The 57,671-nt window shown below is 38.1% G+C and carries 36 protein-coding genes, 2 tRNA genes, 3 rRNA genes and 2 pseudogenes; 20 read left to right on the top strand and 23 right to left on the bottom strand.

The window, feature by feature from the left end; genetic code table 11:
• Positions 1-45 precede the first annotated feature (45 nt).
• The 7 genes and pseudogenes from IW16_RS26340 to IW16_RS15995 all read right to left on the bottom strand — a co-directional run.
• Positions 46-380: pseudogene (locus tag IW16_RS26340) on the bottom strand (RHS repeat-associated core domain-containing protein); the annotation flags it as partial.
• 160 nt (positions 381-540) lie between these two features.
• Positions 541-1,227 carry a hypothetical protein gene (locus IW16_RS16020; protein WP_034746480.1) on the bottom strand — a complete coding sequence of 229 codons (687 nt, stop codon included), beginning with the start codon at positions 1,225-1,227 and terminating at the stop codon, positions 541-543.
• 672 nt (positions 1,228-1,899) lie between these two features.
• Positions 1,900-2,169: pseudogene (locus IW16_RS27230) on the bottom strand (RHS repeat-associated core domain-containing protein); the annotation flags it as partial.
• Positions 2,170-2,528: 359 nt separating this feature from the next.
• Positions 2,529-3,020 (bottom strand): hypothetical protein, encoded by a 492-nt coding sequence (locus IW16_RS16010; protein WP_034746474.1) that lies wholly within the window; start codon positions 3,018-3,020, stop codon positions 2,529-2,531.
• Between the two features lie 2 nt (positions 3,021-3,022).
• Complete coding sequence (locus IW16_RS16005; RefSeq protein ID WP_051890349.1) at positions 3,023-6,523, bottom strand: DUF6443 domain-containing protein; 3,501 nt, start codon at positions 6,521-6,523, stop codon at positions 3,023-3,025.
• Between the two features lie 2 nt (positions 6,524-6,525).
• Complete coding sequence (locus tag IW16_RS16000) at positions 6,526-9,588, bottom strand: RHS repeat domain-containing protein (protein ID WP_131327919.1); 3,063 nt, start codon at positions 9,586-9,588, stop codon at positions 6,526-6,528.
• 9 nt (positions 9,589-9,597) lie between these two features.
• Entirely contained in the window at positions 9,598-11,157 is a 1,560-nt protein-coding gene (locus IW16_RS15995) for a T9SS type A sorting domain-containing protein (RefSeq protein ID WP_034746468.1), read from the bottom strand.
• Between the two features lie 341 nt (positions 11,158-11,498).
• Between IW16_RS15995 and IW16_RS15990 the strand changes: the two genes are divergently transcribed.
• From IW16_RS15990 to IW16_RS15970, 5 genes are all read left to right on the top strand, one after another.
• Complete coding sequence (locus IW16_RS15990; RefSeq protein ID WP_034746464.1) at positions 11,499-12,569, top strand: DUF4407 domain-containing protein; 1,071 nt, start codon at positions 11,499-11,501, stop codon at positions 12,567-12,569.
• Positions 12,570-12,583: 14 nt separating this feature from the next.
• Positions 12,584-14,446 (top strand): AAA family ATPase, encoded by a 1,863-nt coding sequence (locus IW16_RS15985; protein ID WP_034746461.1) that lies wholly within the window; start codon positions 12,584-12,586, stop codon positions 14,444-14,446.
• Between the two features lie 133 nt (positions 14,447-14,579).
• Positions 14,580-15,170 (top strand): phage tail protein, encoded by a 591-nt coding sequence (locus IW16_RS15980; protein ID WP_034746458.1) that lies wholly within the window; start codon positions 14,580-14,582, stop codon positions 15,168-15,170.
• Between the two features lie 6 nt (positions 15,171-15,176).
• Positions 15,177-15,860 carry a T9SS type A sorting domain-containing protein gene (locus IW16_RS15975; protein WP_034746454.1) on the top strand — a complete coding sequence of 228 codons (684 nt, stop codon included), beginning with the start codon at positions 15,177-15,179 and terminating at the stop codon, positions 15,858-15,860.
• A gap of 98 nt (positions 15,861-15,958) precedes the next feature.
• A complete protein-coding gene (locus IW16_RS15970) occupies positions 15,959-16,156 on the top strand; it encodes a KTSC domain-containing protein (RefSeq protein ID WP_034746451.1) in 198 nt (65 codons plus the stop codon).
• A gap of 63 nt (positions 16,157-16,219) precedes the next feature.
• Here IW16_RS15970 and IW16_RS15965 read toward each other — a convergent pair whose 3' ends face one another.
• The 8 genes from IW16_RS15965 to IW16_RS15930 all read right to left on the bottom strand — a co-directional run bounded on the left by IW16_RS15965 (position 16,220) and on the right by IW16_RS15930 (position 25,161).
• Positions 16,220-18,085, bottom strand: a complete 1,866-nt coding sequence (locus IW16_RS15965) for a GEVED domain-containing protein (protein WP_034746448.1) — start codon at positions 18,083-18,085, stop codon at positions 16,220-16,222.
• 353 nt (positions 18,086-18,438) lie between these two features.
• Entirely contained in the window at positions 18,439-19,899 is a 1,461-nt protein-coding gene (guaB, locus tag IW16_RS15960; protein ID WP_034746445.1) for an IMP dehydrogenase, read from the bottom strand.
• A gap of 198 nt (positions 19,900-20,097) precedes the next feature.
• Positions 20,098-20,598 (bottom strand): DUF4252 domain-containing protein, encoded by a 501-nt coding sequence (locus IW16_RS15955; RefSeq protein WP_034746442.1) that lies wholly within the window; start codon positions 20,596-20,598, stop codon positions 20,098-20,100.
• A gap of 12 nt (positions 20,599-20,610) precedes the next feature.
• Positions 20,611-21,897, bottom strand: coding sequence for a DUF4252 domain-containing protein (locus tag IW16_RS15950; protein ID WP_034746439.1), 1,287 nt, complete (start codon positions 21,895-21,897; stop codon positions 20,611-20,613).
• Positions 21,898-21,965: 68 nt separating this feature from the next.
• Entirely contained in the window at positions 21,966-22,637 is a 672-nt protein-coding gene (locus tag IW16_RS15945) for a hypothetical protein (protein WP_051890346.1), read from the bottom strand.
• Positions 22,612-23,121 carry an RNA polymerase sigma factor gene (locus tag IW16_RS15940; RefSeq protein WP_034746436.1) on the bottom strand — a complete coding sequence of 170 codons (510 nt, stop codon included), beginning with the start codon at positions 23,119-23,121 and terminating at the stop codon, positions 22,612-22,614. The genes IW16_RS15945 and IW16_RS15940 overlap by 26 nt, the downstream gene beginning before the upstream one ends.
• Positions 23,122-23,451: 330 nt before the next feature.
• The gene (locus IW16_RS15935; protein ID WP_034746433.1) at positions 23,452-24,612 is read right to left on the bottom strand and encodes a putative sugar nucleotidyl transferase; all 1,161 of its coding nucleotides are present in this window, start codon (positions 24,610-24,612) and stop codon (positions 23,452-23,454) included.
• A gap of 297 nt (positions 24,613-24,909) precedes the next feature.
• Entirely contained in the window at positions 24,910-25,161 is a 252-nt protein-coding gene (locus IW16_RS15930; protein ID WP_034746430.1) for a type B 50S ribosomal protein L31, read from the bottom strand.
• Positions 25,162-25,342: 181 nt separating this feature from the next.
• Here IW16_RS15930 and IW16_RS15925 point away from each other — a divergent pair, with 181 nt between their 5' ends.
• The 5 genes from IW16_RS15925 to IW16_RS15905 all read left to right on the top strand — a co-directional run bounded on the left by IW16_RS15925 (position 25,343) and on the right by IW16_RS15905 (position 29,584).
• Entirely contained in the window at positions 25,343-26,752 is a 1,410-nt protein-coding gene (locus IW16_RS15925) for a hypothetical protein (RefSeq protein ID WP_034746427.1), read from the top strand.
• Complete coding sequence (locus tag IW16_RS15920) at positions 26,752-27,078, top strand: nucleotide pyrophosphohydrolase (protein WP_034746424.1); 327 nt, start codon at positions 26,752-26,754, stop codon at positions 27,076-27,078. Before IW16_RS15925 ends, IW16_RS15920 begins: the two co-directional genes overlap by 1 nt.
• 87 nt (positions 27,079-27,165) lie before the next feature.
• Complete coding sequence (locus IW16_RS15915; RefSeq protein ID WP_034746420.1) at positions 27,166-28,389, top strand: 3-phosphoshikimate 1-carboxyvinyltransferase; 1,224 nt, start codon at positions 27,166-27,168, stop codon at positions 28,387-28,389.
• 19 nt (positions 28,390-28,408) lie between these two features.
• The gene (locus IW16_RS15910; RefSeq protein WP_034746417.1) at positions 28,409-28,894 is read left to right on the top strand and encodes a hypothetical protein; all 486 of its coding nucleotides are present in this window, start codon (positions 28,409-28,411) and stop codon (positions 28,892-28,894) included.
• Between the two features lie 15 nt (positions 28,895-28,909).
• On the top strand, positions 28,910-29,584 hold the full coding sequence (locus IW16_RS15905) for a hypothetical protein (RefSeq protein ID WP_034746414.1): 675 nt from the start codon (positions 28,910-28,912) through the stop codon (positions 29,582-29,584).
• Between the two features lie 101 nt (positions 29,585-29,685).
• On the opposite strand, the gene IW16_RS15900 is transcribed toward IW16_RS15905, so the two are convergent.
• From IW16_RS15900 to IW16_RS15890, 3 genes are all read right to left on the bottom strand, one after another.
• The gene (locus IW16_RS15900) at positions 29,686-31,515 is read right to left on the bottom strand and encodes an alkaline phosphatase (RefSeq protein WP_034746411.1); all 1,830 of its coding nucleotides are present in this window, start codon (positions 31,513-31,515) and stop codon (positions 29,686-29,688) included.
• Between the two features lie 70 nt (positions 31,516-31,585).
• Positions 31,586-33,094: a RagB/SusD family nutrient uptake outer membrane protein gene (locus IW16_RS15895; protein ID WP_034746408.1), complete on the bottom strand. Its 1,509-nt coding sequence runs from the start codon at positions 33,092-33,094 to the stop codon at positions 31,586-31,588.
• A gap of 24 nt (positions 33,095-33,118) precedes the next feature.
• Positions 33,119-36,007, bottom strand: coding sequence for a SusC/RagA family TonB-linked outer membrane protein (locus IW16_RS15890; RefSeq protein WP_034746405.1), 2,889 nt, complete (start codon positions 36,005-36,007; stop codon positions 33,119-33,121).
• 377 nt (positions 36,008-36,384) lie between these two features.
• Between IW16_RS15890 and IW16_RS15885 the strand changes: the two genes are divergently transcribed.
• The 10 genes from IW16_RS15885 to IW16_RS15840 all read left to right on the top strand — a co-directional run bounded on the left by IW16_RS15885 (position 36,385) and on the right by IW16_RS15840 (position 51,873).
• Positions 36,385-37,173 (top strand): SDR family oxidoreductase, encoded by a 789-nt coding sequence (locus IW16_RS15885; RefSeq protein ID WP_034746403.1) that lies wholly within the window; start codon positions 36,385-36,387, stop codon positions 37,171-37,173.
• A gap of 149 nt (positions 37,174-37,322) precedes the next feature.
• On the top strand, positions 37,323-38,927 hold the full coding sequence (locus IW16_RS15880) for a BamA/TamA family outer membrane protein (RefSeq protein WP_117590655.1): 1,605 nt from the start codon (positions 37,323-37,325) through the stop codon (positions 38,925-38,927).
• Between the two features lie 265 nt (positions 38,928-39,192).
• A complete protein-coding gene (locus IW16_RS15875) occupies positions 39,193-42,348 on the top strand; it encodes a SusC/RagA family TonB-linked outer membrane protein (protein ID WP_034746397.1) in 3,156 nt (1,051 codons plus the stop codon).
• Positions 42,349-42,366: 18 nt separating this feature from the next.
• Complete coding sequence (locus IW16_RS15870) at positions 42,367-43,902, top strand: SusD/RagB family nutrient-binding outer membrane lipoprotein (protein WP_117590654.1); 1,536 nt, start codon at positions 42,367-42,369, stop codon at positions 43,900-43,902.
• A gap of 80 nt (positions 43,903-43,982) precedes the next feature.
• Positions 43,983-46,325 carry a phosphocholine-specific phospholipase C gene (locus tag IW16_RS15865; protein ID WP_034746394.1) on the top strand — a complete coding sequence of 781 codons (2,343 nt, stop codon included), beginning with the start codon at positions 43,983-43,985 and terminating at the stop codon, positions 46,323-46,325.
• A gap of 220 nt (positions 46,326-46,545) precedes the next feature.
• Positions 46,546-47,124, top strand: coding sequence for a hypothetical protein (locus IW16_RS15860; RefSeq protein ID WP_034746391.1), 579 nt, complete (start codon positions 46,546-46,548; stop codon positions 47,122-47,124).
• Between the two features lie 105 nt (positions 47,125-47,229).
• Positions 47,230-48,024, top strand: a complete 795-nt coding sequence (locus IW16_RS15855) for a WxL protein host-binding domain-containing protein (RefSeq protein ID WP_228376950.1) — start codon at positions 47,230-47,232, stop codon at positions 48,022-48,024.
• Complete coding sequence (locus IW16_RS15850; protein ID WP_034746388.1) at positions 48,017-50,773, top strand: COG1470 family protein; 2,757 nt, start codon at positions 48,017-48,019, stop codon at positions 50,771-50,773. The genes IW16_RS15855 and IW16_RS15850 overlap by 8 nt, the downstream gene beginning before the upstream one ends.
• Positions 50,770-51,294 (top strand): hypothetical protein, encoded by a 525-nt coding sequence (locus IW16_RS15845; protein ID WP_034746385.1) that lies wholly within the window; start codon positions 50,770-50,772, stop codon positions 51,292-51,294. The genes IW16_RS15850 and IW16_RS15845 overlap by 4 nt, the downstream gene beginning before the upstream one ends.
• Positions 51,295-51,303: 9 nt before the next feature.
• Positions 51,304-51,873, top strand: coding sequence for a hypothetical protein (locus IW16_RS15840; RefSeq protein ID WP_034746382.1), 570 nt, complete (start codon positions 51,304-51,306; stop codon positions 51,871-51,873).
• A gap of 195 nt (positions 51,874-52,068) precedes the next feature.
• Here IW16_RS15840 and rrf read toward each other — a convergent pair.
• The 5 genes from rrf to IW16_RS15815 all read right to left on the bottom strand — a co-directional run bounded on the left by rrf (position 52,069) and on the right by IW16_RS15815 (position 57,195).
• A 5S ribosomal RNA gene (rrf, locus tag IW16_RS15835) occupies positions 52,069-52,176 on the bottom strand.
• A gap of 133 nt (positions 52,177-52,309) precedes the next feature.
• Positions 52,310-55,067 (bottom strand): 23S ribosomal RNA (locus tag IW16_RS15830).
• 158 nt (positions 55,068-55,225) lie between these two features.
• Positions 55,226-55,299: transfer RNA gene (locus IW16_RS15825), tRNA-Ala, on the bottom strand.
• Positions 55,300-55,386: 87 nt separating this feature from the next.
• Positions 55,387-55,460 (bottom strand) — tRNA-Ile (locus tag IW16_RS15820).
• 218 nt (positions 55,461-55,678) lie between these two features.
• Positions 55,679-57,195, bottom strand: a 16S ribosomal RNA gene (locus tag IW16_RS15815).
• The 16S, 23S and 5S rRNA genes sit together here with 2 tRNA genes alongside, the layout of an rRNA operon.
• Positions 57,196-57,671: the final 476 nt, after the last annotated feature.

The following is a 57,671-nucleotide window of genomic DNA, read 5'->3' as shown; positions in this document are numbered from 1 at the left end:
ATGGCCTACTACGGGGACAGCTTTGGAAGCTGCAAGAAATATTACATCTTTTCCATCAGGGTCAATACCATTAATTGGGTCATTTACAACATAATTATAAGGACTATGACGACTAAATTTTTCTGCAAGTTCATCAACAACACCCCAACGTCCTAATCCGGCATATACATCCTTGCTCCATAATCATACATGCCAGTCTCTTGACGTTCTTTACCATTGTACTTATACTGGTACAAATTATTCCCTCCAACAGCATTATATCCATCATGTGCCAGTCCGAACGGGTAATAATTGGTCTCTTCAATAATTTCCAATCCTGCACTGCCCTGCATATAGCTTAGTCTTATATTTCCTAAATGATCACTATAATTGTAAATATACTATTGTTTTCAAAATAATATATAACTGTAATATAGTTCTGTTTTCACATACAAAACAGAAAAATTTTTACAACACAAAACCCACCGCAAAACGGTGGGTTATTTATTATTCCTCTCGGATTACAAATCCGCAAAATCAGGATTAGTGAGAGCGGTACTGTTATTTTAATGTATCTACTATATACATGTCATTAACTCCCATCTCTCCACTATCATATTCGTAGCCTTCTTCAAACAAACTTTTGACTATAATAGTTCCTTGTGTAGGAAAATTTATATCCACATAATAATAATTATTCTTTTTAAAACATTTTAAATCTTCTGTTTTTAGTTTCTTATTATTTGAAAAGTATGATATAAAAAATTTTCCTGACATATTTATCTTATTTTTTTTATTAGGTGTATAAAATTTATATCTTAAAGTATTCGGCTTTCTTAACTTTTTTCTCAAATAAAACAAGCTGTTTATTGTGTCATTTCCATCTTTTAAATTATAAGAAATATATTGATTGACGAATTCTTTTTTATCGATAATTCTATATTCTATTCTGGCATTATCTGCTTGGTCATTCTTTCTATTCACAATATTCCACCAACCTATTTTTTGACTATTTTTATCAATATATCCTTCAATTATATAATCTTCAAACTCTCCACTAACTTTTTTCAAAGAGTCATTTATAACAATTTCTGCATACTTTTTCCAATTTTTAATATTAGTTGGAAAAGAAAAGTATTCGGTGGGATTATAATTTTCTTTTTTGATCTTTGGCTCTGTTTTATGATTTTCTTTTTTACAAGAATAGATCGTAAATACTGTTAGAATGATTACATATAATTTCCTCATTTTTTACTGTCCTAAATTTTTAATCTTTAACTTTCTTTGCTCATCTACAGAGTTCATAAATCTCATAAATCCTGTAGAATCATTATTCTTTATATACTTTGCTGTATCTAAAGTTTTAAAAGATCCATTTTTATCCAAAGTCCAAGTATTGTAAACACTCAATGCACTATCGTTTTTACTATCTCCACCAGATAATGTACTTTTCAAATCTGCAATTCGGTCTAAAACCCAAGTTCCAGCATAAACTCTTCCTGCCCATGTTGGTCCTCCTTTAGAACCGTCGGCTGGAAAAGTACTTGGAACAACGGAGCTACCCCAATCTAAAGTAAAGGTTTTATCATTACCAAACTTTTTATCATGTGTACTTGCGTCAAAATCTGTTCTCGTCATCTGATTGCCCGAATTTGTAATTTGTGGAAACTCTTCCGCTGACCAAGTTGTGAACGAAAGCATATTTGGTATTGAAGTAATATTAACTTCATCCGAACTAAGCTTTGTAATTGAGCCTCCTTCATTTAGTTGTGCATAAGCAGATTCGGTTCCCCCATCTACACTTACATTTGAGAATATTGTACCATTTTTAGCAAAACCATCTACACCAGATATTTTTTGGGCTTGTTCAGCAGTTGTTACATATTTGTCATATTCCCAGACTCCATTTTTTCTAATCCAATCTGTAGTTTCTCTACCGTCCGGATCAATAAATCTGATTGGATTATTATAAGCATAGTTATAAGTAGACCATCTACGAGAAGTCTCCGCCAACGGATCTACTACACCCCATCTTCCCAAATCCGGCATATAAAATCTTGCTCCGTAATCATACATTCCCGTCTCCTGCAACTCCTTTCCGTTGTACTTATGCTGATAAGCATTCTGTGTAGTAGCCGTATAGTTATGCAGTAATCCAAAAGGGTAATAATTATTGACTTCTACAATTTCTCCGGGTCTCCACCCATCAAGACAGTTAGGTAAATCCCATGGACTTTGTGGAGTTTCACACTCCTGCCAGAAGTATTGTCTCAGCTGAATAAACCCATCTTTATTACTATCTGAATAACTCAATCTGATATTTCCCAGATGATCTGTGAAATTGTAAATATACTTATTGTTTTAAAATACATATCTAGATGTACTGTAGTCTATTTTCATGTATAAACAGAAAAATTTTATAACACAAAACCACTGCTAATAGAAGTGGTTTTGTGTTATTATTACTTTACCATATGAAAGGATTCGTGCAGCAGCGGGAGTTTTTTTTATTATTTGCTAATGGATTACAAATCCGCAGGACCAGGTTATTATTTATTTTGGCTGTCATTATAAATCTTCTCGCTCATTTTTATTGAAGAATCACCAACTATTTTATAATGTGTTTCTCTAGCTAATTTACCGTTAGGTTCATAAACTACTTCTTTCCCATATAATAAAGAACTAGCCAAAATACTATCTATATCTTTACTTTTTTTAAATCTTAATAATGAAATTTTTGCACTTTTTCCTGTCGAATATTCAGATATATAAGTTCCATAAAAGAAATTTTTATATGAACTATCAATCTTTACAAAATAATTGTCCTCTTGTCCATATACGAAAACTGTATCAACTAATTGATTATCCCTATAATTACCTACAAATAATAAATCTCCATTCTCATCATATCTATTTACCTTAAGAATATTTCCATCCCATACATTTATATATTTAGGTTTGCCATTAGAATAATATATTTTTTCTTCTTTTTTACATGAAAAAAGACAGAAAAAGGCAAAAATTAACAAATAATATCTCATAACTATTTCCTTAGCATTGTTTTTAATAATGAATCTGATTTTTGATTCATTTGTCGAAGAAATCTAGCACTATCTGAGGAGTTTTTACTTCTTAAAGAATCATATTGAAAATTATTTAAATTATGAATATATCGGGTGTCACCAGTTACTTTAAATCCGTTTACCCTATCTCCTATTTTGTTTGCTTCAACTCCTGTGAAAATAGTTCCATAGAAAGTCTTTTTTTCAGCTACTAAAAACGATTTATTCATATCTACAAGTGACATTCCATCTACCATAAAGTTAAGCAAACTTGGTACTCCTTTATCTCCTCTGCTCAAACCATTGTGTATGCCTCCAAAGTAACCTTCTACATCAACTACTTTGTCTATATCTGGTCTAAAGAATGGATTTGTGCCACCGCCTACACCCAAACCTCCTGGATTTGAATAAAAATCTCCACCTTCATTTCCTAAATGGGAAAGAGATTTTTCCCATTGTAGACCTCCAGAAACCATTGTGCCAAGAGTTTCGTGCGAAAAATTCGCCATTGCTGTTGACAGATTATCCGGCATATATGCTGCTGTTCCCCCTGCATTAAGCCTTACATAACCAGCTTCTCCGTCAGCTCCAATCTTAGCATCTGAAACTACCGAACCATTTTTCGCAAATGCATCTGCTCCGGCAGCTTTTGCCTGAGCCGCTGTTGTAATATATGGATCATATGTCCATTGATTATCTTTTTTAATCCAGTCAGTCCCTTCTCTTCCATCCGGATCTATGAAACTAATTGGGTTGTTATAGGCATAATTATATGGATTCCATCTTCTAGATATTTCCGCAAGTGGATCTACGACTCCCCATCTTCCCAAATCTGCCATATACATCCTCGCACCATAATCATACATACCCGTTTCCTGCAGTTCCTTCCCATTGTACTTGTAGGTATATGGAACTCCCCCCATAACTGTTCTAGAAGATCCCACCTGATGCTTAAGGCCAAAAGGGTAATAATTATTTACATCTATAATCTCTACCCCCATTATTCCTAAATTATAAGCGTAGCTTACTCTTACATTTCCCAAGTGATCTACATAATTGTAAATATACTTATTATCTGTAAAATCATAATAACCTTCCGAAGTTGGCACAAATTTTAAGGCAGGAATTGTATATAAAGATGCTGACGTATCATAATTGTGTCTATTATCATACTGGAAACCATCAAGATAATTAACTTCTACAACTCCACCATCGTCAAATTTTTTAGATACTTTTGTACCATCTGCTCTATAAGTATAGCGGGTAGTAGACTTTTCCAATATTTTCCCGCCAATCAATACGTCAGTAGGAAGATTAAGAAAATTATAATTTATCTTCATTTTTTTATCAGGATGACTGGTCATATTTCCGTTAAGGTCATATTCGAAAGTTCCTTGTAACGCATTATATCCCGATATATTATTTGTTACACCAGCAGGTAGAGTCACTACATCCAGCTTATTACTAAAATTAATATTTTGATAGTTGTAAATTAAATCATCAATTTTCTCAGCTGTAGTTCCCCCACTAGGTTTTGAAAATCTCTTTAGCGTTTTAATATTCCCATTTATATCATATGTAATTTCTTCGTTAAAATAATCATTTTGGGTGATCGAGGAATTGGGCTCAGAATAACTCCCTTTTAATAGTCGGTTTAATGAGTCATACTGATAATTATATCTTTTTAGAATTCCATTATTAGCAACATTCCAATCAACCTCTGTAATATTTCCATTAAACTTTCCTGAAGTATTATTAGTATATACAGGATTAGTATACTTCATCTCATATCCAAACAACTTTCCTGCGAGGTTAGTAGGGTCATTAATCTGCGTCATCCAACCCCTGATATTATATTTATAATCTATACTTTGAAGTGGTGACCCAAGAGATACTCCTCCTACCTTCTTGTTTTCAAGCTGAGAAAGTTCATTATATATGTTCTGAGCAAGAATTTCTTCTGGATGATTATCTACCTGATGCTTATGAACCAGCAGCCTGTTCTGATGGTCGTAGGTAAAGTTTTCGGTAATCACTCTTTCTGTATCAGACATTAGCCTTTTATGTCTTGTGATAACCGTCTGTGGAACGCCTGCAAAATCCAGTTTGGACTCTGTTTGGGTATATCCTCCCAAATGGTTAATGGAATAAGATCCTACTACACGACCTCTCATATCATAATAGGTGTAATTCCTGGTCCAGTTATCATCTTCGATATTCTTTACAAAGCTCATCACAGGAAGTCCTTTGGTACTTCGACCGTCAGAGGAAGATGTTTCTGTTAAAATGGGCTCTCCCTGAATAGTAGATGGGAAAGGAGGATTGAACCCATATCCCTGAGGATAGGTATCGTAATAGTTAACAGATAAAAGAGTATCTACACTGAAATACACATTGGTATAATATAGGGTTATTCCATTCCTAAAGATTCCGGACGGATGTCGGGCGTCATAGATCACCAAATCAGCAATCTGATTCTGCAGATTACTCCTGCTGCTGTTATCTTTTAGTGTTCCTGTATAAGCCACTCTTCCAAACTGGTCATATTTTGTCATATACCAGTTACCTAAATTCCTCATATTGGCATCCTGAGTAAGAATTAGCCTATCCGCTTTATCATACACCATATATTCCCAGCCTTTACCCGGAAGTTTCTTTTCTACCAGGCGGTTTCTGCCGTCGTATCGATACTGGTAGCATAATTCATTCAGCAGATCATCACTGATTGGTTTGTGGATGGATTTGGGAGAAAGTACAAACACCAGTTGATTGTATTCATTATATACGTAATATGTATCAACGTGAACCGTGGAACTCATGATCTTTCTTACCAATAAGACCTGTCCTCTTCCATTTTTAAATTCTACCGTTTCATTTCCGTCTTCATCTTTTACCGTATTTTTATATAGCTGGCCTGCAGGATAGGTTTCGGTCGGTGACAGACTCAAACCACTTTTAGTGGCTCCGTTTTCCCATGAGGTGGAAGTGTTGTATTTATACACCTCATTAGTCTTATTGGTATCATATTCGAAGGTTACGGGTTTGTTACTCCAAGCATTTCCCACGTGCTTTTGTGCAAGGATTCTATTCAAAGGAGAGTTTTCAAATTCTTTCTCTGAAAAAATCTTTTCTGAACCATAAATCTCGGGTTGAGTAGCATTGGCTAATGAAGAAGGGACAATCCCTCCGTTGAGCGTTCCAGACTGAGGAACGGGAAGAAAATCTAAAACCTGTCTTCCAAATCCATCATATTCGATATGGGTAACCACATCCTTTCCAAGAGGGGAGGCTTTCACATTAACGATTTGTTTAGGTCTTCCTAAACCATCAAAATACTGAACTGTTTCAGCCACTTTTGTAGGCTGGTTACCGTGGTAATCAAGATAGGTTTTGGATTGGATATAGTTTTCTCCCTGGGTAAGCTGGGCATGCACTGAATGACTTATAAGCAGCGCACTTATTGGAATAATTATCTTTTTCATGTTTAGTTTTTAATATTGTATTTCAATTCTTTCAGCACCTTTCCATTTACATCAATCACCTTTTCGAGCCTGTTTGCTGAATCATACTGATAGATTTCTCTGATTCCTGAAGGTGGAGTGATACTGGTTACACCGATCAAAGGATTGTGGGTATATGTAGTAATAGACACCGATATATTAAACTGTCTCTTCTGAAAGGCATCTAATTTTAACCTGAATTGGTCCTCTGTGGCAGGGTTCACATCACTATTGGATGCATTACTCAGAACAGAAATATCTGTATCAAACATGCCCATAAATAAAGCAGCATCCTTACCTTCTATGGTAGCAATGGGCAGGCTTTTATTATATCCCCAGATAACTCCAACTGTAGAACCGCCTTTTTTAGTATACTGAACCAGATTGCCTTTAGTATCATATCTGTCGTAAGTAATTTCTTTAGCACTTATATTAAGTAAGTCCGTAGATTTCACTTCGTATGGCAGCACTAAACCGGCAGTCTTGGTATCCGCTTCTGACTGGGAAACGGGATAAACAGTTTCTGATTTTGAAAGTACCTTACCTGCATCCTGCTCATCTTTTTTCTTCACTAAGGCAGTTTCTAATGGTATTCCAACCATGTTTTTACCGATCATCAGCTGATTCCCTTTTTCCTGAGCGTAGCTGTAAGAGGTTTCCAATATCCCGCCATCTGAATCTTTACTTTTTACTTTAGAGATATTATTAGAATAAGACGGGTAGGTGAAATTTGTTTGTGATATGATTTCACCACCAGCGGTATGATCGGTTACAATAGTTTCATACTTTTCTATTCGTCCTCCTGTAAAGTTGAAGGGTTTAAAGTACCAGTAATATCCAAAACTGGCATTGGCAAATATCAAATAAGGAGAGCTCAATTGTGGTTGAACGAAATCAGGCATCCGATTATCTATATAAATTTTAGCCAATGGCATTTTATATAAATAGTTGGTTTTTTCATAATTAAATATTGGAGGAGACGCAAAAGCAAAACCAGGCAATGGACCTACCAGACCTGTTATATTATCATGATCATATCCTCCGATTTTATAATTATTTTTTATTTCTTTTTGGAGCACATATCCATTATTCTTTTTTTCATAATATTTCTGCTCAAGAAGAAGGCCTCTCGTCCAGCTATTATCACTTGCCAAATGAAATGGATATTCTGCAAAATTCCAGGTATCAGGATGATTTGTAAAAATGTAATCTATTTTTCCTTTGTTGGTAGATTGATCTCCGAAATATTCTTTAACGTAAGAATACCCAAAATTACGGGACTCCAAAGCTGAATTAACATTTCCGGCAAGTACACCGTCCGGATCAATAACAGGTATGGGGGTAGCCCCCTGCATAAAGCTTTTATACCCTAATATAGCCATGTATTCCCGCATCCCAAATAATCTCCCACTGTTATTTCCCGCATCATCGGTATATTCATACGACTTTTTCATTTTCACTTCCCCCCCATCACGGTATTCTATAGCTTGGATTCTCAGGCCCGGCCCATACTTATTACCGAAATCATCTGTCAATGAGTATCCAATTATTTGGTTAAAATTAAAATAGGGAGAACGTAAAACATTATTTTCGTATGTGAATATTCTTTTTTCTCCTGTAGGCAGATCGATTGACGTAAGAACACCTGCTTTTGAGGCTACTTCATCGGTATTTCTGTTTGTAATAATACCCTGATAATCATAGAAATGATCAAATGTTCCATTACTTTTATTATTATAATATCCCCAGAGATCCTTAGCCGTGGAAAAGCGGTCCGGCAGTCGCTCAGGATTATAATTATACTTTGTCTTTGCAACCAATACTGCAGCATTATTTTCTACTGTTTCTTTTTTGATCTCTTTCAAAAACATTCTTTTTTTTGAATTTGGATCCAGTTGGGTTAACATAACATTGGTTCTTGCATTATTTGTTAAAGCATCAACATAATCATAGGTCAACTGATGTGATTCAATGATCTTATTCTGTTTATCATAGATTATTATTTTTTCCAATGCATTTCCCTGTAGTACATCCTGTCTGTCGGCAGTACTTAATACAAACTGTAATTTACCTTCTGGAAATTCGATAGACTCCAAAGCAAATTTACTCTCATCAACTAAAGAAAAATAGGTGTAAATTTTCCCTGCATCAGGAGGGTTATCGCATGGATGGAGGCATGGAGAAATCCGCTGATCATATTTCTTTTTATAATATTGTGTAGTATGAGGAACATAATTATATTTAATAACTTCATTGGAAGATGTTACTATTTTTTGCAAATACCAGGTATCCGGATTTAAGTTTGTGTCTTGATCCAGTTCTGCATAGGCGGAAGCAGGATGTATTTGTCTAAAATTCCTTCCCAAAACATAGCTTACATAGTCATTATTCGTTTCTTTATTTCTTCCGTAATAATACTTGTTCCCTTTTGTATCCGTTATGACCCATGAATGGAGTACAGGGCCCCCGGTCCAGTCCGGTTCTATTTTTATATCTGTAAAAGTTTGTTGAAGCGCTTTTTTATCATGCCAGTCTAAAATAAATTTTCCAGAATAATCAGCTAACGAAAAATAGAATTGATCAGGTATAAAGTCAACACTATTTTCAGTTCCTGCTATAGAACTCATTGTCCCAAGTACTGAATTTCTTTTAACATTACTTGAAAAAAAATTATCATATATATTATTATATAAGTAGCTGTAGTTCCCCAACTCGTCTGCTCCTTCCCTTATCTCACGGCTAACCATTCCTCCATAATTCAGGCTCCACCCTAAACCTACGGAAGAAGCAATATCTTCTACTCTCACACCTCTTGAAAAGTAGCTTAATGTAATAGGAATGGTTAATCCATTGGTCTTAATTTCATAGACAGGATAACTTACATCGACCAATCCTGTATTAAGAGAAACTGGACTTTCCGTAAAATTGAACACTGAAATAGCATCTGTATTGGGTGCTTTTACTCTAGTTTGTGGCGGTATAATTTGTGTTTGTGCACTAAAGTGTAAGCCCATCAGGCTTATAATGCACATATATATCTTTTTCATTATTTAATGTTATTTTTTGATTAGTTTAGCATTCGCTGTTTTATTCGCATCCGTTTTTATCGTAACCAGATACGCTCCCTGAATTAAATTCTGAGTATTAATCTTAGTTACTTTATTCTTGGTTTTCAGACTCTGAAGCTGTCTTCCGCCCATATCATAAACTATAATATCAGCCTCTTTGAAATCATAGCCTATTTCTACATAAGCGTAATCTGATACCGGATTCGGATAAATCTTAATGTCTTGCTTTACCATTAACTGATCAATTTGTTGATCACCTAATTTTATGATTTTCCAGTTCTCTTTTCCCAGTTCATCGGCGCTGGTTCCTGCCAGAATAATGGAGCCGTCTCTATTGAGCTTAATGTCTGAAAGTCTTTCTTCCCGTTTTTTAGATTCTCCTTTCACGTGCTTTCTCCACTGCTCTTTTCCTTCCTGATCCAGATACAGCATCCAAAAACTTTCATCATTGGCTTCAATTCTTCCTTCTGCCTGAGTGTAGCCACCGAGTAAAATTCCTTTGGTGAAGTCTTGGTTCCTGGTTCCTGAATCTTGACTCTGATTAATGGTACTCATGCCCATCAGGATATCTCTGTTCCCGAAATTGTAGGATTTCTGCCAGATTTCTTCGCCTCTTTCATTTAAAGAAATCACCCATAAATCGGTTCCCTCTTCAATGCCAACAGATTTATTTCCTGATCTTTCGGATCTGGATTCTCCGCCTATCAAAAATCCGGATGATGTTAAAACCAGCGCTCTGATGTGATCATCGCCTTTTCCTCCGTAGTTTTTTTCCCATTCTACCTTGCCTTCGTTCGAAAGTTTTATAATCCAATAATCTCCTTCTCCAAAGTTTTCGATCTTCTTTGAGCCTCCGATATTGCTTCTGGAATAGATCCCTAACAACGCTCCTCCGTCTCGGGTAGGAATCATTTTTTCTACCTCATCAAGTCCTTTTCCACCAAAAATTATTTCAGAAAGGACTTTCCCGTCTTTATCAAGTTTCGCCACCAAAACATCCTTTGAACCAAAGCCTTTAGCTGAATTCTGTACATTTCCTGCCACGAAAAACCCAAGATCTGTCGTCTGAATAACCGCTCTTGCTTCCTCATCTGCTGAAGTTCCCAGTGTTTTCTGCCAAAGCTCATCACCAAATTCATTGATCCTGATCAGCCAGATATCGGATCCGCCTTTGGAATCGTCTTTTTTATCCAGACCTTTCGATGAGTAGGAAGTTCCTGCTATAAGCGCTCCTCCCTCTTGAGTAGTTATCGAAGCGGACAAATAATCATGGTTATTTCCTGAGAAGTATTTTTCCCAGACCTCTTCGCCCTGTTGATTGAGTTTGACTAAATGGAAATCGTAGCCGTTATTCTGCTTACTTCCCGTCTGAAGCTTATCGCTTTGAATGCTGCTTCCGGAAATAAGATATTGCTGATCGATGGTAGTGGTCACCTGACTCAGAAAATCCTGAGTAGAGGATTTGATGTCTTTTTGCCACAATATTTCCTGGGCTGACAAGCCAAGAATAGTGCATAAAGAAAATACACCAGAATAGAATCTCTTCATCTATTTGAGTTTTTAAGTTAATATTAGTTTTAGATATACATTTCGACAAATTTAACATTTTTTAACACCCTTTCAAATCTCATTACAGAGATTTAATATGAAATTTATCACATTCCCGTGTATTTTAAACAATGTTAAGTAGTACTGTTGCAAAGGTATAGAGACAAAGCGACAGAACATGACGTATTATATTTGAACATCATAACGTACCCTATCATAATTAAAATAATATCAATGTAAATCAAACCATTCAATTGAAAAAATAAATTACTTGGCAAAACATAATACTATCTTTTACATTGGTATGATTTTTAGTAGTACATTTGTATAAATTTTCAATAATGAAAACAAACCAACAAACTATAAATCAAGCGAATCATAAAATAAACTGGTTCCAGAAGTTTCTCATGGTATGCTCCGGAGGAAACATTCATATTTTAAGAAAGACCCCCAGTGAATGGAATAAATTTTCCGGAATTGGTGGGATTGTACTGTTTACCGCTGTATTTGCAACCCTTTCCGCAGGCTATGCCATGTACACTGTATTTGATAATATATGGACCTCCACAGGATTTGGAATTCTTTGGGGTTTAATGATCTTCAACCTGGACCGCTATATTGTTTCTTCAATCAAAAAAACAGGAACATGGTGGAATCAGATCCTGATGGCCGTTCCCCGTTTGATTTTAGCGACATTTCTGGGAATTATTATTTCAAAACCGTTGGAGCTTAAAATTTTTGAAAAAGAGGTGAACAAACAGCTGAATACAATTATCCAGCGAAATAAAAAACAGCTTCAGGGTGAAATGAGTGGCAGAATTTTGCAGCAGAGCGGACCTTTTGAAACAGAAAAAAAACAGATCGCTGAAAAGACCATACAGTATCAAAAAGCATATGACTCGGCAGCGGTAGAACTTGAAAAAGAAATTCTTGGAAAACAATCGGGCCTTACCAGCGGAAAAGAAGGGTATGGTCCCAATGCAAAACGTAAGCAGGAACTGAAGGAACAGCGCCGTTTGGATCTGGAAAATTTCCAAAAACAAAATGCACCTCGGGTAGAATATTTAGATAAAGAAATTTCCAAAGTCTACACCAACCTGGAAACAGAACGAAAATCTTCGGAAACCTTTGAGGATAAATTCAACGGATTTGCAGCAAGACTTCAGGCTCTGGATGAGCTGGGGAAAAATTCAGCGATCATCGGACTGGCTGCTGCTTTCATCATGGGGCTTTTTATATGTCTTGAAATTTCTCCGGTTTTAGTCAAATTAATTTCCTACGTGGGACCCTATGATCACCTTCTGGAAAAAACAGAAAATGATTTCAGGCTTTATTCTAAGGAAAAAATTGAAAAAGGGAATGCTCTGACTGATTTCAGAATTGATGATTTTAAGGATAATTTAAAAAAATAGCGTATTTTTCACGCATGATTATTGATAAAGAAGAGATCCAGAAGAAAAAGAAAAAGCTGGACGACTGCAAAGCATTTCTGAAAAAAGAATTCATCGGAATTGATAAAATTATTGATGATTTAATGGAATACATTCAGATCTGGTACCTGATGCCCGAAATTCTGACGCGCCCCGTAGTGATCAATCTGTGGGGAATGACAGGCGTTGGAAAGACCGATCTGGTAAGAAAAACTGTCCGTTTTCTGGAATTTCAAAATCGTTTTGTAGAGATAGAACTGAGTAACAGCGATGAAACTTCATGGAGTAAAAGTGTCTCCGACATTTTCCAAAGCAACCGCCTCAATGACGAAAAACCGAGCATTGTCCTCTTCGATGAAATTCAGCGTTTCAATACCCTTGATCCTGATGGTACACCCGTACCACAGACAAAGTTCACTGATTTCTGGGAACTTTTGAGTGATGGCAGATTAAGCAGAAGAGAACGTGATGATCTTGAGCATTATCTTTTCTCCTATCTTTTACGCAAAAAGGAAAATGACCGACGCAAAGTAAACGGCGAAGCAGAAATGGATGAGAATCCTTATCTGAACCTTTGGGATGCTAAAGAACTGAAGAAATACCTCAGCATGGAAGATGATGTCATGAGCATCATTGATATGAAAGAGGAAGACATGATCAAACTTATCCTGAAAAAACAAAAGGAAAAGAAAATATATGAGCCGGTAGATTACAGCAAAATGCTGATCATCATCAGTGGAAATCTTGATGAAGCTTTTCAGATGTCCCGTGAAACCAGCGAGGCAGACATTGATGCCAATATCTATCATGCTTTTACCAAGAAAATCACTGTTGTTGATATTAAAAATGCTCTGTCCAGAAAATTCCGTCCGGAGCAGGTCGCAAGATTCGGAAATATCCATCTGATCTATTTTTCATTAAAGACAGAAGATTTTCAACAACTGGTACAAAGAGAAATAAACAATCTCAAGACGAAAACGAAGTCAAAATTTGGGATCAGCTTAAAAATCAGTAAAAATATCAATGAGCTGATTTATAGAAACGGTGTCTTTCCGGTTCAGGGTGTACGCCCTGTCTTCAGCAGTGTCGTGGATATTTTAGATACCAACCTCAGCAAATTTCTTTTTGAAGCGATTATCCATGATGACAAAACCATAGAAATTGATTATCTGGTCAAGCAGAAGACGATTACAGGAAAAGTAGGAGCCCGTACCATAGATATTCCATACACCGGAAGAATAGACAGCATACGCCAGTCCAGCCAACAGGACGCAGTGGCCAATATTAGCGTTCATGAATGCGGACATGCTATTTCATACATGCTTTACACCGGTTTTGCACCTCTGCAGCTGAAGAGTAAAGTTGCCAGCAGCTATGCAGCAGGATTTACATTTCCCCATCAGATCCATGATACAAAGGAAAGTCTTTTGGACAGAATCAAAATTTATCTTGCCGGAGGTATTGCTGAAGAAATTGTTTTTGGTGAAAATAATGCGAGCATAGGAAGAAGTCATGACAGGGAACAGGCTACCGCTTTAGCTGCTGATTATATAAGAAAATATGGATTTGATGAAGAGTATCAGGCCGCATACAGTCTGGAAGATTATCCACACCGGATGCAGCATGATATTACGGATAAAAAGATTGAAAAGTTAATGCAGGATCTGGCAAAAAAAACGAGAGAAGATCTTATTATCCATCTTAATCTTCTGAAAGACATGAGTATTGAACTCAGTAAAAAAGGAAGTATGCTGCCTAAAGAAATCTATGAAACCGCAAGAAAACACCAGCTTGACGTGAGTATTAAAGAAGAAGGATATCTTCATATTGCCGGGTACCACAAAATGCTGGAACAGTAGAGAAAAAATCCATAACAATACAGATAAACATTAATAAAATCTTACCTTTCAGTTAATTCTGAAAGGTTTTTTTGTTTCTATAATTAGTTTATGCAAAATATTTTATAATTTTACCTCACTTAAACTAATCATCATGAAAAACTTAATTTTAGCCTTCACACTGCTTGTAAGCTGTGCCTTCACACCTACTTTAAAAGCACAAATGGATCCTTATCTGGGACAGATCATTTTTGTTCCTTATAACAGAACTCCCAATGGATGGGCAGACTGCAATGGCCAGCTTTTGCCTATCGCACAGAACCAAGCTCTTTTTTCGTTACTGGGAACAACATTCGGAGGAAACGGAACTACTAATTTTGCCCTACCCGATATGAGAGGAAGAGTTCCTATTTCTTATGGAATGGGCCCGGGAAGCAGCAATAATTATGTTGTGGGTGAGACAGGAGGAAGCGAATCGGTTACGTTAACCCAGCAGCAAATGCCTATGCACAGTCATACCGTGAATGCTGTAACCGCTGAAGGAAATCAGAATACACCAACAGGAAATCTGCCTGCAGACACCAAACTCCTGGATAAGGAATATTCTGACGCGAATGCCAACACAACCATGAAAGCTACTATGGTCAACCCGACGGGAGGAAACCAACCCCATGAAAACAGATCTCCTTTTCTTACCTTAAGATGCATCATTGCAACACAGGGGGTTTATCCATCTTTTAATTAATAAGGTATGAAAACTCTATACTTATTAGCCATAGCAATTGGAAGTTCAATGGCCGCACAGACCATCACTTTCAATGGGTGTCATAATCTGTTTGACAACCAGAACTTCGTTTTCACGAAAACTACAGTGGATGCCTACAACAAAAATATCTACATAACAACACCCATTGACGGGCAGCCTTGCGGTGGATTAGGAACCTGCGAGTTTAAAATCCAGTGGAACAACGCCTTAACAAGATGGGAGTTTCTAGCTGATGAAGGAAACGGAACTTTCACTACTCCTTCTTTGATATATTATAATTCAACAGGAAATAACGGCAGCTCAAGACCACCAAGCAATACATTTGGAACCTGGGTAGAAAACACAGTTAAGACCGGTGGACAATGCGGAGGCAACCTGTCGACTACCAATTCTACCCTGACAGGGGATCTACATAGTTCTCCACTTGGAACGTCGGAAGTCAGTAAATCTAAAATCCAGATTTTCCCTAATCCTGTTTCGGATGTCATCCGTATTTCAGGAATTGATAACGGACATACGATACAAATCTTTAATGTAGACGGAAGATTGATCAGAACGGATGCATTTGATCAGAAAATTGATGTTTCCAATCTATCTGCGGGAGTTTATGTTTTAAAAATTACCACTAAAAGTTTCGAATCTCATGAATTTAAATTCGTGAAAAAATAGAAATATAATGTCTTTATAGCATTAATTGATTATTGATATAGCCTTCGGAGTTTCCGGAGGTTATTTTTTTAGGAAATATTTTTTGCTCACTGCCTAATATGCCATCAAGTGTTGTCCACAGTTATATCTATTTTCCGGAGACTGAAGTACTGAGAATCATCTATCAGTCAGGATCTGTATATGACTATCTGAAGGTACCATTTTCTATTTATGAAAAATTCAGAGGGGCGAGGTCAAAAGGAAGTTTTTTGAATTCCGTGATCAAGCGGAAATTCAAATACATTAAGGTCAGCTGACAGACAGCTCATAAAAATGCCCCCATTTCTGGAGGCATTCATAGTTTTATATCATCTAAAATATTATTTAATGATCAGCTTAGATGTTTTACTTTCTTTTCCATTAGAAACCTGAATCATATATACTCCTTTTTCAAGTTCCTGATTTATTTTGTAAATTCCGTTTCGTTCTTCTTTTACAGAAGGGCTTGCCACGAATCTTCCTGACATATCAGAAATAGAAACTTTTAAATTCTTGCCGTTCTTAGCTTTGATAAACACATTGTCACCTGTCGCAACCGGGTTAGGGTAGATCACAAGATCGTTATTATCAGCCTTTACTTCACTGGTTCCTAAAACAGTAACAAATTTAACGGTATAATCCTCGGCCTGCCCGTATTGTAATTGCCCACAAGCTGTCATATTTGAATTCTCATCATCTACCATTACTCTCATTCTTAATGGAGTATTAAGCACTGTAGAAGCCGGAGCCGTAAAAGTTGCATTAAAAATACCGATTAAAGTACTAGGATCCGCTGCAACATTATCTCCTGATGCTACCAATTCCCCTGCTTCAAAAGTTCCGTTGTTGTTAAAATCAATCCAAGCTCTTACTTCATTATCACTACCAGAAACATTAACCTGAAGGTTGTGTGGCTGGCTTACCAAAAGTTGTGTAGAAGTTGCTCTCAAACAGCTTGCGCCTGTATAATCCACATAGTAACTAGGTGCATTTTGCCAAACTCCTGTACTGGCATTATTAATACTTCCTAATTTAACCAAAGTAGGTCCAACAAAATAATTATCCAGTGTAGTCAACCCTGTTGGAGCACATGCTGCAACAGGAGTTCCAATATTTGACGCAGGTGCAGGTGCTGTTGCTCCAAGTGAAGCGCTTAAAGAACCTCTAAGTAAAAAGAAAGAAGTAGCTGCTTTGTCATGCTGCCCATTTGTAAATTTGAAGGCATTTGGATTTGTATAGTTCATCATATTATACTGAACTCCCTGATAATTCACCCCTGTACAAAGATTTATACTGTTATTGGTTGGAGCCGGATCATTAAGTAAGCTTCTTGATCTTTCTGTATCACAAACCTGATCATCATCTTTAGTACAGTCATTATCAGTCTGCGCAGGACAAAAAGCTACATCATTGGTACCCTGAGGGGCATCAGCATTTGCATTACCGAAAGTATGAAGTAGTCCCATACTATGTCCAAATTCATGCGCTAAAGTAATATCATCCTGTAACGTAACTACAAAAGATTTCATAAAAGATTCATATGAAGAATCAGGATTTTGAGGCAATCCTGCCCATCCCATAATTCCATACTGGCCGCCACCATCTACTTTATTCATAATATAGATATTAAAGTAAGAAGCTTCGGGCCAATGAGGAGCAATTGTCTTTACCTGGGCAGTACTAACTCCATTTGTTTCATTACGTTTTATCCCATAGGTATCATATCCTGCAAGCGCCCCTCCATTGTATCTAACAATACCTGTGGTCGCATTACAATTAGGGTCTCTTTTAGCCAAAACTAATTTAATGGGCATTGTAGCAGCCACTCCAAAATCAGCAGGAACTCCCTGAGCCCACTGGTAAGTACCAGCATACATTGCATTACAGCGATCCAGCCATGCCTGGATCTGCTCGTCACTCTTGTTATAAGCGGATCCGATAGCAGCTCCCGTAGGTGCAATTACGTGTACCACTACAGGGATTTCATAAACTCCATTCACTGTTTTAAAAGCACCTCCATTTTTAGCTGTTCTATTTTGATTGGAGTTAACAATACGATTACGGATATTGCGAATCATTTCATCAATTTCCTTGTTATCTTTTTGATGCCCTCGCTGTTCAATATCAAAGTCACACCAATCTTTTTTTTGTTGTGCTGATAATGAAACGGAAAGCAACATGGCCCCATAAAGGAAAATTTTCTTCATTCTTAAAATATTTTAATTATAAATTTTATTAGTCTTATTTATTAGTATCAATAATTAAACTACAGATACATCCCACATTAGTAGTAAAAATCTAATTTTGTTACAAATATTTAAGTATTCCATTCACACAATTTATAAAAAGAAATAATGTTTTAAACTAAAATTCGCAATATTGCAATGAAAATATGAATCAAAACAAATAATAGACGGTGTAAAATTCAACAATTATGTAAAAACATAGAATTAATTTAAATTTTAAAAAACACACTTTTCATATTGATCTCCAAACAAACCGTGAAATAAAAAATGCCACACAGATTTTGTGCAGCATTTTTTTATAGTTTAAATATATTCTAGAAAGAATAATTCGGTGCTTCCTGTGTGATGATTACATCATGCGGGTGAGATTCTTTCAATCCACTTCCGGTGATCATAACCATTTTGGTGTCTTTCTGTAAAGCTTCAATATCTTTGGCTCCACAATATCCCATACCGGCTCTCAGACCTCCGGTAAGCTGGAAGATCACATCTTCTAACTTTCCTTTATGTGGAACTCTACCTTCAATTCCTTCCGGCACGAATTTTTTAGCTTCACTCTGGAAGTATCTTTCTTTACCACCTCTTTTCATTGCAGAAAGACTTCCCATTCCCTGATAGGATTTGAATTTTCTTCCCTGGAAAATAATCTCTTCTCCCGGAGCTTCATCAGTTCCAGCTAAAAGAGAACCCAGCATCACTGCTCCTGCTCCACTTGCAATTGCTTTTACGATATCTCCCGAAAGTTTGATTCCTCCGTCAGCGATAACCGTTACGTTTTGAGCTGCAGCATACTCGTATACATTATAGATAGCAGACAACTGAGGTACTCCTACTCCTGCCACTACTCTGGTTGTACAGATAGAACCTGGTCCCACCCCTACCTTAAGAACATTTGCTCCTGCATCGATAAGAGCTTTCGCTGCTTCAGCCGTTACAATGTTTCCACCAACGATATCTAAATCCGGGTATGCTTTTCTTATTTCTGAAATTTTATCCAAAACTCCTTTTGAATGCCCGTGTGCAGAATCAATGGCAACGATATCAACACCAGCGTTTACCAATGCTTCAATTCTGGCCATTGTATCTTCTCCAACACCAACTCCGGCACCTACAATAAGACGGCCTTTTTGATCTTTATTCGAATTCGGGTATTCCAATTGATTGTCAATATCCTTGATCGTAATCAATCCTACAAGCTTATTGTCTTTATCTACAATCGGAAGCTTTTCAACTCTGCTTTTAAGAAGAATTTCTTTGGCTTTCTCAAGGTTGGTATTTTTATCAGAAGTGATCAGATTTTCTTTGGTCATGATCTCTTCAACCTTCATATCAAGATTTTCCTGATACTTTACATCTCTGTTGGTAATGATTCCAATCAGTACATTATCTGCATCTACCACAGGAAGGCCGGAAATTTTATATTTCGCCATTGTTTCCTTAGCTTCCGCCAAAGTATGATCTTTTGAAAGGGTAACAGGATCGGAGATCATTCCGTTTTCTGAACGCTTTACACGGTTTACCTGTGCAGCCTGCTCAGCAATCGTCATGTTTTTGTGAATGAAACCTAAACCACCCACTCTCGCCAGAGCAATAGCCAGATCTCCTTCAGTAACTGTGTCCATCGCAGCAGAAACTATCGGAACATTCAGTGTTATTTTGTCGGTAAGTCTTGATTTTAATGATACCTGATTAGGTAAAACTTCTGAATAAGAAGGGACTAGAAGAACGTCATCGAAAGTGATGGCTGTCTCTACAATTTTGTTATGAATAGACATCTTTACTTTCTTTGCAAAATTAGGTTATTTAAACGAGATATGAAAATCCTTTTCAATAGTTTAAATAAAAATTAATAATCAATAACTTAAATCGAAAAACCGCTCTTATGAAGAACGGTCTTTCTGTACAAAATAATTAGTGTAGTATGAAACTACTTGTTATATCTTTTTATGCAACTTTCACTAAGGGGTAATAAATTACTTATCTGTAGCTGCATTAATCACTTTTGAAATATCTTCAGCTGTAAAACTCCCTCTCACATCAACGAAAACCAATTCTTTATCTGAGTTGACGGTGATCATCATATTTTTTATGGTTTCTCCATTCTGTTTTACTCTCACGTTGACATTTTCCCCATCGTGTTTAATGGTTGCCCAATCTTCAAAATTATTATCATTTAAATATTTTGAATAATCATTCAGCATTGCTTTGCTCCCATTATTTACGGTCATGACTTTAATTTTTGAAACTTTTTTAATCAGAGCAATAACTTCTTCACTTTCACCATCTTCCCTTAACGCCTTCTTGATAAAAGGTTTTGCCAGAAATACAGGCACATTAAAACTTCCAAATGTTGCTCCTTTATAATTAGACCTTGACTGCTTAAAGAAATCTATATTGGGTCTTCCTGAAACAATGCATGACTGAAGTATAAGTACTGTAAAGATTCCTAAAAAAATATTAATTAAAGTTTTCATGGTTGTCAATTTTTAATCCATAGGTCTTAAATTCCCTCCAGATGTTTTGCTGATATTGGATTCTATTTCAGGTCTTCCTTTATATCTTACCAGTCCTCCTGATGAAGCTCTTACTTTCAGTCTCGTGGAAACATTTACAGAAAGATTTCCTCCGGATGTCGCTTCTGCTTCAAGATTATCGAGTTTCAATCCGTCTGCTTTACAAAGAGCACCGCTGCTTATATCTATAACTCCTGAATCTGCTTTACCTTCAATGGCTATATTGGATCCGCTGGAAGCTTTTACCATAATAGTTCCTGCTGTAATTCCCGCTCTGACATTTGAACCTGAAGAAGTGTCAATATCAACTGCATTGGAGATCTTAAAGTCTCCTGTCACATTAGCTCCTGATGAAACATCAATACTCAGGCTGTTTTCTTTTATAGAATTCACTACGTTGAAGTTAGATCCTGAAGATGCTTTGATATTGTCCATTCTTGGAGAAGAAATGTTAACACTTAAGTTTTTGAATCTTAAATTTTTTGTTCCTTTATTATCAATATACACTTTCAAAATTCCATTTTCCACTTTTGTGATCACATACTGAAGTTTATCCGCATCAGCAATTACCTTCACACTGGTCGTGTTTTCCTGTTTGAAAACCACATTGACACCTGTACTTACCTGAATTCCTGAAAATGCACCTACATTTCTCGCCTCTCCATTTAGGTAAGAGGAATTATTCTCAGAGGTCAGGCTGGTTCTTGTTCTGGTTGTAGTTACAGAACTTGTTTTGGTTTCGCTGGAATTAATGATCTTATTCACATCATCCATAGACAGTTTCCCGTCCAGCATCACCAGTATATTTTCTCCTTTGCCCCCATCAATGCTCAACAACAGATCATCGAGTATTCCGTCTTTTGCTTCTGCTGAAAGAAATTTAATCTTAGCTCCTGAATTATTGACCGACATGATCTCACTGTAATTCAGAGTTTTCAGATAGGAGGCTACATCCTTACTTAGCTGGGAAAGATGGGTCTGCACCTGAATTCCTTCTTTGGTATTAGCTTTCTCCGGATTTTCTGTGATCAGAATTTTTAATCCGTTAATTTTAGACAGCAGCGGTTTGATCTGTTCCAGTTGTGAATCATCTATATTAAGACTGCTTAACATCCCAAACATGGGCTTAGCAATTTTAATGGATGTTACCCCTTCCACTTCCTGATATTTCTCAAAAAGCCTGTCAAACTTATCTTCCTGTCCATATACCGTAAGGAAATTGGCAAAGGCAAGTGCGAATATTATGAATATTTTTTTCATGAGTCAATTTTTATTTCTTAAAGCTGATTATTTTTGCCTGATCAGGTACATAATCTATATTGTAATGGTTAATAATCGTCGTCTACAACTGTAGGCTGTACTAACTTTTCACTAACGTTATTTGCAAATATCTGGAATGAATATTTCGTCACATTGATCGCCTCTTCTACATTATCGATTCTTTTGCCGTTTACAATGACATAAGAGTTTTTATAGCCTGTAGAATCTTTTAATGCTTTATTTTGAAAAGAAGAATTATTCACAAATCTAGGTTTCGCTTCTTTTTTCAGTCTTCCTCTTTTCGGCAGGATTTCGTCCAATACATCTTTTTCTGCTACTGTATTTTCCTGAAATATAGAATCTTTTTTTGCTCCGGCAATTGAATCGGTGTGATTCACAGCTACCTGCTCCTTGTGATCATTATTCTCTTCTATAAATTTTGATTTCTGTTTTAAAACCTCTTCTTTTACAAATTGCTCCTTTTCACTTACACCATTACCGTAATCGTTAATGAAAAAGCCAACACTGAAGAGAAGGACTAAGCCTGCTGCCATCCAAAACCATTTCGGAAAAGAAGGTTTATTCTTCTGGAGTGGGATAATAGGAGCGTCATCCTTTTCAGAATCGGGAACTCCACCTTCAGCTTTGGCAAGAAAATCGTCAAAGCTCCAGTCCATTTTTTCTTCCTTCATATCCTGGAAGATCTCGTCGTATTTATTCTGAAATTGATCTTTGTTCATAACTCATCAGTTGTGTTATTTGTTCTTTTACTTTTTGTCTCGCCCGCATCAGATTTACTCTTACTGCGTTTTCTTCCATTTCCAGCATTTCAGAAATCTCGGAGACTTCATATTCTTCTACATCTTTCATATGGATCACCATTCTCTGCTTTTCCGGGAGCTGGTTGATAAACCCTATAATATACTCCTTCAGATTATTGATATCCATGCTGTACAATTCTGAGCGGTGAAGTTGCAAATCTGCAAATCCCAACTTCACATCGTGGTGCTTCAGGCGGTTCAGGCATTCGTTCCGGACAGATTTCAAAGCATAAGATTTTAAATTCCCAAACTTTTCCAGTTCCTCCTTCTTCTGCCAGAACTTTATCATCAGGTCCTGCACCACATCCTCTGCTTCATCACTGCTCATGACAAATCTTTTCGCAAAACGATACATCTCGTCTTTGAGAATAAACACCGTATTCTTGAAAGTTTCTTGGGTCATGAGTTTTGTTTCTATTAGTAAGACAATTAAAATCTTAATTCTATTACACTACAATATAAAATAATTGATATTTCTTTCATTTTATTTTCTCAATAAGTTCATAAAAGCTGTATACAAAGGCATTTTAATGAATTTTATAAAAATACTTATTTTTTCTATTTTTGAAAGAAAATTTTGAAATATTAATCTTTATACATTTTTTATCTACATCAATTATACTCTGCAGACTGACAAATCAATTATCTGCAGTTCTCTACAATAAGATGAAAAACAGATTCTGCTTACAAGCAGCAATAACATAAAAAGCCTCCCAAATGGAGGCTTTACATATTAATAGGTATTAAAAATATATTTTAAAATTGCTTTATCATCATCTGTTAAAGGTACTTTTCTTCTGGCCATTGCTCTTTCTGCCACTTCATAAGCTTTGTCCAGTTTAAATCTTTCATCATCTTTACATCCTCCCCATGAAAAGTTCTCCACAAGATTAGGAGGAAAACCTGGTTTAAATATATTGGAAGCCACGCCTATTACAGTTCCTGTATTCAATTGGGTGTTGATTGCTGTTTTCGAGTGATCTCCCATGATAAGTCCTGCAAACTGAAGTCCTGTATCTTCAAACGCTTTTGTTCTGTAGTTCCAAAGTTTGACCGGGCTGTAATTATTTTTAAGGTTAGAAGAATTGGTATCTGCTCCGAAATTACACCATTCACCAATCACCGAATTCCCAACAAATCCTTCATGTCCCTTACTTGAGTAGCCAAATATGATAATATTATTCACTTCGCCTCCTACTTTACAATGAGGGCCTACCGTAGTCGCTCCGTAAATTTTTGATCCTAAATTAAATTTAGAATCCTCTCCCAATGATATCGGTCCACGAAGATTACAACCTTCCATCACCTCAGCATTTTTTCCGATATAAATCCTTCCGGTCTTTGTATTGATAGTAGAAAATTCTATCTGTGCCCCTTCTTCAATGAAAAGATCTTTTTTGTCACCCAAAAAACCGTTGGTAGCAGAAAGTTCCTGTGACACTCTCCCCTCCGTAAGCAATTCGAAATCAAAATTGATTGCAAGATGATTGTAGGTAAATAAATCTGTCGGTTTTTTAAAAAAGGTTAATTCCTCTTTTATATCCGTCATCTTTTCAATCTGATTCAGAGAAAAATCTTTCATATTAATTCTTGCCGCGATCAGTTCATCTTCGTAAACGAGAGCTTCACCCTGTTTAAGGTCCTTAATCTGCTGAATCACGGTTTCAGTAGGCAAAAAATTCGTAACCAAAAAGAGACTTTCTTTTTCTTCCGGATTTTTAAATTTATCCTGAAGATAGTTTTCGGTAAAATAAGAGACTTCGGTATTCTGCAATATTTTTTGCCATCGTTCAGAAAAAGTCAGGATTCCGCATCGCATTGCGGCAACAGGACGGGTAAAGGTAAGTGGAAGAAAATCTTCCCAATACTGGGCATCGGAAAATACTAGTTGCATTGTAATATAGAAGTTTGAGATTAGAAGTAAGAATTTGGATACTGGAAGTCTTGTACTTTACAATATACTTACAGAACCTAATTTCTACTCAGAACAAAAATACAAAAATAGCTTGAAATAGAAATTAGATGTTAGAAGCTAGACATTAGTTAATGAAAGCCTCAGTAATAATATTTGTTTTTTTTTGTATGAAAGAATACAATTCCTATTTATAGAGATCATGCACAAATTAACTTCTATAACAAAAAAAAGTCTCCCAATAAATTGGAAGACTTCAGTATGTTGGGTAACAAAAAATTACTTAGCGAATTTTTTGTATTTGTTCATAAACTTATCAACTCTACCTGCAGTGTCAACTAACTTCACTTTACCTGTGTAGAAAGGGTGAGAAGTTGAAGAGATTTCCATTTTGATCAATGGGTACTCTTGTCCTTCGAATTCGATAGTATCTTTTGTTTCTGCAGTAGACTTACAAAGAAACACGTCGTCGTTACTCATATCTTTGAAAACAACAAGTCTATAATTTTCTGGGTGGATTCCTTTTTTCATAATACAATTTTTAAAAAATTAAAGTTTGCTTTCGAAATAGTAATGGTATTTCTCTGCTAATTTTAGGGTGCAAAAATACAATATTTTTTTAAATATCCAAATACTCTATCCAATTTTTTTTATTGATAAGAAATTCAAAGTATTTTCGTTAAATTTGAAATCTATTTAAACTATAATTTCGATGAAATTCAAACTATTACTGGCTTTTTCTTTCTGGATGCTTCTTGTAGCGGTATCATGTAATAAAGACGATATTACTTTTGATGCACCCTCACAGCAGTTACGTTTTTCAAAGGACACGGTATTTTGTGATACTGTTTATCATCAGGTACGTTCTGAAACTTATTTAGTAAAAGTATATAATAATGAAGACAAGGATGTTCTCATCCCAAGAATTAATCTGGAAAAAGGAAGTGCATCATTATATAGGATCAATGTAGACGGGAAACCTGGCTATGATTTTAAAGATGTACCTTTAAGAAAGAAAGACAGTATGTATATTTTCGTTGAAATTGCTCCTCAGGCAACAGGTCCTGAAGCGATTGCCGAAGATAAAATTCTATTCAACAGTGGTGCAGGACAGCAGCATGTTACTTTATTCTCAGTCGTTCAGGATGCAGAATTTTTTATCGAAACTCCTACCAATCCCAATGTTATCTCTAATCACACAGTTTGGGATAAAACGAAAGCTAAGATCATTTATGGTAACCTTACCATCAATCCTAATATTACACTGGACATCCAACCAGGAACCAAAGTTTATTTCCATACAAACAGCGGGATGAAAGTTTCCACCGGAGCCACTTTAAATATCAACGGAGCTCTGAATGACGAAGTAATCCTTCGAGGAGACAGAAATGATCTCGCTCATGATACACTCCCTAAAAACTGGAATTCTATCAGAATGGACGCTAATTCTAATCTTAATATGAATTTTGCCCGCCTTTTCGGAGGAACCAGAGGACTGGATATGAAACAGAATACTGCGAATATCAGCAATTCATTTATTCATAACTTCTTCGAATATGGTATTTATGCTGTAGGTTCAACAGTTACTGCAAAAAATTTGGTAATGAATAACTGCGGTGAATCATGCATCGGAATCTTCAGAGGAGGAAACCACAGCTACACCCATTCTACCATTGCGAATTATTCTAAAACAATGGGATCATTTAACAGGAACGGAATTACGGCAGCCAATGAATGGAAAAATGCAGCAGGAACTACAGAACAGGGAGCTCTTCAGCGTCTTGATATAAAAAACAGTATTGTTTACTCAGACAGAGATAACTCTGTTAATCTTGAACAGACACCCGGACAGCAGTTTGAGTTTCTAATCCAGAACTCGCTGATTAAATATTCAGGGATACCGGAAGCCGGATTTAATTTCGACACCAGCGCGAATGTCGTACAAAGTATCAAAAATGTGGATCCTCAGTTCCTTAATTATTTTGCAGCTAAGATGAATTTAAGGGTAAAACCAGCTTCTCCGGCAAGAGGAAAAGGAAATCTAACGGTAGCTGGAACTGTACCTCTTGATATTGTGAATGCATCGAGAACAACTAACCCCACACTTGGAGCTTATCAATAATGGAAATTGCACAACTGCAACAGCAGGTAGACGAATGGATCAAAACCATTGGCGTTCGATATTTTAATGAACTGACCAATATGGCTATGCTCACCGAAGAGGTAGGCGAAGTAGCCCGCATTATTGCCAGAAGATATGGCGAACAGAGCGAAAAAGAAAGCGATAAAAGCAAAGACCTTGGGGAAGAGCTGGCAGATGTATTGTTTGTAACCTTATGTTTAGCCAACCAGACGGGCGTTAATCTGCAGGAAGCTTTCGACAAAAAAATGAAGGTTAAAACTGACCGTGATAAAGAGCGGCATCAGAATAATGAAAAATTAAAATAAGATACAAGGCAACAGATTTCAGATAACAGAACAATAAGAGTTTGATATCTGAAATCTGTTGTCTGATGTCTTTAATTTGAAGAAACAATGAAGTTAGAAAAATCAAAATTATCAGGAGATAAAACAGTTCAGATCAGCGGTTCGAAAAGCATTTCGAATCGTTTGTTGATTTTGGAAAGTTTGTTTAAAAACATACAGATTGGGAATTTATCTAATTCCCAGGACACACAGCTTCTAAAAAAAGCACTGTCTGAAAATACAGAAACAGTAGATATTCACCATGCAGGAACCGCCATGCGTTTTCTTGCGTCTTATTATTCGATATCCGAAGGAAAAACCACTGTTCTTACCGGATCCAAAAGGATGAAAGAAAGACCGATCAAAAATCTGGTAAGCGCTTTGAGAGACTTAGGTGCAGACATCGAGTATTTAGAAAATGAAGGTTTCCCACCTTTAAAAATTATAGGAAAGAAAATTACCCAAAAGCAGGTGAACGTTCCTGCTAATATATCCAGCCAGTTCATCACCTCCCTCCTTCTGATTGCCGGAAAACTGGAAAACGGACTGGAAATAAATCTGGTAGGTGAAGTAACCTCCAGATCCTATATTGAAATGACACTGGATATTCTGACCCGATTCGGAATAAGAAACAGTTTTGAAGGAAATACTATTAAAGTGGAGCCTTTTACTACAAATGATCAATTGGCTGCCACCAATTATGAAGTGGAAAGCGACTGGAGTTCCGCTTCTTATTTTTACTCGATCTGCGCGTTGGGACGCGAAACCATCCATCTGAAAAGTTTTTACAAAAAATCTACCCAGGGAGATTCAGCCATCGCTAAGATTTATGAAGACTTTTTCGGCATTAAAACCATCTTTACGGAAGATGAACATAAGATCACTCTTCAACCCGAAGACAATTTTTCTTTCCCGGAAAAAATCATCCTGGATATGAACAACTGTCCTGATATTGCACAAACACTTTGTGTAACGGCAGCAGCATTAAAAATTCCGTTCGAAATTTCCGGACTGGGAACTTTACGGGTGAAAGAAACCGACAGACTTCAGGCTTTGTATAATGAACTTAAAAAACTGGGAACCGATACAGAGATCACCGACCTTACCATTCAGTCGGTTGGTTTTGGAGAACCGGAAGAACATATTTCTATAAAAACTTATCAGGATCACCGGATGGCCATGAGCTTTGCTCCGTTCTGCCTGATTAAAGAACTCCATATTGAGGAGGAAGATGTGGTGGAAAAATCTTATCCGATGTTCTGGAAAGATTTAAATGATGTAATGATCAATTAATTTGAAAATAACCACCATAATGAGAAAGCATTTCGTGTTTTTTTTGATGATGTTTCCCATGCTTTTTTGGGCACAGTATCTGTTGCCTAATGAAGAAACAATTTTTTCATTTCAAACCAAAAGCGGAAAGACGATGTCTTTGGTTAAAGATAAAAAGAATGAATACATTCAATACAGATTTGGAAGTAAAGATCGGGTAGAAATGGAATTTCCGGCCACAAGAACTAAAGAAAGCTGGAAGCAGTTTACCTACAGTTCTTACCATAGAGGCGGCGGAAAACAAAATGCAGGCATGGACCTCAACTATCTTACTTTTATTAAAAACAATTACAAATATCAACTGTTCAGAACGTATTCTGCAGAAGACGAATCGTTTTCTACAGGTGTTACTGTGACTGACAGCAAAGGAAAAGAAACTGACATTACAGGGGTTTACAAAACCATCAAAGGATGCATGTGTAATCTGGAAGACACAGATGTAAAGAAAGAAGATTTTGGCTCATAGCTTAATCCTGTTACAATGAAACAACTTTTCTCCCTCGCCACTTCTCTGCTATTGGTTGTACTTCATGCCCAGAGCCTGAAAGATTTTAAAGTTCCGAAAGGCTATCAAAAAATTTCGCAAGCTAAGGGAGATCTGGACAAAGACGGAAAGGATGAAACGGTGATCATTTTCAATACGGATAAAATGGTCAAAAAAAATGACCGTGAGGATTTTCCGCGAACATTGTACATCTTAAAGACTATAGACGGAACACTGAAAATATGGAAGGAAAACAACACGCTTCTTTTTTCCAGTGGAATGGGTTTTTATCCGGAAGACAATGCGCCGCCAGAAATATCTATTAAAAATAACAGCCTTTCTATTACTCAAATATTCAATACAAATTCGAGACACACCCAAACTTATAAACATACCTTCAGATTTCAGAACGGTGATTTTTACCTCATCGGATCCTATGACAGGTTTGAAGACACGTGCGACTTCGATTATCTGAACGAGATCAATTTCTCAACGGGAAAAGTAATTGTTGATGAAGAACACGCATCCTGTGATGAGGATGAAAGAGTGATCCCAGAAGATATTCACAAAGAATTTACCCATCCATTTAAGGCATTGATCAAAATGAACAATTTCAGGATTGGGGAAAACAAATTTAAAATACCCGGCTTAAAAAAAGATATTTTTTACTGATAATCAACAATATAAATGAGCAGAAGTCGTATTCTGCTCATTTCTTCTTTTTGTTGTCCACATACTTATCCACAGAGTTATCCACAATTTATGAATAACTTTTACTTTCGGATTCCGTAAGCTTCCAGTATCTTATTAAAGACCTCAGTATTTTCAAACAGTCCGGTGAATTCCTGAGAATTGGGTCCGTAAGCAAATACACTTGACGGAATTGAAGTATGATCGTTAGTACTGAAATTACCAAAAACCCAACCGTCTTTAAGACTTCCGTCTAACAAGGTTAAACCTCCGGTTTCATGATCTCCAACAACGATGACCAGCGTTTCTTTATTTTCATCGGCAAACTTCATGGCTTTTCCTACTACATGATCAAAATCGAGTAATTCGGTAACCAGCTGCTCAAGATTATTGCTGTGGCCTCCTCCATCTGTCTGTGAAGCTTCTACCATCATAAAGAAACCTTTTTTATTTTCTTTTAAATTATTTAAAGTAAGATCGAAAGCATCAGCCAGCCAGTTTCCTCTTCCGCTGCTTACTCTCTGTGAAGCCAAGGGATCAATTACCAAGGTACGGTTGTTTGTTTTACCTACTGATTTCAGATCCCGGTAAAAATCAATCTTCGCCTCTCTGATCTTTTGTATATTTTCCTGACTCAAACCAGCTGTAGGTCCTCCGATTAATATTTTAGTTTTAGAACTTACAAAATCTCTCAGAATAGGTTCAGAGCTGTTTCTGTTGTCTGAATGGGCATAGAAATCTGCCGGTGTTGCATCGGTAATATCTCCTGTCGAAATTAATCCGGAAACCATTCCTTTATCCGCTATAATATCCGGAATCTGAGCCAGAGCTTTTCCATTATCATCAACGCCTACAAATGTATTTTTGGTTTTTACTCCGGTTGCAAATGCTGTGGATCCCGGTGCAGAATCCGTGATGTAAGCATTGGAAGAATTGGTCTTGGAAAGTCCGGTTGATTTCATATTAAAAACATTCAGTTTTCCTTTATTGGCAGTAAAAGCAGCATAATACTGCGGCAGAGATGTGCCGTCCGGAATCAGCAAAATAATGTTTTTAACTTTCCTGCTGATCCCATCTGTTTTATAGGTGGGTTTGTAAATCTCATACTCCTTTGTATTCTTATAAAAATTTTTAGGAATGGTATTCATGAACTTTTTGAGATCAGGGATGTGGTCGGTATTGATATAATCTACATCAAGATCCATCAGATTTATCCAGGCATTTGTAAAATCGGGTGCTCCATAGAATCGAACAGGTTTTTGCAGAGTATGCGCCTTTTCTACCGATTTTCTTATTTTTTCTGTTTCCTCATCTCTTGGAATACCTTTTCCGTTCCATTTAACCAACTCCTGAAAGTCAGCACTGAACATTCCGATTCTTTTCAGCTGATCAGGGGTATAATTTGTATCAAGATCTCCGTCAAAAAAGATATAATTTGGATAACTTTGAAAATCCCCAGGCTGAGGTCTTCCGCCTGTGATTACAATTTTAATTCCGGGACAGCTGGTTATTTCAGGATATTTTTTCAAAGTAGCTGTCAGGGCGCTGAGAGATGTTTTATAATCCTGTTTAATGTCGATCAGCAGTTGTAGCTTTTTACTGACATCGGGATAAATATTTCCATTATTCAGCTTGATATGTTTCGATATTGGATCAAGGTATAGTTTTTCCAGTGTTCGGTCTGGTAACAATTCTTTTTCTGTGTGGGCTACCCACAATTTTCCTTTTACCAGAAAAACATCTGCTTCAATGGAACCAAAATGAGCGTAATACGCTTCCCAAAAAGGTATCTCCTGCTGATAATCATTGTGTGAATGGGCATTGCCCACATTATATTTCAGAAAATTCTGTGCCTGGTTTTGAGCAAATACACCAAAAGCCAGTACGGCTGCTATTTTTTTTGATAATTTCATAATACGATTAAAAAAAACCGTATCACTGCAGAACCTCCACAATGATACGGTATATATCTATGTTAAAATGTTACCACCCTTCATTTTGTTTAATGACGCCATGGCTGTTGACGATTTCAACCTGCGGAACTGCCCATACGCTATGTACTGCCGGGTTGAAGGTTCTTGGAGCCCATACTTCATTGCCATTAATACCATGAAGTGCTTTGGCGTAGGTACTTTTGGCATCTCCCCAGCGAACAAGATCTCTGTGTCTGTCTGCCCATTCGCCTGCCAGTTCACAACGTCTTTCATGTTTCAGATCAGCCATTGTGCATCCTGTTTTTGGAAGAAGACCAGCGCGCAGTCTTATCATATTAATTTCCTGATCAGCGTTCTGCCCCTGCTTCAACAAAGCTTCTGCTTTTATCAGAATCACTTCCGAATAACGCATGATCGGAACGGCAAGATCCGTACATGGATAATCTCCATTTGCGCTTACGTGACTGCTGTTCAGTGTATATTTGAAAGCGTCCATATATTTATTGAACTGATAACCTGTCAGGGAATTCGTAGATGCATATGTTCTTGTTTTTCCATTAAAAGTAAACTGATCGCCCAATTTCAGAATGGTCGCACTTCTTCTTGCATCTCCTGCTTCGTACTCATCATACAATTCTTTCGTCGGCTGAAAATATCCCCAGCCATTATACTCTCCCCAGCCTTTATTTTCGAGCATGACACCCGGAAGGATACTTCCCCATGAAGTAAATTTTGGAGTTCCTGGCAGCGACCAGATATATTCTGTGCTGTAATTATTTTCAGATTTAAAAACATCGGCAAAATTTCCAAGCAGTTTTCTATTCCCTTTGGTCATTACTTCGTTAGCCCAAAACTCTGCGTTCTTCCAGTCTTCCATAAACAGATACACTTTAGCAAGCAGTGCCCAGGCTGCTGCTTTATGTGGTCTACCGTAATCTTTAGGAGAAAGCTCTTCCTGTGAAGGAAGTAATTCCGCAGCTTTTTTGAGATCATTGACAATATAATTATAGTTGTCTTTCACATTCGCTGCACGGGGAATCGGATTCGGATCAGGCTCTTTTGTCCGGTCTATAATGGGGATTCCTGCTTTTTCATTTCCGTAATTATAAGCCAGCTCGAAATACATTCTGCTGCTCATAAATAAAGCTTCTCCCAGATATTTATTCTTAACGGCAGCCGGTGCCTGAATATTATCAATATTACGGATCACCCGGTTGGCAACTCCAATAACATTAAATCTTTTATTCCATTGGGTTTCAAGATCACCTGCCGCAATATAATTGCTGCTGAAGTTTTTGGCATTATCTGCTTCACTTTTCGCTCTTCCTGTCACCATATCATCACTGGCATTGATAAACCAGAAAAATCCTCTTCCATAAAACTCTCCGTCAAACAGAGGTTTATACATGGCATTCGCTCCGGTCACCAGATCATTTTCCGTTTTCCAGAAACTTGCTTCCGTAGGTGTTCCTTCCGGCTGGATATCCAGCTCATTGGTACATGATAACATCAAAGCGGATATCCCAGATACTAAAATTATTTTATTGAAAAATTTCATCTTATTATTTTTTATCTTTTAAAATTATAGCCCTACTTCTACCCCAAAAATAAATGACCTTGACTGCGGATATCTTCCGGTGTCTACTCCATAGGTATCCATTCCAACCTCAGGATCAAATCCGGTATATTTTGTGATGGTGAATAAGTTGTTGGTGGTCACATAAATTCTAAGCCTGTTGACATTGATCCTGCTGTAAATATCTTTTGGTAATGAATAGCCGACCGTCAGGTTTTTGAGTCTCAGGTAAGATCCATCTTCAACATAGAAGTCTGATACTTTTGAGTAATTCCCACTCGGATCACCATGGACGAGCCTTGGAATATCTGTATTGGTATTCTGCGGAGTCCAGGCATTGAGGATATCCCGGTCCATATTGTAATTCTGTCCCGTTCCTCCCGGATTTAACGATACAAACTTCATCCCGTTGAATATCTTATTTCCGTAAACTCCCTGGAAGAATACGTTCAGGTCAAAACTTTTCCAGGTCATATTGTAGGAGAGACCGTAAGAAAATTTCGGATAGGGATTTCCCAGATTTACAAAATCGTTGTTATTTAAAACCCCTGTATTTCCATCCTTTTTCAGGAATTTAATATCTCCCGGCTTGGCATTGGGCTGAATAAGGTTTCCATTGGCATCTTTATAATTATTGATCTCTTCCTGTGACTGGAATATACCTCCTGTTTTATACCCATAATAAGAATACAGAGATTCACCTACTTTGATACGCGTTGGTTTTAATACTCCTCTTACTCCGTTGCTGTTGATAAAAATCTCATCCACGTCGGCCAATTGTTTTACCGTATTTTTTAGTTGACTAAATGTAACTCCCACGGAATAAGTGAAATCTTCCGTTCTTTTTCCGTTGTAATTGATTCCAAGCTCATAACCTTTATCCTGGAATAATCCGGCATTGATATACTGATTATTGTATGTTGCCGTACTCGGTAAACTCACATTGAAAATCTGATCTCTTGAATTTTTCACGAAGTAATCAAACTGCAGGGAAAGACTGTTATGGAGGAATGATGCATCTACTCCCAGGTTGGTCTGTTCAGATTTTCCCCATTTCAAGTTGGGGTTCGGACGTGTGGTTGCATAGTAGGCAATATTCTGGGAAGGATCCTGACCAAAAATAACATTATTGTCTCTGATCATTAAAGGATTAACCGCCTGTGGAGAAATACCGCCAAGGTTCCCTAAAATACCGTAGCTTCCTCTCAGTTTCAGATTCGACAGCCAGGAAATATCCTGCATAAAGTTTTCTTTAGATGCTACCCAGGCACCGGAAAGCGCATAATAATTAGCAAATCGATTCTGCTTCGCGACCAGTGAAGAACCGTCTCTTCGCCCTAATAAGCTGATCACATACTTCCCTGCATAATCATAGTTTACTCTCGCCAGATAAGAGACCAAAGCCTGCTGGTATTTATAACTGGAAACATCTTTGTTGGTATCTGCTGCATTCTGAAGATGCTGGAAAACCTCCGACTCACTTCTGAAGTCATACGCTTTGGCCAAAAATCCTTCTTCAATTGTTTTCTGGAAAGTGAATCCGCCCAGGAAATCAAAATTATGCTGTCCAAAGTTTGTTTTATAGGTAAGAAGCTGTTCTGCTAAAGAGGTAGAAGAATTGTTCGACTGATATTCCAGATTATTAGTGTCAAAAATTTTCCCTACTTCCAGAACTCTGTAGGTGAAATTTTTAACCGTTCCTATTTTGAATGTCTGGGAAAAATTGGATCTGAACTTTAAATTTTTAGCTAAGCTGATTTCTGCATAAGGATTGATGAGAATTTCATGGGTCGGATTTCTGATACTGATTCTCTGAAGGTAAGCGACAGGATTGATCATATCTCCATAACCTCCGGCTACATCAATCGGCAATCCGGAAAAAGCTCCGGAAGGTGTATAGGCTGGTACATTGGGTGGATAATACATCGCTGCAATCAAGGCTCCTGTATAACCACTTTTGGTATCGGCTGTATTTCCATCGGAATAGTTGTAGTACATATTTTCCCCGATCGTCAGCCAGTCTTTGATTTTGTGTTCAGAATTGACTCTGAAATTGTAACGCTTTGCCTGAGTATTGAGCAAAATTCCTTCTATATTTCTATGGTTCATTCCCACAAAGAATCGGGATTTCTCACTTCCTCCGTTTACATTCACATCATATTCCTGAATAGTTCCTGTACGGAAAATCTCTTTCATCCAATCGGTCCTGGTCACTCTTCCATCTGCATATTTCTCTGAATTGAAAGCAATCGGCAAACTGCTTAGCTTACCTGCATTCTCGTAAGCTTTATACATTACATCCTGGAATTCGGCAGCATTCAGAGATTCTTTCATTTTCCAGGCATTATTCACTCCGTATTTAACATCGAAGTCTACGGTAAGTGCTCCTTTCTTTCCTCTTTTGGTAGTAATAAGGATCACACCTCCTGAAGATCTGGCTCCATAAATGGCGGCCGAGGCATCCTTTAGTACAGAGATATCCTGAATATCATTGGGGTTTATCGATGGGGTCCCGTTAAAAACCACACCGTCAATTACATAAAGCGGTGTTTCACCGTTAATTCCTCCTAATCCACGGATATTCACTTTTGGAGTTCCATTGGGATCTCCGCCTTCATTAATCACCGTGACTCCGGGAGCTTTTCCCTGAAGTACTTCTCCTACTCCGGATAAAGATCTTGAAGTAAGCTTATCCAGTGAAGCTTCGGAAACCGCTCCTGACACCTTACTTTTCTTTTGTGTTCCATATCCTACAACCACAACCTCATCAATGGATTTTTCTTTCAGACTGTCCTGTTTTTGAGACAATAGGATCGGAGAGACAGAGATAGCGCTGATCAACAAAACCCGTCCCGTTAAATAACTAACAGAGACCGGGATTTTAAGTACATTCATTTCAACCTTTTTTATTAGAGGCAAAATTAGAACAGCCCAAGTCCGGAGTTGATTAAGATTTTCTTATGTTTTTATTAAGAAATATTGGCGATCTTAAACTATAAAAATTAATCACAATAACTCAAATAATTAACTATCAATAACATACACTTAATAAAGTAATAATTCTACTGAGATGATGCACACCTTCACTATTAACTTTATTTTAAGTTTAAACGGTCTGGTTACAAGCAACCTGAAGGGAGATTTATTTTATATGCAATAAGTAAGAGAGTTCACTTTTCTTTTTTTACATTTGCTGAAAATACGGTTTACGCTGAGACGCTCGACAAAGAACTGTCTATCAGTACCCGGAACAAAAAATTATAAACAATTCAATGACTATTATCATCACTGGAACCTCATCAGGAATAGGTTTTGTACTGGCTGAATATTTCGGAAAGAAAGGACATAAAGTATACGGTTTAAGCCGAAAGCATACGGAAAGCCAATATTTCACTTCTATTCCAACGGATGTTACTGATAACACTGCCGTTCTGAATGCTATTGCAGAAGTTTTAAAAACTGAATCAAGGATTGATGTTCTGATCAACAATGCAGGAATGGGAATGGTAGGAGCTGTAGAAGATTCTACCAAAGAAGATATTTTGAAACTATTCAATCTGAATCTTGTAGGTGCTGTCCAGATGATGAGCGCTGTTCTTCCGAAAATGCGTGAAAATAAATTTGGGAAAATCATCAATGTTTCCAGCATTGGAAGTGAAATGGGACTTCCGTTCCGTGGTTTTTATTCTGCCTCAAAATCTGCATTAGACAAGGTTACTGAAGCGATGAGGTATGAAGTTTACCCGTGGAATATTGAGGTCTGCTCACTGCATCTGGGTGATATCAAGACAAATATTGCAGAGAACCGGGTAAGAACTCCTGTTTCGGCTCCGTATAAAAATGTATTCGATAAAGTTTATGCATTGATGAACTCACACGTGGGCGATGGAACGGAACCTCTTGAAGTAGCTGCTTACGTGGAAAGTCTCTTGAATAAGAATAAATGGAAAGCACATTATTATTTTGGTAAATTCGGACAGAAGATCGGGGTTCCGTTGAAATGGATTCTTCCTCAGGGAACGTACGAGAATCTGATGAAGAAATATAATAAACTCGATTAATTTCAGTTATTAAAAAAAATTATTTAAACTAAGTTTGAACCATTAAGCTGCACTAAGTTGCTAAGAAGAATTAAGGGAGCTTTTTATGTTGAACATCAACTTAAATCAATTCTTAAAACACCTATTAATGGTTTAAATAAATTGAGCATTTGAAGTTATTTCTAAAAATATTTTTTATCCTGTTCTGCGTTTTTGTACAAGCGCAGAAGAAACAGTATTGGCTCATCGACACCGAAACTAATGTTAGAAAAAAAGCAAAAGATTCTGTTTCGGCGGTTAAGTTTCTGGATTCTCTATCCCAGAGTAATTATTTCTTCACTAAACTGAAGGATGTAAAAGTAAAAGGTGACAGTACTGAAATTTTCTACGAGAAGGGAAAAAATTTTAACGAAACGTATGTAGAACTTTCTGATTCCATTGCACAGAAATTAAAGATCCAGAAAGATTTTTTTACGAAAAACTTAGATTCAACAAAGAAAAATATCAACAAAAGATATATTGATGACGGCTACTCTTTCAGCCGCCTCAAATCTAAATATAAAGGTCAGAAAAATGGTTATCCCATCATAGAGCTGGATATCAATAAAAATGACAAACGTACCATTGACGGTTTTGTAGTGAAAGGTTATGAAAGGGTGCCTAAAAGATTTATCAAAAACCTGGAAAAGGAATTTAAAGGAAAAAACTACGACGACAAAAATCTTCTGGCCATCAGTAAAAATTTCCAGAGTCATGCCTTTGTGACACTTGAACGCCCACCCCAAACATTATTCACCAAAGATTCCACAAGCATCTATCTGTTTATGGAAAAGAAAAAGACGAATACCTTTGACGGTGTAATTGGTTTTGGAAATGATAAAACAGAGAAATTTACCCTGAACGGAACCCTGAATGTAAATTTCAGAAATATGTTCAATGGATTTGAAACGGTAAATCTATACTGGCAGAGAAACCCGGATAAAGGGCAGACTTTTGACCTTCAGACTGATATCCCTTATCTGCTTAAATCGAATGTAGGAATGAATCTGAAAGTCAATATTTTCAGACAGGATTCTACTTTTGCGAACGTAAAGTTTCTTCCGGCTTTCTACTATCATATCAATAACCGAAACAAAATCGGGCTCAGAGGAACGCTGGAATCCTCCAGTATTATTGATGCCTTATATGTCCAGGGAAAAGATTATAATAAGAAAGGTCTCGGAATCTGGTTTGAAATGACAGAACCTACCGACATAGATCTTTTTCTATACAAAACAAGGATCAATGCCGGATATGATTATCTGACAACAACCTATACGAAGGAGGATATTAAGGCCGCCCAGAACCAGTTTTATTTCTTTGGGGAGCACAATTACCATATTTCCGGAAATCATTTCCTCAATATAAAAGCGGAAGGTGCTATGATGGATTCTAAGGTTGAGTTCTCGGCGAATGAATTATACCGCTTCGGGGGATGGAATTCCATGCGGGGTTTCAATGAGAAATCCCTTGCCGCTGATTTTTATTATTACGCAGGTTTGGAATACCGTTATCTCATTGGAAACCAAGCATTCTTTGACTTCTTTGGACAATATGGCCAGCTCAACAATAAGTCTTTAAACGTCAAGCCAAAGCTTTACAGTGTAGGTCTTGGATTTAACTTTTTTATCCCGATCGGTCTGATGAGTTTCCAGCTTTCAAATGGTAATGAATTTGGAAATCCATTTAAATTTAATGATATTAAAATCCACTGGGGAATCCTGAGTAGATTCTAGAAAGATATATCTCATATACCCAGATCTAAAAGCATGTAGAATAACCCGGCAGAACTACTGAAGAATGGACGCTGATCTCTCAAAAAACTATAAATTAAAATAATACTATATAATATAAAAAAAACAAAATATCAAAATATAGTACATGCTTTTGCTTTATTATTATGTTAAATATTTCTGTTAAAGAATATTAAAATCGTATTTTTATTTTAATACCACCTTAAAATACTGGTAACACTGCTCCGCTAAATTTGTCTTCAAAAAAATGAAGAAGACTTTTGCTTCCTTTGCAGTTTTTTTACTTCCCCTTTATCTTACTGCCCAAGAAATTAACATTTCCGGAAATGTAAAATCCGAAAGCGGTTCCAGTGTATCCGGAGTAAATATTACCGACAAGAATACCGGAAAAACCACGGTGACTGATGAAAATGGTAATTTTACAATCTCCGCCAATCCTAAAGATATTCTTGAATTTTATGCTCCTGACTTTTCAATGTATACAGTAGAAGTTTCTGCAAGAAGACAATATACTGTGGTTTTGAAAAAAGCTAACGAAAAACAGATCGAAGGTGTGGTAATTACCGCCCTGGGTATTGCCAAAAAGAAAGAAAAGATAGGATATGCCACTCAGGAAGTAGGTACAAAACAGTTTGAGACTATTACCACTCCAAGTATCGGAAATTTATTCTCTGGACAGGTAGCCGGTCTGAATGTTTCTAACCCTACCGGAATGCAGCAGGCTCCAGAGTTTACGCTGAGAGGAAATTCCAATCTTGTTTTTGTCATTGACGGTGTGATTGTCGAAAAGGAAGTCTTTCAAAATCTGGATCCTAATAATATCGCCAACATCAACGTTCTTAAGGGAGCAACAGCCTCTGCGCTGTATGGTTCCAGAGGTAGATACGGAGCTGTTCTTATTACAACAAAAAGTGCCAAAAAGAATGGCTTTTCTGTAGAGTTCTCTCAAAATACGATGGTCACAGCAGGGTTTACCAATCTTCCAAAAACCCAAAACGAATATGGAAACGGTTCACAGGGAAAGTATGAATTCTGGGACGGCGCAGACGGTGGTGTGAATGATGGGGATATGATCTGGGGACCAAAATTTGTTCCGGGACTGAAAATCGCCCAATGGAACAGCCCAATCCGCGATAAGGTGACTGGGCAGACAATTCCCTGGTATGGTGCGGTGACCGGAACACAGTACAATGATAAATCAAGATACGAAAGAGTTCCGATCGACTGGAAATATCACGATAACTTAGCTACATTTCTAAAGCCTGCCGTGATCAACAACAACAGTTTTGCGATAAGCTACAAAAACAATAAAGACGTTTACAGATTATCCGGAAATTTCATGAATTATGATGACCGAATTCCGGGCTCGGAGCTGAAGCGTTATGGTTTCAACTTTTCTTCTGAAAATCATCTGGGTGAAAAACTGATCTTTGACACCAAATTTAATTTTAATCAAACTATTACTCCCAATATTCCTAATTACGAATACAACCCCAGCGGGCATATGTATACCATTCTGATCTGGATGGGAGCAGACGTCGATGGCAGAGACCTTAGAAATCATATGTGGGTTCCGGGAAAAGAGGGAATCTCACAGGCTAACTGGAATTATGCATGGTACAACAATCCATGGTTTGGTGCTGAAAATTATAAAAACAAAAACAGAACCAACATCATCAATGCCCAGGCGGGTCTTGAATATAAAGCAACCGAAGATTTTTCTGTAAAAGGTAAAATGTCTATCGTTGAAAATCATAACAAGCAGGAAATATTAAGTCCTTTTTCATACGTTAACTACAGTGCTGCAAGAATTGGTGATTATCTTTTGAATGATTCTAAAACATGGAACCTGAATTCTGATATCCTGGCTACGTACAAGAAAAAGCTTTCTGATAATTTTGACTTTACTGTGAATGCGGGAGGATCTGCATTTTATCTTAAAAACAATATTGACAATGCATCAACAGATGGTCTTAAAGTTCCTGAATTATACAATTTAGAGAATTCCATTGGTGCAGTAAAATACTATGACTATCTTAAAGAAAAGCTGATCTACAGTGCTTATTCAACGATTGACATCGGATTATACAATGCTTTTTTCATTAATGTTTCCGGAAGAAATGACTGGTCTTCCACGCTTCCAAAAGCCAACAGGTCATACTTTTATCCATCCGCATCAGTAAGTGCAGTGATTTCCAATTTGGTAAAAATGCCGGAAGCAGTCAGCCTGTTAAAGCTTTCTGCTTCGTGGGCTAAGGTCGCGTATGACTTTAAACCTTATTCCATCAGAAATTACTATTTTAATAATAAAGGAGCCACCTTTAATGGAAATCCAATGTTCAACTATCCTACAATCCTGAATGTTGAAAACTCTTTAAAACCGGAACAGACAAAATCTTACGAATTAGGATTAAGTGCAGGATTATTCAAGAACAGACTTACTTTGGATGTCACTTATTTCAGAACATTAGATTATAATAATATTCTGGAATTCCCCGCTGCCCCCTCTTCCGGATTTACTTCCCAATATGTAAATGGCAACGAGTATACTACGAAAGGTTTGGAGATCTCTCTAGGATTTGTCCCTGTAAAAACAGATGATTTCACATGGAGATCGCTAATTAACTGGAGTACTTATGAGCAGAAGCTGACTTCGATTTATGACAATATGCCGAACTACAACAATATTAAAATCGGTGAAAGGATGGACAGTTATTACGATGAGACCTGGAAGAAGTCTCCGGACGGAAAAGTAATTCTGGATGCCGAATCAGGAATGCCAACAGTAGAAAAAGTTCCAAGTAATCTGGGCCATTTCAATCCAGACTGGACATTCGGATTCAACAATACATTTAAGTATAAAAAATTCTCACTGAATATTGGAATTGACGGAAGCATAGGCGGTGTCATGAGATCGGTGGTTGTAGAAAAAATGTGGTGGGGCGGAAAACATCCCAACTCAACAACCTACAGAGATCTTGAATATGCCAATCCGGGAACTTACTATTTTGTACCGGATGGCGTTAACTACAATGCAGCTACGGGGACTTATACCCCACATACCAAGCCGATCAACTTTCAGGAATGGTCACAAAATTATCCTTACCAGGCAAGGGTAACGGAAGCTGAAAATGAATTATTTGCCAATGTTTTCGACAGAACGTTTATCAAACTGAGATCTGTAGTACTGGAGTACGACTTCTCTTATCTTCTTAATCCAAAAGGAATGGTCAAAAATTTCACCGCTAATATTTCTGCCTATAATCTGGCCATGTGGAAAAAATCTAAAAATCTTTATTCTGATCCTGATTATCAGATTAATAAAAACAATACCTCGAATAATAATGATATCCAGGATCCTTCCAGCAGATGGATCGGAATCGGGTTTAATCTTAAATTCTAATACAAAGCATCCAGAACAATGAAAAACAATATCAATGTTATAGCGAAATCACATCATCATAAGGTGGCAAAATGGTTGAAAGGATTCAGTATACTGTCAGCTGCTTTTGCAGGCATACTGTTCCTTGTTTCCTGCGAAACCGATCTTGACAAGATCAACGAAAACCCCAATGACAAGCCCAGTGTAGATCCCAAAGTTCTCCTGACCTATGTTTCAAAAAATATGTTTCAGGTAAATGGGGACAATATGTATGCTTCCAGAATGCTGATCGGGACAGACGGTGAAAATGTATACCAGTATATGAAATGGAATGAGCAATCTTTTGAAGACTATACGAAAGGGCTACTGAATATTGAAAAGATGATGCAGGAAGCCGGGAAGGTCAACAATAAAAATTATGCTGCCATTGGTAAATTCTACAGAGCCTATTATTTTTTTAATTTAAGTCTAAAGTTCGGAAGTATTCCTTACACAGAAGCCGTAAAAGGTGAATCGGGAATTACCCAGCCAAAATATGACAGTCAGGAAACAGTAATGTCAGGAATTTTATCAGAACTTAAAGATGCCAATGACCTGATCAATACCAATGATAAAATTGAGGGAGATATCATCTACAATGGTGATGCAACCAAGTGGAAAAAACTAATCAACTCTTTCCGACTGAAAATTTTAATAACAATGTCTAAAAAGACGACGTTGGGAAGTTATACTATTGCAACAGAATTTGCTTCTATTGCAGGGAATCAAACTTTAATGACATCTATTTCTGACAATGGAGAACTTAAATTTGCTGATGCAGCCGACAGCCGGTATACAATGTTTAACAGCAGTGGTTACGGTTCCAGTTTATATATGGCTGATTATTTTATCAATCTGTTTAAATTGAGACAGGATCCGCGTCTGTTCACTTTTGCAGCACAGACTACATCCGCCAAAGAAGCAGGAAAACCAATTACTGATTTCACTGGATACAATGGAGGAAACCCTAATTCTTCCTATTCTGACAACGCCTCTTTGATCACTGCAAAAAATATTTCTAAAGTAAACGACCGTTTCTATAAAGACGCTACAAATGAGCCTTCTTCCATATTAAGTTATTCAGAACTTGAATTTATTCTTGCGGAAGCGGCTTCCAGAGGATGGATATCAGGATCTTCAAAAACACATTATGACAATGGAGTTAAAGCAAGTTTCAGCTTTTATCAGACTTACGTAAAAAATCCGGGACAATATTTTTCAGGATTTGATGTGAATCAGTATCTGGCATCTCCGTTAGTTGTTTACAGTGATTCTGATCTGCCTGATAAACGACTGGAAAAAATTATGACTCAGAAATACATGACCATGTTCCATCAGAGCCAATGGACGTCTTATTATGATTATCTGAGAACAGGATTTCCTGCATATCCGCTTAAGACCGGAGTTTCTGCCCCGTTCAGATTCAGATATCCGCAAACTGAATACAGCTACAACAGCACAAATCTGAAAGCAGCATTGGCAGCCCAGTATGGAGGAAACGATAACATCAATTCTAAACCCTGGTGGCTTCAATAAGACCTAAATATTTACATAAAAACAAATCAACCGCAGGAAATTCCAATTAACTTGCGGTTTATTTCTTATTTTGACAGAACATGAACAGAAGAGAATTTTTAGAAAAATCAAGCCTTTTACTTGCCGGACTGGGAACTTCAAGCGTCCTTCACCCTGCCATTTTAAAAGCACTGGCTATCGAGCCTGCAGCACTTTCTACTTTTTATGATGCGGAACATGTCGTGATCCTGATGCAGGAAAACCGTTCTTTCGACCATGCTTTCGGAGCGCTAAAAGGCGTAAGGGGATTTTTAGATCAAAGAGCATTTATTAAAGAGGACGGTCATTCCGTTTTTTTTCAAAAAAATGATGCAGGAAAATATGCTGCACCTGCCCGGCTGGATCTTAGAAATACCAAATCTACCTGGATGAGTTCTTTACCCCATTCCTGGTCCGATCAACAAAAAGCCTTAAACAAAGGGAAATATGATCAGTGGCTTCAGTTTAAAGCTTCGGGAAATAAAGACTACAAAAACATCCCTCTTACTTTAGGCTACTATAACCGGGAAGATCTTCCTTTTTATTATCAACTGGCCGACGCATTTACCATCTTTGACCAATATTTCTGCTCCTCACTTACCGGAACAACTCCGAACAGACTTTTTCACTGGTCCGGAACCCTTCGTGAGCAGCAAAACGGCAAAGTAAAAGCGAATGTCTATAACGAAAATATAGATTATGATAAAGCGAGACAGGCCCACTGGAAAAGTTTCCCTGAAATTTTAGAGGAACAGAATGTTTCATGGAAGATTTATCAGAATGAGATCAGTCTTCCCAAAGGAATGTCCGGTGAGCAGGAAGCATGGCTAAGTAATTTCACGGATAATCCTATTGAATGGTTCTCAAAGTTCAATGTGAAATTTTCGAAAGGTTATCATCAGAATATTCCTAATATCATTGCTTATCTCAAAGATGAGGTTATAAAAAACCCGGACCAGAAGAAGAGATTGGAAACTTTGATTTCTGAACTAGAAGAAGATCAAATCAAATATGCCCCGGAAAAGTATGCTCAGCTTTCACAACATGAAAAAAATCTTCATGAAAAGGCTTTTACTACCAATACTAATGATCCTGATTACTGGAACGTGGAGATTGGAAAAGATGAAAGTGGCGAAAGGCTGGTCGTTCCGAAAGGAGATGTCCTGTTTCAGTTTCGTAAAGATGTAGAAGATAAAAATCTTCCATTGGTATCCTGGCTGGTTGCTCCTGAGCATTTTTCAGATCATCCGGGATCACCGTGGTATGGTGCCTGGTATATTTCAGAGGTTTTAAATATTCTAACTAAAGATCCTGAAACCTGGAAAAAAACAATTTTCATTATCAATTATGACGAGAATGACGGCTATTTTGATCATGTTCTTCCCTTTTCTCCTCCAATGAATCCAAGCCAGCCCGTCGATATGAACAGTAAGGAAGGTGTAGAATATGTGGATAAGTCCCAGGAATATATGTCTGCACCTTCATTGAAAGATCATGAAAGAATCGAAGGTACCGTTGGTCTGGGTTACAGAGTTCCGATGATCATCGCATCTCCGTGGACTAAAGGAGGCTTTGTCAATTCTGAAGTTTCGGACCATACTTCTGTACTGCAGTTCCTTGAGAAATTCATCCGAAAAAAATACAGTAAGGATGTTAAGGTTGATCATATCAGCGATTGGAGAAGAGCGATCTGTGGAGATCTTACTTCTGCTTTTAACTCTTCCAATACAAAAGCTCCTAAGATGGATTACCTGGATCAGAAAGATTATGCGAAAACGATTAATGCAGCGAAAAGTAAACCAGTCCCTGATCTTACGTGGTATACTGAAAATGAAATTAACGGCCGTCTCCTTGATATTCAGGAAAGGGGAATTAAACCTTCCAATCCTCTTCCCTATGATTTCCATGTCAACCTGGACAACGGAAAGATCAAAATGACGAATTTAAAAGAAGCCGGAGTTCCATTGTTAATTTATGACAGAACACAGTTCGGAAGCGGAGATTATCATTTTTCATATGCTCTGTATTCAAAGCAGGAACTTTCTCACCCTGTAAATCCCGGAAAATATGATCATGAAGTTTTTGGACCTAATGGTTTTTTCAGGAAATTCAGTGGTAGTAAAACGCCTGAAATAGACGTGCAGCTTATGAACAGAGGTTTAAAAAATGAGGTAGAATTTATTTTCAAAAAGAAAAAAGGAAATCCCACTGTAATATTGGAAGATCAGTATGAGAAAAGCAAAAAGACCATTTCTTTACATCATCCTGAGGAAAAAATAACGGTTGATCTTAACAAGAATAAAGGCTGGTATGATTTTAAAATAATACTTGATGATCATATCTGGCATTTTGCGGGAAGGATAGAAACAGGGAAAGTGTCTATTTCAGATCCCCACTGGGCATAAACCATGAGATGCAAAAAAACGAAGCCTTACACAAATTGTGTAGGGCTTTATTTATGATTAGGATCATAGCTTAGTACGATAGTTTTATATAATTTGCATATTAATATCCAACACATAATATAATATTATAAACAAATAGATAATAATATTTAAAAAGAAAGATTTTATTGTTATTATTTATCTATTTTTATTAAATTCACCTAACTAATTAACAAACATCATGAAAAAATTAAACCTAAGCCTTGCAGTATGCTTAATCACTGTTGCATTTTCCGGCAGCTTACAAGCACAAGACACCAATACTGACAATCACACGATCACCATTTCTATTCCTGAAGTTGCACTGGTAGACATTGAACCTGCCGCAACCAAAAACATTACGTTAGGATTTACAGCGCCAACAGAAGCAGGTAACCCAGTTACAGCGAGTACCGCCAATAATACGCTTTGGCTGAATTATTCGTCCATCAAATCTGTTGCAGATCCTACCCGTAATGTGTCCGTAAAAGTCAATGCTCTTATTCCGGGAATTGATATCCACGTAACAGCAGCGGCGGCTACAGGAAGTGGCGGTGGTACATTAGGAACGCCGGCAGCTCAGATCACATTAAGCGCTGCTGACCAGACTATTATTTCAGGGATCGGAAGTGCTTATACAGGAAACGGCGCCAATAACGGGCACAACCTTACGTATGCTTTGGCAGCAGGAAGTGGTCCTGGAGGAGTAGCTGTATATGCAGATTTACAGGCAACAGCAACTACATTAGCTACAGTGACTTATACGATCTCAGACAACTAGCATTCAACGCTACGTTCTAAAATAAACAAGAAGAAACCGCGGGTCAGTTTCTTCCAGGTTGTATATGGCCAATGATTTAATTCCAAACATTTAATGATTATGATTATGCGTATTTTTCTTCTGATGTTTATGATGTTGCAGTTTAGCTTTTTACATGCCGGTATTGTCGTTTTAAATGGGCTTACCCACAGCTACAAAGTAGAAAACGGAAAAGTATATAAAGGAAAAATAGAGATAGAAAATACAGGAAGCAAACCTCAGAATGTCAAATTATTCTTACAGGATTTTACCTATCAGGCAGATGGTTCGATCTATTATACGACACTTCGTACAAATAAAAGAACGAATGGTGACTGGATTAAGCTTAATACCAATCTTGTTTTATTAAAAGGTAAGGAAAAAACTGAGGTATTCTATGAAATTACAGTTCCCGGCGAGCAGGTAAATCCGGGAAGTTATTGGAGTGTCATCATTGTTGAGCCTGTAGACGATATCAAACCGAGTGATGATAAGGCAGGGGTTAATATCACTTCTATTGTACGGTATGCTATTCAGATCATTACCGATTACGAAACGGAAAAAGCAAAGCCTGACCTTAAATTTGAAAGTGTAAAGGTAGAAAAGGAAGATGGAAAACAGACTGTAAAAATTGCTATTGCCAACAATGGTAATCTATACTGTAAACCGACAGCTTCCATTGAGATTTATAACCGGAAAACCGGAGAACGCATTGGAAGCTACTCAAGCATTACGATGGGATTATTACCACAGACCTCCAAATCATTTCATATTGACATCAGCAAAGTCCCCGCAGATCAGTACAAAGCCGTTGTTATAGCGACCGATGAAGAGGAGAATGCCTTTGCGCTCAATGTGGAATTAGAAGTAAAGAATGATTAAAACTTGGATTTTATATATCGTCCTGTTATCACTATTCCCGGTACTTATTTTTTCACAACAGCAGCCAAGTCTCTTGGCCAGTAAAAAAGATAGTTTAATACCGGGAATGTCTACTTCTATTTCATTTGCTCTGGAAAATACGTCAGCTGAAAATAAAATTTATGATCTTAGTGTTTCGGCTTCAAGTTCTTTTCTTAGCCCTATTTTAGAAAAAGCAGAATTTAAAATAGCTGCTCACGAAAAAACCGTCTTTATTGTTCCAATCCGGATTGCTGCGGAAGCTGCCCAAGGTGTATACTCGATCATTTTACAGGGAAAAGACCGGGATAATGGAACAAAGTTCACCCAAACCTTAAAGGTTATCATTTCCGGGAACAGAAAACTCACACTCACTCCCCTAAATTCGCCGGAGTTTATAAGAGCCGGAGAAACAATTCATGCTTCTTTTCTATTAAAGAACAGTGGAAATGTCACCGAAAAACTTGTTTTGGAAAGTAAAAATGCGGTGGTTAATCATGAAGCATCCATCACTTTGGCTCCCAACGAATCAAAAGTGATCAATATCTCTAAAGCCACCCTTGCAGAGCTGGGCCAAAACGAATTTCAGAATCTCAACCTTTCTGCTTATTCTCAGGACAATCCCAAGGAAAATCAGATTGCTTATGTAACGGTAAAAATTATATCAGTAAAGCCGGTAGAAAACGATATTTATCACAGGCTTCCTGTTTCAGCTTCGTTAGCGTTTATTGGAATGAAGAACATGGGGATTTATGATAATGGATTTCAGGGCGAGATATATGGCAAGGGAACTTTAGATAAAGAGAACAAAAACCAGATTGAATTTCATGCAGTAACAGCAAATCCTGTTGAATTCAGTTCTTTTACTCAGTATGAAGAGTATTTTATTAATTATAAAAGAAACAATTTTTTTGTTCATCTCGGTGATAAAACATACTCAGCTTCTTACTTAACTGAGTTTGCCAGATACGGCCGTGGGGCAGAAATCAGGTATGACTTTAAAAAATTCAGTGTTGGTGGTTTTTACAACCGTCCCCGGTTTTTCCGGGATATTAAAGATGAATTTAATGTTTATTCCACCTATAAAGTCGGTAAAGAATCAGAAATTACAGCAGGATATCTTCATAAAACACCAGAAAAGGGAGAAATGAATTTTGGGAATATCAGACTGGATTCTGAAGCCCACCTTCCCTACACTGCTGGAAAATTCAAAATATCAAAAAATATCGTTCTTTCCGGTGAAGCTTCATACAGTAAAACTGAACTGCTGGAAGGAACTGCTTATATGGCACAGGCACAAGCTACGTTTGACCGGTTTAACGGATACTTGATGTACATGAGGGCGAGCCCCAAATTTGCTGGTTATTTTACCAATACGAGCACTTTTAACGGAAATCTTCAGTATAAGCTTTCAAAAAAAATTAGTGTTTTTGGGAATTATATACGTGATGCGAAAAACTTCCAGAGAGATACTTTATTTTATGCAGCACCCTATAGAGACTTTCTTCAATATGGAATACAATATAAGTACATTAAGAGTGGTATGCTTACACTTTACAATGGATTTCAGAAATACCAGGACCGTCTGGAGCCTAAACAGTTTGACTATTATGAAAAGTATTTTAAAGTAAGTATTGATCAGCAGATTGGAATGTTTCAGGTCAATCTTCAGGGACAATTTGGAAAAACCAATAACTATCTGAGTGGATTCAATGGAAATTCCAGCTTTTATACGACGAATATTTCTTTTGAAAAATTTAAAACCTCTTTCAATATTTATGCAAGCTATGCGATTACCTCAAGGTATCAGATGCAAAATGACAAGCAATTATATTATGGAGCCAGACTCTTCAGCAGATTTTCGGATAAGACCAGTTTAAGTATTTTTTATCAGAATAATTATATGCCTGAGGAATATTTCAGAGACCGTAATCTGTTTGAGGTCTTACTTCACCAGCAGCTGTTTCCAGGCAGTGAACTTGATGTGTCCGGAAGATATTCTTTACAGCGTGGTGAATTGGGTAACAAGGATTTTATATTTTCATTACGCTATACTCTTCGTCTTAATATGCCTGTACAAAAAATAGCAGAGTATACTTCTCTGTCCGGAAATATCAGCAATCTGGGCGTAAAAAAGACCGAAGGGATCAGATTAATGATGGGGAATCATTTATCAGTTACAGACAAAGATGGAAATTATGTATTTAAAAATATTGTTCCGGGAGAATATTTCCTGGAGATAGACCGCTCAACAGCAGATATTAATGATATTACAAATGTTTCTTTTCCCGCGCATTTAAATCTTATTAACAAGGAAAATACTTTCAATTTCGGATTAACAGAAGCATCGACAATCAAAGGAAACATTGAGCTTTCAGAACATGATGATAAAGGCCAGCCGAGTTTTATCCAATATCAAACTATAACAGACAAAAAGAAAAAGCAGAGTATCATTGTTGAAGTAACTAACGGTGAACAGACTTACCGGAAAGCAGTACTTATTGGTGAAAACTTTGACTTCACTTACCTCCGTCCGGGGGATTGGAAAATAAAACTGTACAGAAACGGTCTTGACAAAAGATATAAAATAGCAACAGACTCCTTTCAATATAATATTAAGCCAGCTGAAACTCAAAATGTATCAATTCATATTGTAAAACAGCAGAGTGAAATCAAATATCAACAGGAAATGATCAAGGTAGGATATAACGAAATAAAAAAGAAAAAATGAAATTGAAAGAACATATAATATCCTTGGTTTTTGGTCTCATGTCCTGTACAATATTCTCACAAACCACTGTTCCAATAACACTTCCTGTTGTTACTCTTATGGATATAGAGCCTAGTGGAAATTTCACATTGAATTTTACGGCTCCGACAGAGGCCGGACAAGCGGTAACCCTTCCGGTGGCTAATACTACAAAATGGATCAATTATACCTCGGCTATTGCATCCGGAGGACTTACACGAAGAATTACTGCATCTATCAATACCCCTATAGCCGGGGTCAATATACGGGTGCAGGCGGCCGCAGCATCGGGAGCTGGTGGCGGAACGTTGGGCACATCTTCAGGACTGGTTACTCTTAGTACAACAGCTGCTACAATTATTACAGGAATAGGGGGTGCATTTACCGGAAATGGGGCTAATAACGGACATATGCTAACGATCAGCCTTGCTGTTAGTTCTTATGCCAATCTTTCAGCCCGTACCAATACTCCAGTTATCATCACCTATACCATCACAGAATAAAATTGAAAAATGAAAATCACCACTTACATTCTCAGGAAGTTATTTTCAAAAAAATATCTGTATCTACTTCTAATAATCCTTAGCAGCTGTCTGAAAGCTCAAACAGTGAATGCCGGGGGAAGCGGATGGACTGTAAGTGTTCCCGCTATTACCGAAGCCGGGAATAACTATGGGGGGACTTATGCAAGCGCCACCAATGCAATCATATTATCAGGTACAATGCCGGGATCTTTTCTGAATCTTCTTTCAAATGGAGCGGCCAGGATTAGCATGCGCTATACCCCTACCACCTGGAATAACTCTTTGCGTCTCTATGCAAAAAGAAGTGGTGGAACAGCGACGATTAATGGATTATGTATTGGCTGTACTGCAACTGTCAATGGTGGAACCACTTATATAGAAATGCTGCAGTCTCCGGATACAGCATTTTGTACAATCAACTTTTCTGGACTTTTAGGACTTGGTAACAGTGTAAACTACTCTGCAATTAATGTACAATTGCAGATAAGTGGTGTTTCTGTAACCATTCCTGCCGCATCATACAGTGCACAAATAGTTTTCACAATAGGACCCAATTAAACTCTTTTGCATCTACTATGTTGCTTATATCCGATATAATGTATAATGTATAATGTATAATGTATAATGTATAATGTATAATGTATAATGTATATATTATTTTGGGGGGTATTTTTGGGTATTGGCTACTTTATTTGTTGGGGTATATAACAAAAAAAAGTCTCATACAAATGAATGTATGAGACTTTTAATAAAAACTGGCGGCGACCTACTCTCCCGCTTTCGCAGTACCATCGGAGCTGGCAGGCTTAACTTCTGTGTTCGGAATGGGAACAGGTGAGCCCTGCCGCTAAAACCACCCTAAATTAGGTATATAAGATTATCCAAAATATTTACATTAAATAATGTACATCAGATAATCTGGTTTTAATCGATAAAAACAATCACAAAGACAAAACCTTTACTGCGCATAAAAGACTTGTATACAGCAACCATAGGCTATAAATCTACGGGTAATTAGTACTACTCGGCTATGACATTACTGCCTTTACACCTATAGCCTATCAACGTCGTCATCTCCAACGACCCTTAAAAGATGTCTCATCTTGAGGCGAGTTTCGCACTTATATGCTTTCAGTGCTTATCTCTTCCAAACGTAGCTACTCAGCGGTGCTCCTGGCGGAACAACTGATACACCAGAGGTTTGTTCAATTCGGTCCTCTCGTACTAGAATCAAGCCCTCTCAAACATCTAACGCCCGCAATAGATAGAGACCGAACTGTCTCACGACGTTCTGAACCCAGCTCGCGTGCCACTTTAATGGGCGAACAGCCCAACCCTTGGGACCTTCTCCAGCCCCAGGATGTGACGAGCCGACATCGAGGTGCCGAACCTCCCCGTCGATGTGAGCTCTTGGGGGAGACTAGCCTGTTATCCCCGGAGTACCTTTTATCCTATGAGCGATGGCCCTTCCATACGGAACCACCGGATCACTATGTCCTGCTTTCGCACCTGATCGACTTGTAGGTCTCACAGTCAAGCACCCTTATGCCATTACACTCTACGCACGGTTACCAAGCGTGCTGAGGGTACCTTTGAAAGCCTCCGTTACTCTTTTGGAGGCGACCACCCCAGTCAAACTACCCACCACGCAATGTCCTTCTAAAAGAAGTTAGGCTCCAAGTAAGTAAAGGGTGGTATTTCAACGTTGGCTCCACGAACACTAGCGTGCCCGCTTCAAAGCCTCCCACCTATCCTACACATTACTTACTCAAAGTCAATACGAAGTTATAGTAAAGGTTCACAGGGTCTTTTCGTCCCATTGCGGGTACTCGGCATCTTCACCGAGACTACAATTTCACAGAGCTCATGGTTGAGACAGTGCCCAGATCGTTACACCATTCGTGCAGGTCGGAACTTACCCGACAAGGAATTTCGCTACCTTAGGACCGTTATAGTTACGGCCGCCGTTTACTGGGGCTTCAGTCAATGCCTTCGCTTACGCTAAGCACCTTCCTTAACCTTCCAGCACCGGGCAGGTGTCAGACCCTATACTGCATCTTTCGATTTTGCAGAGTCCTGTGTTTTTGATAAACAGTCGCCTGGGCCTTTTTACTGCGGCCACCATTGCTGATGGCGTCTCTTCTCCCGAAGTTACGAGACTATTTTGCCTAGTTCCTTAACCATGATTCACTCTAGCACCTTAGGATTCTCTCCTCGACTACCTGTGTCGGTTTTGGTACGGGTTGCTTCACTTCGGCTTTTCTTGGAAGCACTTTCCCTACAACAACTTCGCCCGAAGGCTAGGTCTTGACTATTCCGTCAGTCTCCAGTAAGTACGGCACTCCGTCCCCTTTTTAGTGTGAGCAAGTATGGGAATATTAACCCATTGTCCATCCACTACCCCTTTCGGGTTCGCGTTAGGTCCCGACTAACCCTCAGCTGATTAGCATGGCTGAGGAAACCTTAGTCTTTCGGTGAGCGGGTTTCTCGCCCGCTTTATCGTTACTTATGCCTACATTTTCTTTTCTGTCCGCTCCACAATACCTCACGATACTGCTTCAGCGCAAACAGAATGCTCTCCTACCAGATATACCCCTAAGGTATAAATCCATAGCTTCGGTACTCTATTTATGCCCGATTATTATCCATGCCGGACCGCTCGACTAGTGAGCTGTTACGCACTCTTTAAATGAATGGCTGCTTCCAAGCCAACATCCTAGCTGTCAATGCAGTCCAACCGCGTTGCTTCAACTTAATAGAGATTTGGGGACCTTAGCTGTTGGTCTGGGTTCTTTCCCTCTCGGACATGGACCTTAGCACCCATGCCCTCACTGCCGTAGAACATTTATTAGCATTCGGAGTTTGTCAGGAATTGGTAGGCGATGAAACCCCCGCATCCAATCAGTAGCTCTACCTCTAATAAACTTATATACGACGCTGCACCTAAATGCATTTCGGAGAGTACGAGCTATCTCCCAGTTTGATTGGCCTTTCACCCCTACCCACAGGTCATCCGAAGACTTTTCAACGTCAACCGGTTCGGTCCTCCACTCTGTGTTACCAGAGCTTCAACCTGCCCATGGGTAGATCACAAGGTTTCGCGTCTAATCCTACTAACTAACCGCCCTATTCAGACTCGCTTTCGCTCCGGCTCCGGACCTGAAGTCCTTAACCTCGCTAGTAAAATTAACTCGTAGGCTCATTATGCAAAAGGCACGCCGTCACCCAACTTGTGGGCTCCGACCGCTTGTAGGCGTACGGTTTCAGGTTCTATTTCACCCTTCTATTCGAAGTGCTTTTCACCTTTCCTTCACAGTACTTGTTCACTATCGGTCTTTCAGGAGTATTTAGCCTTGGAGGATGGTCCCCCCATATTCAGACAGGATTTCACGTGTCCCGCCCTACTCATTTATCACTTATGTATGCCTTTCATATACGGGGCTATCACCCTCTATGGCTGTTCTTTCCAGAACATTCTATTAAACATATAAAAGCTTTTGGGCTAATCCGCTTTCGCTCGCCGCTACTTACGGAATCTCTTCGATTTCTTTTCCTCCGGGTACTTAGATGTTTCAGTTCTCCGGGTTTGCTCTCCTTGCGGAGTGACATGTCTTCAACATGCCGGGTTGCCCCATTCGGACATCTGCGGATCAATTCGTGTGTGCCGATCCCCGCAGCTTTTCGCAGCTTACCGCGTCCTTCTTCGCCTCTGAAAGCCTAGGCATCCGCCATACGCCCTTAACGATTTCTTTCCTATTTTTGGTTACTCAAGCGCTTCTATGCGCTCGGTTTTCTCTTTGTGATATTTTTACCGTTAATGTCAATGATCTTTAATGTCTTCTTTTCTGTCTGATGAACGAATATTGTTTTTGGCTCTATCCGTAACTTTTAAATCAAACTTCCAAAACTGTGGAGAATAAGGGAGTCGAACCCTTGACCTCCTGCGTGCAAGGCAGGCGCTCTAGCCAGCTGAGCTAATTCCCCCTCTAGTAGACTTCAGATGTCAGATGACAGACTTTAGACCTAAATGTCTCACGTCTTATATCTGATGTCTTACCGTCTTATAATTAGTAGTCTCGGGCAGGCTCGAACTGCCGACCTCTACATTATCAGTGTAGCGCTCTAACCAGCTGAGCTACGAGACTGTCTTGTTAGACTAATAGATCCTAGATGCCAGACACAAGATTTTGCATTCGTCTTGATTTGTGGCTCTGGGCTCTTGTATCTCCTCCCTGATACTAATTTCTAGTGGGTTTTGTATTTTTATTATATATAGCAACCAAATAAAAAACTAAAGCTTACTTTAAGCAGAATCAATGTACATTGCTGTACTAATTTTGTTTATCGTCTTATAGACGCTCTAAAATGAGATGTTCCAGCCGCACCTTCCGGTACGGCTACCTTGTTACGACTTAGCCCTAGTTACCTGTTTTACCCTAGGCAGCTCCTGTTACGGTCACCGACTTCAGGTACCCCAGACTTCCATGGCTTGACGGGCGGTGTGTACAAGGCCCGGGAACGTATTCACCGCGCCATGGCTGATGCGCGATTACTAGCGATTCCAGCTTCATAGAGTCGAGTTGCAGACTCCAATCCGAACTGAGACCAGCTTTCGAGATTCGCATCCAGTCACCTGGTAGCTGCCCTCTGTACTGGCCATTGTATTACGTGTGTGGCCCAAGGCGTAAGGGCCGTGATGATTTGACGTCATCCCCACCTTCCTCTCTACTTGCGTAGGCAGTCTCACTAGAGTCCCCAACTGAATGATGGCAACTAGTGACAGGGGTTGCGCTCGTTGCAGGACTTAACCTAACACCTCACGGCACGAGCTGACGACAACCATGCAGCACCTTGAAAAATGTCCGAAGAAAAGTCTATTTCTAAACCTGTCATTTCCCATTTAAGCCTTGGTAAGGTTCCTCGCGTATCATCGAATTAAACCACATAATCCACCGCTTGTGCGGGCCCCCGTCAATTCCTTTGAGTTTCAGACTTGCGTCCGTACTCCCCAGGTGGCTAACTTATCACTTTCGCTTAGTCTCTGAATCCGAAAACCCAAAAACGAGTTAGCATCGTTTACGGCGTGGACTACCAGGGTATCTAATCCTGTTCGCTCCCCACGCTTTCGTCCATCAGCGTCAGTTGTTGCTTAGTAACCTGCCTTCGCAATTGGTGTTCTAAGTAATATCTATGCATTTCACCGCTACACTACTTATTCCAGCTACTTCAACAACACTCAAGACTTGCAGTATCAATGGCAGTTTCACAGTTAAGCTGTGAGATTTCACCACTGACTTACAAATCAGCCTACGGACCCTTTAAACCCAATAAATCCGGATAACGCTTGCACCCTCCGTATTACCGCGGCTGCTGGCACGGAGTTAGCCGGTGCTTATTCGTATAGTACCTTCAGCTACTCTCACGAGAGTAGGTTTATCCCTATACAAAAGAAGTTTACAACCCATAGGGCCGTCGTCCTTCACGCGGGATGGCTGGATCAGGCTCTCACCCATTGTCCAATATTCCTCACTGCTGCCTCCCGTAGGAGTCTGGTCCGTGTCTCAGTACCAGTGTGGGGGATCACCCTCTCAGGCCCCCTAAGGATCGTTGACTTGGTAGGCCGTTACCCTACCAACTATCTAATCCTGCGCGTGCCCATCTTTATCCACCGGAGTTTTCAATTTTAAATGATGCCATTCAAAATGTTATGGGGTATTAATCTTCCTTTCGAAAGGCTATCCCCCTGATAAAGGCAGGTTGCACACGTGTTCCGCACCCGTGCGCCGCTCTCAGTCTCCCGAAGGAAACCTACCGCTCGGCTTGCATGTGTTAGGCCTCCCGCTAGCGTTCATCCTGAGCCAGGATCAAACTCTCCATTGTATGTTTTTCCTGACCCGCTCAAAGTTTTTATTACGCTTTAGTTTTTTTTCTTACTTGGTTGTATATTGTATGTCAATGATCTTTTTTCTTTCCGCATATAATAAGGAATCTTTTCTGTCGTTTCGTCCCTTATTTGCGGTTGCAAAAGTAATTATTTATTTCTAAACGACCAAATGTTTTATAAGATACTTTAAAGTTTTTTAAGTAACCCTAAATATCTCTAAACACTAATCTTTACTCGCTTCTGCGCTCCCTTTAACAGGACTGCAAAGATACAAACTTTTTTAAACCTCACAAATTTTATTTCTAAAAAATTTAAAGCCATTTCTAAGCCGTATCTCTAAGCTCGTTATAAATAGTCTGCTTATCTAAAAGCGCTTCTGTGCTACTGTGTAACTCTCGTTTTTCAGTGGGGCAAAGATAACAACTTATTAATACACAAAACAACTTTATTTAACATAAAGTTTACACAGCAA

This window comes from Chryseobacterium vrystaatense, from assembly GCF_000737765.1.
Taxonomy (GTDB): Bacteria; Bacteroidota; Bacteroidia; order Flavobacteriales; family Weeksellaceae; genus Chryseobacterium; species Chryseobacterium vrystaatense.
The sequence above is the reverse complement of the archived record's forward strand: the minus strand, read 5'-3'. Positions and strand labels throughout refer to the sequence as shown.

Coding starts and splice junctions, on each gene's coding strand:
- IW16_RS16020 (WP_034746480.1), bottom strand. CDS start 1,227: ATGAGGAAATTATATGTAATCATTCTAACAGTATTTACGATCTATTCT.
- IW16_RS16010 (WP_034746474.1), bottom strand. CDS start 3,020: ATGAGATATTATTTGTTAATTTTTGCCTTTTTCTGTCTTTTTTCATGT.
- IW16_RS16005 (WP_051890349.1), bottom strand. CDS start 6,523: ATGAAAAAGATAATTATTCCAATAAGTGCGCTGCTTATAAGTCATTCA.
- IW16_RS16000 (WP_131327919.1), bottom strand. CDS start 9,588: ATGAAAAAGATATATATGTGCATTATAAGCCTGATGGGCTTACACTTT.
- IW16_RS15995 (WP_034746468.1), bottom strand. CDS start 11,157: ATGAAGAGATTCTATTCTGGTGTATTTTCTTTATGCACTATTCTTGGC.
- IW16_RS15990 (WP_034746464.1), top strand. CDS start 11,499: ATGAAAACAAACCAACAAACTATAAATCAAGCGAATCATAAAATAAAC.
- IW16_RS15985 (WP_034746461.1), top strand. CDS start 12,584: ATGATTATTGATAAAGAAGAGATCCAGAAGAAAAAGAAAAAGCTGGAC.
- IW16_RS15980 (WP_034746458.1), top strand. CDS start 14,580: ATGAAAAACTTAATTTTAGCCTTCACACTGCTTGTAAGCTGTGCCTTC.
- IW16_RS15975 (WP_034746454.1), top strand. CDS start 15,177: ATGAAAACTCTATACTTATTAGCCATAGCAATTGGAAGTTCAATGGCC.
- IW16_RS15970 (WP_034746451.1), top strand. CDS start 15,959: ATGCCATCAAGTGTTGTCCACAGTTATATCTATTTTCCGGAGACTGAA.
- IW16_RS15965 (WP_034746448.1), bottom strand. CDS start 18,085: ATGAAGAAAATTTTCCTTTATGGGGCCATGTTGCTTTCCGTTTCATTA.
- guaB (WP_034746445.1), bottom strand. CDS start 19,899: ATGTCTATTCATAACAAAATTGTAGAGACAGCCATCACTTTCGATGAC.
- IW16_RS15955 (WP_034746442.1), bottom strand. CDS start 20,598: ATGAAAACTTTAATTAATATTTTTTTAGGAATCTTTACAGTACTTATA.
- IW16_RS15950 (WP_034746439.1), bottom strand. CDS start 21,897: ATGAAAAAAATATTCATAATATTCGCACTTGCCTTTGCCAATTTCCTT.
- IW16_RS15945 (WP_051890346.1), bottom strand. CDS start 22,637: ATGAACAAAGATCAATTTCAGAATAAATACGACGAGATCTTCCAGGAT.
- IW16_RS15940 (WP_034746436.1), bottom strand. CDS start 23,121: ATGACCCAAGAAACTTTCAAGAATACGGTGTTTATTCTCAAAGACGAG.
- IW16_RS15935 (WP_034746433.1), bottom strand. CDS start 24,612: ATGCAACTAGTATTTTCCGATGCCCAGTATTGGGAAGATTTTCTTCCA.
- IW16_RS15930 (WP_034746430.1), bottom strand. CDS start 25,161: ATGAAAAAAGGAATCCACCCAGAAAATTATAGACTTGTTGTTTTCAAA.
- IW16_RS15925 (WP_034746427.1), top strand. CDS start 25,343: ATGAAATTCAAACTATTACTGGCTTTTTCTTTCTGGATGCTTCTTGTA.
- IW16_RS15920 (WP_034746424.1), top strand. CDS start 26,752: ATGGAAATTGCACAACTGCAACAGCAGGTAGACGAATGGATCAAAACC.
- IW16_RS15915 (WP_034746420.1), top strand. CDS start 27,166: ATGAAGTTAGAAAAATCAAAATTATCAGGAGATAAAACAGTTCAGATC.
- IW16_RS15910 (WP_034746417.1), top strand. CDS start 28,409: ATGAGAAAGCATTTCGTGTTTTTTTTGATGATGTTTCCCATGCTTTTT.
- IW16_RS15905 (WP_034746414.1), top strand. CDS start 28,910: ATGAAACAACTTTTCTCCCTCGCCACTTCTCTGCTATTGGTTGTACTT.
- IW16_RS15900 (WP_034746411.1), bottom strand. CDS start 31,515: ATGAAATTATCAAAAAAAATAGCAGCCGTACTGGCTTTTGGTGTATTT.
- IW16_RS15895 (WP_034746408.1), bottom strand. CDS start 33,094: ATGAAATTTTTCAATAAAATAATTTTAGTATCTGGGATATCCGCTTTG.
- IW16_RS15890 (WP_034746405.1), bottom strand. CDS start 36,007: ATGAATGTACTTAAAATCCCGGTCTCTGTTAGTTATTTAACGGGACGG.
- IW16_RS15885 (WP_034746403.1), top strand. CDS start 36,385: ATGACTATTATCATCACTGGAACCTCATCAGGAATAGGTTTTGTACTG.
- IW16_RS15875 (WP_034746397.1), top strand. CDS start 39,193: ATGAAGAAGACTTTTGCTTCCTTTGCAGTTTTTTTACTTCCCCTTTAT.
- IW16_RS15870 (WP_117590654.1), top strand. CDS start 42,367: ATGAAAAACAATATCAATGTTATAGCGAAATCACATCATCATAAGGTG.
- IW16_RS15865 (WP_034746394.1), top strand. CDS start 43,983: ATGAACAGAAGAGAATTTTTAGAAAAATCAAGCCTTTTACTTGCCGGA.
- IW16_RS15860 (WP_034746391.1), top strand. CDS start 46,546: ATGAAAAAATTAAACCTAAGCCTTGCAGTATGCTTAATCACTGTTGCA.
- IW16_RS15855 (WP_228376950.1), top strand. CDS start 47,230: ATGCGTATTTTTCTTCTGATGTTTATGATGTTGCAGTTTAGCTTTTTA.
- IW16_RS15850 (WP_034746388.1), top strand. CDS start 48,017: ATGATTAAAACTTGGATTTTATATATCGTCCTGTTATCACTATTCCCG.
- IW16_RS15845 (WP_034746385.1), top strand. CDS start 50,770: ATGAAATTGAAAGAACATATAATATCCTTGGTTTTTGGTCTCATGTCC.
- IW16_RS15840 (WP_034746382.1), top strand. CDS start 51,304: ATGAAAATCACCACTTACATTCTCAGGAAGTTATTTTCAAAAAAATAT.